Source organism: Synechocystis salina LEGE 00031, assembly GCF_015207985.1.
Lineage (GTDB): Bacteria > Cyanobacteriota > Cyanobacteriia > Cyanobacteriales > Microcystaceae > Synechocystis > Synechocystis salina.
This window is the reverse complement of sequence record NZ_JADEVV010000021.1, coordinates 1-56,737: the sequence shown is the minus strand read 5'-3', so window position 1 is coordinate 56,737 and position 56,737 is coordinate 1. Positions and strand designations below refer to the sequence as shown.

Genomic DNA, 56,737 nt, shown 5'->3' with positions numbered 1-56,737 from the left:
AATTCTTATTTTTGGCTAGTTTCTCCCCAGACCATTCCCCAGGTTTTCCCCAGCCATTCCCCCGGTTACTAGATTTTATCCCCAGGAGGTTAAGGTTTTTGGGCTGTTTCTTAACCCTGACTGGGCCGTGGGCACCCCAGGGGTGGGGGAATTTTTTCTGGTTTTGACACTAGGGATAGTAGGGGGATTTTTTTGGCGATCGCCTCCTGGGGAATCCCGCAAAAAATTAGAGAGAGTTGTTAAAAACCGTTTTATTATTAAGTTAAATTAAGCAAAAATGGCTGAAATACCTATAATGTCGTTGGCAAAAATAAGAAATGTCTCCTGGGGCAAAATTTTCCGCCATTGACAGCCAGGGGAATTCCCCGATAAAACTATTGGGCACACAGCAGAAAAACTTTGGGTGTGGGGCCGTAATCTTCAGCCGGCCCAGTTATTCCCCAAAGCAGTTCCGCCCTTTGAAAGAGAGAAGAACCATGGATACCTCCGTTAGTGTTTTTGCCGAAATCCCCGAAGATCTGCACGAGTCCCTGACCACCTATCTAGATAAACATCCCCATTGGGACCTGGACCGGGTGTTTTCCGCTGCTCTTTCCTTGTTCCTGTTGCAAAATGAGGGGGGCTACGGCACTAAGCCCATGTCCACTAGTTACAAGGCCTGTGCGCGGGTTTATCTGGAAACCTTATTGCAAACCGCCGAATGATTCCCAAGTTAATTGTGGGTTTGGGTAACCCTGAGCCGAAATATGATCAAACCCGCCACAACATCGGTTTTGCCGTAGTGGATGCGTTGGCGATCGCCTGGCAGTGTTCTTGGTATGACCATAAGCGTTTCCAGGGCTGGTTTGGGGAGGGGCTGATGGCCGGGCAAAAAACCTGTTTGCTCAAACCCCGCACCTATATGAATCGTTCTGGCCAGGCTGTGCGGGCAGTGGTGGACTGGTACAAGCTAGAGCCGCAGTCAGTGTTGGTGGTCTATGACGATATGGATTTACCCCTGGGCCGACTACGCCTGAGGCAAACAGGGTCCGCCGGGGGCCATAACGGCATGAAATCCCTGATTAGTCATTTGGGCACCCAGGACTTTCCTCGCCTGCGTTTAGGCATTGGTAAAAGTGATGGCACCAAAGACACCATCGCCCATGTGCTGGGTAAATTTACTCCCTCAGAATTGCCCATTGTGGAGAAAAGCTTAGACTTGGCCACGGAGGCGATCGCCCATAGTCTGCACCATGGCATTGCCAAAACCATGAGTTTATTTAATAACCGCAACGTGGCCCCCTAACGGGTGGGGTCAATGGGGTACAATGGTAAATTGGCAAATTATTACATTTCTTGGGAATTTCGCTTGTGACTACAGCTGAAGCAGCATCTACTATACACACCAGTTTCATCCTCAAAGTCCTCTGGCTCGATCAAAACGTGGCGATCGCCGTGGATCAAATTGTGGGCAAAGGCACTAGTCCTCTCACTTCCTACTTCTTCTGGCCCCGGGCTGATGCTTGGCAACAACTCAAAGACGAACTCGAAGCCAAACATTGGATCGCCGAAGCGGACCGCATTAACGTGCTCAACCAAGCCACTGAGGTGATTAACTTCTGGCAAGACTTGAAAAATCAAAACAAACAAATCTCCATGGCCGAAGCCCAGGGCAAATTCCCCGAAGTGGTATTCAGCGGCAGTAACTAAATTCCCCCAGGGTGAGGAAGAGAAAATATTTCCATATTCCAACTTCCAATGGTCGTGGTAGGGAAATTTTTGCCTTGGGGACAGTCAAAAAACAGCACTGTTCCCCCCCTGGCCGCCTCAAAAAATCGATATGCTACCGTAAGGTCGAGGGGAACTTCCCCATGGCCAGACTGTCATAGCCTCTGGTTTAGGAGGGCTGACCATGCCTTGGCTACAAACCTTCTCGGCGATCGCCATTTTCCGTGGCCCGCAGACATTTAAATAACAAGATTTTCGTGAAGATTAAATCAATATTTTTATTGTCATTACTTTTTGAGGCGACAGCAACAATGAAATCCTTCTTCCGCATCGGTGCAACCCTTGGTCTGATTGGCACCACCGCCGTAGGTACCTGGTTGGGCACCACCCTCCAGGCCCTGGCCCTGCCCACCGAAGAAGTGGTCAAAATTCTGCAAGGGGTACCGGTTTTTACCATTGTGGATGCCCAGGGAGCTCCCTTGGTAGCAGTGGGTGATGACAACGAAAAAGTTACCGGAGTTTTCATTAGTCAACAGGAAGCCAATGGCTTTTTACAGGAACTAAAAAAACAAAAGCCCGACGTTGGTTCCCAGGTCAGTGTCCAGCCCGTTTCCCTGGGGGAAGTGGTGAAAATTGCCCAGGCCAACGCCAACCAGCCAGAACCCTTGGGATTTGCCTATGTGCCCATCCCAGCCCAGGTACAGGCAGCTCAGAAAATGCCTAATTCTGAATACCAAGGGGGAGTCCCTCTATTCGTAGCCAGAGGGGGAGAAGACCAGGGTTATCTCACTATCCAACAGGAAGACGAGCAAATTATTCCTTTCTTCCTCGAAGCTAGTCAGATTCAGCAGATGGTGGAACGGTTTAAGCAAGAGCAACCGGCCATGGCCAACAGCATTGTCATCGATGTCATTGCCATGGAGAACGTTATTTCTACTCTACAAAGTAGTAATGATGAAATGCTCAAACAAATCCGCATTGTGCCCACCCAGGAAGCAGTTCAATTTATTCGCTCCCTTTCTGCCCAACAGCCTCAGTAAGACCTGGGGTTTACGACTAGGGAATTGGCAAGAAACTTCTGGTTCCGTCGGATGGGGGGTAAAGGAAAGGACAGAGGCTAATCTTAGTTGCCCATCCCCCCCTATCAGTGCATTGATGGAGTTTCCAGACTAGGTTGCCGAAGAGACCATGGCTAACTATATTTAACCCATTAATAACCTTGTGGGAGATTTTTTCAGGATGCGTCTACTTTGGCCCCAGTCCCATCGTCGATTAACGGCGATCGCCTTGAATCTAGCCCTTGCTGGCACCACCGCCGGATTAATGTTTGCCTGTGCTGAGCCCGAGCCGGCCCCTGGGGATGGAGCTAACCAACCTAGTCCCGGTGGAGAAGGGGGAGCGCTGAAATTGGGGGCCCTACTACCGGCCACGGGGGATTTATCTTCCATTGGCCAGAATATGCCCCTGGCAGTGCAGTTAGCAGTGGATACCATCAACGCCTGTGGCGGTGTCAATGGCCAGGACGTAACAGTCATTATCGAAGATGACCAAACCGATCCCACCGCAGGGGTTTCCGCCATGACTAAATTGGCCGAAGCAGACCAGGTGGCCGGGGTAGTGGGTTCCTTTGCCAGCAGTGTTTCCAGTGCGGCCGTGCCCATTGCGGTGAGAAATAACATTATGATGATTTCTCCAGGTAGCACTAGTCCTGTTTTTACTGACCAGGCTAAGAAGGGGGAATTTAAGGGTTTTTGGGCCCGCACTGCTCCCCCCGATACCTACCAAGCCCAGGCCCTAGCCGCCCTAGCCAAAAAGCAAGGTTTTGCCGATGTGGCCACCGTTGTTATCAATAATGACTACGGTGTGGGATTTGAGCGGGTATTTGTGGAGTCTTTTGCCGCCGATGGTGGCACAGTGACCAATAAAGATAGACCCGTGCGCTATGACCCCAAAGCGGCAACTTTAGATACAGAAGCAGGCCAAGCCTTTGCCAACAGTCCCGATGCGGTGGCCGCTGTGCTTTATGCTGACACCGGCAGTGTGTTGGTGCAATCCGCCTACCGTCAGGGATTGATGGATGGAGTGACCCTACTATTAACCGATGGGGTTTATTCCCCCGATTTTGTGGAAAAAGTTGGCAAGGATGCCAACGGCGTTTCCCTTTTATCTGGAGCCTTGGGCACAGTGCCCGGTGCCGATGGTAAAGCTCTGGATGCCTTCACTGCCCAATGGAAGGATGCCACCGGTGGGAAAGATGTAACGGCCTTCGTACCCCACACCTACGATGCCACTATTCTGATGATGCTGGCTGCGGAAGCCGCTAAATCCAATACGGGGGCAGGGATCCAGAGTAAGATCAGGGAAGTGTCCAACGGCCCAGGGGAAGAGGTCACCGATGCCTGTGAAGCGATCGCCATGGTGCGGGAAGGCAAGGAAATTAACTACCAGGGGGCCAGCGGCAATGTGGACATCGACGAAAACGGCGACGTGGTCGGTAGTTACGATGTCTGGACGGTGAAGGGGGATGGCACCCTAGAGGTAATTGATAAAGTTACCCCTGGTTCCTAGAGCTTCTCAGGAAACTGTTTCAGTCAACTGTTGAGGATTGATTACAAAAAAATGTCCCCCATTGGTTAATCCAGGGGGCTTTTCTTTTAGGGTAGCTTCGCGTTGTTCAACTTCGGTTTTGTCTTTAGTAGATGGGCACTTCTTCCACTTCTGCTAGGGGTTCTGGGGTCAACACATCCGGCGATCGACTCCCGGAAAGTTGTTTGAGCAGTTGGGAACGGGGATCGTGGAGCAGATAAAAAACTTCGTCCCCAATCTGGGCATTTTCAGTGGTCTTAGCTAGTTGTAAATTACCTTGCCGTTTTAGCATTAAAGGTAGCAATTCTCCAGAACGGATTAGGGCCTGGGTGTGGGCCTGTTGCAGGGCTAAACCGGCCTCCTTAAAGAGGGTCTTACCCAGTTTAATTTGCCCGTCTTTGAGGTACTGATTCCAGGTTTTGAAAGTTTTTTGCTCCATGAAAATTCTTACCCCTTTGTTTTTCAGTAGGGGATTATTTTCCGGTAAATTATCCGGGGCAATCACACACACCCGGGGAGGATTAAACTCGTTGATGGTATTTTGGGCCAGCACTAAATTCACTTCCCCATTATTGGTCAGGGCCATAAATGCCCCCATTTCCTCTATACCTGCTTTTTCCAAGGCATGGGAGTCCAACGCACTGGTTTGAATGGCCGTTAAGCCTTCGGCGATCGCCGTGGCACAGGCTTCTGGGTCACTATCAATCAAGACCACCGATTCCCCTTGGGCCTCAAATAAACGGGCCACCAATCGCCCTAGGGGTGTGCAACCGATAATTACTGCGCCGGTGGTATGGGTGTCGGTGATGCGCAGCAGTTTAGCCAAAGGCTTGGCCGTTAACCCCTGGATAAACACCGTCATCATAATGGTGAGAAACACAATTGATTTGATCGCATCGCCACCGTTAATGCCCCGTTCGGTTAACAGGAGGGAAAATAGAGAAGCAACGGAAGCAGAAACAATACCCCTGGGGGCAATCCAAGCGACAAAAAGTTTTTGTCGCCAGTTGAAAGTGCTCGTCCAAGTACAAATAGCAACGCTAAAGGGACGAATTACCAACATCAACACCGCCACGGTGATCACACTGCCCCAGCCCAAAGCCCCAAAACTGCTCAGGGACAATTCCGCCGCCAGTAAAATAAATAACACCGACACACAAAGCAGGGTTAATTTACCTTTGAATCGTCGCAAAAGTCGGTTATCCGGCAGGGCAGAGGAGTTGAGATAAATGCCCATGGCAACGGTGGCCATTAAGCCTGATTCACTGAGGGAAGCCTGGGCCGCACCAAATACCCCCCACACTCCCGCTAGTACCACCAAGTTACTGACATCTTCCGAGAGAAAGGTGGCCCGTTTGAGGAAATTACTCAATAACCAACCTCCCCCCACCCCGATCGCCAGGCCGACCCCAAGGCGTAATATCAGGCCCATGGCAATTTCGATAATGTCGGTTTCAACGCTGACGTTGGTGTTAAAAATAGTTTCCAGTACCACCACTGCCAGGATGGCTCCCACTGGATCGATGAGTACCCCTTCCCCTTCCAGCAGGGTAGCCACGGATCTCTGCACTTGCACCTGCTTGATCAGGGGGCCCACCACCGTTGGCCCGGTTACCACCACTAAGGAACCGTATAAAAAGGCTAGATACCAGGGAAATTCTGCCAACCAATGGGCCGCTAAACCGCCCCCGATCAGGGTAATGAGGGTACCGATGGTAACCAAATTACGCAGACTACCGGAAACCTGCCCTAATTCCCGCAGACCTAGATTTAATCCCCCTTCAAATAAAATAATCGCCACTGAAAGGGAGACAATCACCTCCAAACCGTCACCGAAGTTGGCCGGTTGAATCCAATGCAGACCGCTGTTACCTAGGCTGACTCCAAAAATGAGCAAAAAGACAATGCTCGGCAGCTTGAGGAATCCCGCCAGCACTTGGGCCCCAATGCCAAACAGGACAGTGAGGATAATCTGGAGGGTAAGGGAAAATGATCCTTCCATAAGGCTCAAGGGAATTGGTTCTGCCCGTAGGTTAACGGTAAATCATTGGCAGGGCTGTGGCCCTTTAAGCTAAAAGGACAACTCCCCTCCAAGGTAAGGCAATCCGCTACCAACTTGAGGGCTGGTCTCGGGAGAATTGTTTACCAACCTAAAACTTATCGCCAATTCACTCAAATCTTGGGACTTTAGACAATTTGTCGGTCAAACAATCAAAAAATTAAAGGCGGCACCCAGATTCGAACTGGGGGTAAAGATTTTGCAGACCTCTGCCTTACCACTTGGCTATGCCGCCATGTTCCGGCCAACTATTATAACAGAGTTGGCAACCTAGACCAAACGGCGATCGGTTAACAATTCATAGCCCGTGGCTGTTACCAATACCGTGTGTTCAAACTGGGCCGAAAGACCATTGTCCACCGTCACCACCGTCCATCGATCGCCGAGGGTACGGGTAAAACGAGAACCAGCATTAATAATCGGCTCGATCGCCAGGGTCATGCCCGGTTTAAGTTTGACGTTGGGTAAATCCCGGCAACGGACGTTAAATACATGGGGGTCTTCGTGGAGGGCCTGCCCCACCCCATGGCCGGTAAATTCCTCCACAATACTGTAACCAGTGGGCTTGACATAGTCTTCAATCGCCCCGGCAATGTCCATCAAATAATTCCCCGGTTTCACTTGTTCAATACCCGCATATAGGGCCCCCTCTGCCACTTCCATTAACCGTTGGGCCTGGGGAGAAACTTTGCCCACCGCAATGGTAATGCAGGAATCGCCGTGGTAGCCCTGGAAATAGGCACCGGTGTCCACCTTCAGCAAATCACCGGCACGAATTTTTTTACGGCGGCGGGGAATGCCATGGACCACTTCATTGTTCACGCAGGCACAAATGGAGGCGGGAAAGCCGTGGTAACCCTTAAAACTAGGAGTAGCCCCCAGGGACCGAATCCGCTCCTCCGCCAACTGGTCTAAATCCGCTGTGGTCATGCCCGGTTGCACCGTTGTGGCAATCTCCTTCAACACCTGGGCGGCGATCGCCCCGGCTTGGCGCATTATGGCAATCTCGGCGGGAGTTTTAATCTGTACCCCTCGGCGGGGAGTTTTCTTGGCCTTGGGAGTGGGGGAAGGTACTGGGGAGGGGGGCGCAAATAACTGGCTAAGTAAGTTCATAAGTATAGATCCCAATAATCTAGGCCATGCTGGCCTTGACTTCCTCCAACGTTTCCATGGGAATATCCTGGGCATCCCCAGCAAAGTCATTGTCCGGGGTTAAGAACAGCATGCAGTGACATTCTTTGCGTTCCCGCATGGGCACACAGGGGCAATTCCAAAAGGTATTTTTCACTTCCGCTTCCTTGTCTTCGTAGTGGCGACAGGGGCAGAGGGGAGAACCCAATTCTTCCTTATGGCGAGCTAAACCCTCGATAACAACGGCGGTGACGGAAAGATCACTACAGAAATAGGTATCCGTACGTTTAGCGTACTGCTCCGCAAAATTTTTCATTGCGGCCAGTGTTTTGTTGTTCTGGGTGTCACTGCTGGTCATAGATTCTCAAGGGAATTAGATGGTCGGCACAAACGCCAATTTTGCCGTCGGTGTATTTATCTTGACACACTATTGGAGCAGGGCCAAAAACCCACGGAGCACCCCAATTGTTACCCCAGGCAATTCTAAATGGGGCGTTAAACCCACGTCTTTAATTTCCACAAAAGCTTTAATGGCATTGGGGTTCAAAGCCGCCAAACGACGCCCGATCGCCGGGGGGGTAAATTGGGCGTATTCTCCCCAAAGAATGGCTGTGGCAATGGTTAAATCCGGCATAAATTGGGCCAGGTCAAAGCACAAATCTCCCCGCACAAAGGACAGGGCCGCATATTCTGCCCGCGGTTGGGTGGCCGATTCCAAATAGGCATCGATAATTTCTGGGTAAATACGCCGGGCTTGGGCAAATTGTCGTTGCTCTAAAAAATTAACAATGCCCGCAGTGTTGGCAATGCCGGTGGTGTAGATAAAGCGATCAAGTACGGGGACACTGACCAGTTGGGCAAAAAAGTTACTGCGATAATCTTCGCCAAAGTCCGATAGCCCCGTGGGGGTAGCCAGAATTAAGCTGGCAAATAACTCCGGATATTGCACCGCTGTCCGCACGGCGATCGCCGCCACCAAGGAAGAAGCAATCACCACCGGGGGCTGGGCACAGGTTTGTTGCAAAAATTCTTGAATAACTTGGATGTAATCCTGGGGAGTATAGTTTTTCACTGGATGGTCGGAGCGACCCCAACCCAGCAAATCCGGAGCTAGCACTCGGTAGTCAGCGGCGAAGGCCGGATAAACTTTTGACCATTCGTAGGCGGAAGAACCACCCCCAAAGCCATGGAGAAAAACCAATGTTTGGCGATCGCCAAGGGACTCCCCCGCTTTCACCCAGGGTGCCTCCGTTGCTTCGTAATAAACAATGGTTCCCAGGGAAGTAACTAGGGAGTTGCGGGTAAAGCCAAGGGGTTCAATCATGCTGTCTCCTGATGGTTAGGGCATTGACCAAAGCGGCTGGTCTTCTCCAGTATGGTTTAGTTTTTCGGCCCATGGCTGGGTTTTTCCTCTGGGTACGGGGCACGGTTTTGCTTTTTGCTACCCAGTAACCGTTGCCCCCAACGGGGGTACAAACTTAAGTAAATAAGCAAATTTCCCCACAATAACGCCCCCAGCAGCAGATAGGTTTTTAACCAAAAATTCCCCTGGAAATCCTCCATAATACCCACACTGGCCAAACTAAAAGCCAGGGTCAGGGCCACCAAAAGTAGCCGCTTGGAAATTTTCACTTGCCGTCTTCGAGATGGTTGCTTACCCACAGATTTTGCCCTTAATGGAAATTAGCTGCCGATGAACTCGAACCGGGGGTTGCCCCTAGAATGGGTAAAAGTGGCCAGGGAAGCCATGGCGTTTATTGTTTGTAACCATGCCCCACCGGGGGACTGGGGTAGCCAGCTTATGCCGTGACGGGTTTTTGCTAACCTGGTTGTAAATCAATTGCCCTTTTAATTTATGGTTCGTCGTCGTTCGGTTCCTTGGATTCATCGCTATTCCCGTTTCATTATGGGGGCGATCGCCGTGCTGGGGATCTTGATCACCTCCTACCTGGCCTATGTTTCCTTCAGCGGAGGAGAAGCCCTTTGCCCCGTTGACCCGGAAAGTGGTAGTTCCAGTTGCGACCTAGTGTTGCAGAGTGTCTACGCCAAAGTGTTTGGCATTCCCCTGAGCGTTTTTGGCCTGGGGGCCTACATTGCCATGGCCATTGCGGCCCTGGTGCCTTTTTTAGTGAGCGAGGAGAGCAACAAAAAACAGCGCAACTCCCTAGAAGACCTCACCGGCAAATTCCTCTTGGTGGGGGGCACTTCCATGGCAGTGTTCAGTGGCTACTTAATGTACATTTCCTTTTTCCGGCTCCAGGAGGCTTGCTGGTACTGCCTAACTTCTGCTATTTGTTCTTTACTGTTGTTCATTTTGGCGATCGTTGGTCGGGAGTGGGAAGAAGTGAGTCAAGTATTTTTTACCACCATTGTGGTGGCCATGGTAACCATTGTCGGCACCTTGGGGCTTTATGCCACCGCTGAAGGGCCTAGGGCCGGGGCCGATGGGACCATTCCCATTCCCGCCATTGTTGGTCAACCCAAACCCCCCAGTGGTTGGCCCATTACCACCCAATCGGGCCCAGCGGAGATTGAATTGGCGGAATACCTCACCGCCCAAGGGGTGCTTAACTATGGAGCCTTCTGGTGTCCCCATTGCTACGACCAAAAACTTCTTTTTGGGAAAGAAGCATTTGAAAAAATCACCTACATTGAGTGCGACCCGGCCGGCAAAAATCCCCAGACCCAAGTCTGTGTGGATGCGAGCATTCAATCCTTCCCCACTTGGGGCATTGATGGAGAACTCAACCCCGGGGTCAAAACCCTCCGGGAACTGGCAGAGCTCACTGGCTATGAAGGCAATATGGATTTTAAATATGGTCTGAGAAATTAGATCTACCACAAGGTTAATCTGGGGACTGACCAAAGTGCCCCATATTCTTCCAGTGGATAACATCAAAATTTCTTTTAAAAAACCCTCAAGCCGGAGATGGCCTGGGGGGATTTTTCTTAATAGTGTTGTAGGTTGATTGCAATCGATTAGTAGTAGTTACCCACTTTGCGGTGGTGTACGGCGGTTAACCCTTCCGCTTTGGCTACCCGGCCATTGGTCACTTGGCTGTAAACAATCCAATGGTCACTACATTCCATGCGACTGGCCACTTCACATTCCAGGTAGGCCAAGGCATCGGTCAAAATCGGAGAGCCATTGGCGGCGGTTTGGGTTTTGACACCGGCAAAACGATCTGCCCCAGGGGGAAAACGCTTGAGGAAGTGTTTCATCAGGGATTGATAATTACCTTCTTCCAAAATATTCAACACAAAGCGATCGCCAACCTGCATGAGGGATTCAATGGCCCGGTCCTTGGCCACAGCAACGGTGAAACCAGGGGGACTAAAGCTGGCTTGGGAAACCCAGGACGCCAACATGGCCCCTTTGACTTCCCCTTTTTGGGCGGTGATGATATAAAGCCCGCCGCTGATGCGGCCGATCGCCTTTTCCAGGTCGCTGTCGAGGGATTTGAGTTGTTTAATTTTGGCCGCCTGGATCAAATTTTGGCCCAAATCCGTACCGGACTCATCACAGAGTTGATAGGTGCTTTCCCTGGGGGTGTCTTTGACTTTGATCACAGTGAAAGCTTCCCGCAAACCCAGGTCTAAAAATTTGGTGCGGAGGGGATCAATGGGTTCATCATCCCCACCATAGGATTCGTATAGGCCAAAGACTTGTTTCGGCTGCATGGCGGCCAACACTGCGCCGAAATTGGTACTAAGATCCCCGCTGGCCTGCAAGGGAGGCATTCCCAGAACCACCCCACTGGCATGGCCGACCAATTCTTGAATTTCCTGGGGATCGGCGGTGCTTAGGTCCACCATATCCACCCCCACTCCAGTTTTGGTAATGCCCTTGGCAATGGCCTGGGAAAGGCGATCGCCATAGCCGTAATCGGCCACATAGAAAACCACCACGGTTTTTTCCGCTTTGCTTTGGGATTCGCTCCAATGGCGGTAGCGATGTAATAATTCAGCGACGTTGTAACGCAGTAGGGGGCCGTGGCCGTTGGCAACGGTGCTAATGGTACCCAGGTTATCCATGCGCTTCATGGCTGCCAGCACAGAACGGGCGTTGGGGCCCATCAGACAATCGTAGTAAAACTGGTAATCCGGTGCGATTTTGTCCAAATCCGTGTCGAAAACCGCATCGGAGCAGTAGTGCATGCCAAACACGTCGCAGGTGAAGAGAATTTCCGTGGCGGGATCATAGGTGAGCATGGTGTCCGGCCAGTGGAGATTGGGGGCACTGACAAACTCCAAATTATGGCCCTGGCCCAAATCTAGGCGATCGCCACTTTTAACCTGGATGCGTTCAAAGGGTTGATGGACAAAGTTATCCAGAAATTGCAGCGCCACCTTGGTGGCCACCACCGTAATTTGGGGATTGAGTTGCAGAATATCTTTTACTAGTCCGCTGTGGTCTGGCTCCGTGTGGCTGACAATTAAATAATCAATTTCCTTGGGATCAATTAATCCCTGTAGCAAATCCAGGTATAAGCGGCGGAACTTCTCGTGGGAGCTATCCACCAGGGCCACCCGATCCGCTTGGATGAGATAGGAATTGTAGGTGGTGCCGTTTTGCAGGCCAAATTCAATATCAAATCGGTCCCGGTCCCAGTCCAAGGAACGGATAGCAGTAATATTTTTGGCGATCGCCTCGGTTTGGGTGGAAAGCCGTTTTTGGGTAGCTAGGGGGGTAGTGACCATGCCGTACTCCTAGGACTGGTAATGGAAAACTCTCTGTTCAGTGTATCCCAGGGGCCAGGGCGGGGGAAAGTTAACAAACATTGATATTTTTAAATCAAACCATCACAACTTCCACCATTGTGGTTGCATGACAAATACTCTTCCAATTCCCCAATGATGCTTGAAAGTTGGACCGTCCCCAAATCTACTTTGGGGTTAACTAGGGTATCCCACGCTTTAGGTGTCCCCGTGGGGGATGGGAGGATCTTACAGACGGTACATAATGCTTTCCCCATGGCTATCGGTGCCACAGGTGCGGAACAGGTTATACAAATCCCCCAGGTAACTGACTTCTTCCATTTGGGGCACAGAACTCTGCCAAGGTTTGGGGTTGCCGTAGGCATAAAAAGCTTCCACTCCGTCAATGCCATGGCGGGCCGCCGCTGGGATCAGTTGACTGGCGGGTTGACGGTACCGGGCCGGATGGGCCAACACCGCTAAACCGCCGGCATCATGGATAGCCTTGATTACCTTAGCCCCTTGGGCATAATATTTATCCGGGCGATCGCCAGTCAGGTAGGGGTCTAACACCGGTTGGGTCGGGTCAAAATCGTAGCCGAGGATGTGGACTTCGGTGCCGTCTAAATTGGCAGTAATCTCAATGCCAGTCCAGAGTTGGGGCCTGGGGCCTGGATAATGGCAATGTTCAGTGAGCCAGCGTTGGGCCCGGTAATAGCCCGCCACACAATGGTGATCTGTGATGGCCAAGCCCCGTAATTCTTGGTGTATGGCCTGTTCGATCAAGCCCTCTGGGGTCATCTGACCGTCGGAACATCGGGTGTGGAGATGAAAGTTATAAAACCGTGGACAACTGGTGGGGGTCAAGGACTGCCAAACAGTTGTAAGTTGGCGCTCCATCTGTTGAGACTGCGGAGAAATAAGGTCGTTAACCATGAATAAATGCCATCTTGACAACGGGCTGGTGCTGGATATAAATACATCCCACCCTTTCCCCACAATAACAAAACTTTACATAATTGGCTTTTACTCCTCGTCCCGTCCCCCAAGTAAAAAGTTCCTCAACCAGAACTCTCCCAATTCTTCTTTTTAAAGGCAGGCCAAAAAAATCACAGAGCCCAGGCTAGGTTACATTAGGTTGAGACTGGAAATTATTTTCTTCCAAAGCTCACTGGGGAATGGTTTAAGCATAACATCGGTAGAGTGAACCCCGTCCATTTTTCTCTCTGCTCAGAACCTCCGTTTTAAGGTTGGGTTTCTATGGAGTCGGCCACCATGTCTTTTCCCATCAGCAAGACCTACTTTTTGGCAGGGTTGCACTGTCCGAAACGTCTGTGGTTGTCTATCTGCCGTCCAGAAGATGCTTCCCCCATGTCCTTGGCCGCCGAACAAAGAATTAAACAAGGTAAGGCGATCGGGGTGGCGGCGCGGGAATCTTTTAAAAATGGCATATTGGTGGATGGAAGTCTGAAGTACTGCCTAGAAAAAAGTTGGGAATTGACAGTAGTGGTGGCAGGGCAAGGGGTGGAGTGTTTATTTGAGCCCGCTTTTTTGTATGACGATATTTTGGTGCGCTGTGACGTATTGCGACGCTTACCGTCGGGTAACTGGGAAATTATTGAGGTAAAATCCGCCACCAAGCTCAAGGACGAACACATAGCCGATTTAACCTTGCAACATTACGTGTTGGAGGGGTTGGGGTTAACGGTAGAGAAAACTAGCCTCATGGTGGTGAATCCCATGGCGCGTAATTGGAGTGTAGTGCAGGAACGGTTTTGCTATCAAGATGTGACGGCGGCGGTGGTACGTTGGCGCCAGCAGTTGCCCCAAAAACTGGCAGAATTCCGCAAATTGTTGACGGAACCGACCGCTCCCCAGGTCCCCATTGGCAGCCATTGTGATCGCCCTTACCGTTGTCCGTTTAAAGATCATTGTTGGCAGAATGTGCCCCCGATTTCAATTTTCGACATCCCCCTGTTGAAGCAAGATAAATTGCAAAGGTTGATGGCGTCTAATATCTGGGACTTGGAGGACATTCCGGCGGACTTTCCTTTGACCCAAAGGCAAAGAGCATTTATTGACCGGATGACGGAAGCAAAACCCCAAATAGACCACGATTTATTAAGGCGATTGCTGGGCCAGATCCCCCTTGATCAACCGTTGTATTTTTTTGATGTGGAAACCCACAGCAGTGCCATTCCCCGTTTTGCCGGTCTGCATCCCTACGAACGTTGCATTTTTCAGTACAGTTGCCACCGTCTCAATGTGGACGGTTCCCTGGAGCACTTTGAATATTTGCATACGGAAAATTCCGATCCCCGCCTCCCCCTGCTGATTTCCCTGATACATCACATTGGCGATCGGGGTTCAGTGGTGGTTTATAACCAATCCTTTGAAAAGGGCGTATTACAACAATTGGCGGCGGCCTACCCCAACTATGGGTCCAAAATTAATCAGATTATCGATCGCCTGTGGGATTTACAGGTGGTTTTTAAAAAAGCCTATTTCCATCCAGGTTTCCAGGGTTCCTATTCCCTCAAAAAAGTTCTGCCGGTCATGGTGCCCCAGCTTTGCCACGACGACTTGGCCATCAAGTCTGGCAATGAAGCTCCCCTGGTATGGGAAGCCCTCCTGGAATGTTCTCTGCCGGATAGAAGGGCGGAAATGGCCCAGCAACTGCGGGATTATTGTGGCCTAGACACCCTGGGGATGGTGAGAATTTATCAGGTTTTACAACAGGAGTTGAGGGTGAATTAGGAGGGATCAAAACGCCATGGATGGTCTAGTCGCTCTCCCCATCTTCTTTGCCCTGACTTTGGTGGTGGTCATCAAACAAGATCAGGGTTTCCGCCGCCTGCCGGGGAGAATCAGTGGTTTTCCTCGATGGGACTGGGATTATGGGAAGTATATTTTCCCCTTGTCCGGTCGGTAAACGTTCCTGGTGATAGGTTTCCTTGGCTTGGGCCTCCATCAACTCAGGCGATCGCCGTCGAGGAATTTTTAATTGAGAGGCTGGAGGAATTTGTAATTGAGGAACCGGTAGAACTAAGGCCGCTGGAGAAACATCTTCCTCAGTCGTACCGGCAATATTTTTCACAAAAAAGTTAATTGTTTCTTCCTTTAACCAACCCTTGAGCACCGCCACCGAACCGAAGCGTACCCCCAACCGTTGTTGTTCGCGCAAAATACGCTCAATCTGGTCTTCATCCAGCAGATGGGCCATTTTCAGGTAGTAACCAATGGGGCCCTGCACCGGTTGCCCCACCATTGCGGGCCAGAGGTCAACGAAAAAATCCGCCGTTTCCTGGGAAATCCAGCCATGGTGAGAAAGAATTTCCCCCAGCAACATCTCGAACTGCTTTTGTTCATACAAAGCCACTTCCAATTGCCCAGAGGTAATTAGTTTTGCTTCCTGGAGAATAATACCGATGGGCTTTTTGTTACTGACCATGGCGGATGGGGGAAGAGCGCATTTCAGAATCGGACAAAATAGACTCTGAATGAAAGAAAAAAGACTTAATTAGGCGTAATTGAGCTTTGATAATCTAACCACCACTAATTTTAGCTTTGTAGCCCTGCTTTAACAAATAAGCGAGAATTTTCTCCCGTTGATCGCCCTGGATTTCCAAACAATCTTCCTTCAAGGTGCCCCCACTACCACAAAAATTTTTCAGAGCCTTGAGTAGGGCTTGTCGCCCCGGGGTGGACAATTGCAAACCATTCACTACTGTCACTGTTTTTCCTTTTCGGCCAGAGCGAGTTGCTTGGATCCGGACATTCTGTTGTTGGGGAGGAAGGTCAATTTCCTCGTCCGATATGGGATCTGCCACCGGGCCAAATTCTTGGTAAACAATACGAGCTGGGGGTTTGGAGCTGGCCATAGGACTGGGAAAAAATACTGGGTAGCGCCAACGTTAACGAGCAGGAACCAATTGGGAAATTAGCGTCCGATCGCCTGGGTAAAATAGTACACTCACTACCAGAGTACCAGATTCAAAGCTGTCATTGGGAGAGTTTGTTTGTAAAGTTTTGATCTATTGCTTCAATTTCCGCATTAAAGTTCCAGTCAGACTGGGGGACAGGGGGTTTTATCAATATCCTTATCCTTTCCGAGTCATGGCTATTTTGAAATCTTCGCCTGATTGCAGAACACTGGCCCATGTCTAAAGAGGTTGGGGCGGTTGGGATGGGATAGTTAACCCGAGTTCTTCCCCCGGAAAATGCGCTCCCAACCATTACCGTTGTGCAACACTAGTAGCTCCAGAAATTTAGCCCAGTTTAAACTTAGTTTTCCTGACAACTTGCCGCAACATTTTGGTAAAACCGGTGGAGCATTTTAGTTTTGACGAGATTGCAAATAAACATCGGGCTTTTCTCGCTTGAGCAAAAACAGACTGAGGGTTAACCATATAAAGCCCACTCCGTAACCAGCGAGGATATCCGTTGCCCAATGAACCCGACAATACATACTGGCAATGCCAATGAAACCGACCCAAAGGGTTGCACCAAGATAAATGTGCCAACGGTATTGGGGAAAGTGAGCTACCAACAAAAAGGCCAGGTAGAAATAAAACACCACCCCCCCCGCCGCATGGCCACTGGGGAAACTGCGTCCATCCACATCCACTAAACGGGGTAAAGGGCGAGTCCGGTTAAAAAAGGGCTTCAACACTTGGTCAATGAGCAAAAGGATGCCCAGGGTGGCAAAAACTAGATATTTAATCTCGGACCAGTAGCGTTTCCAAGTTAAAAAACCTAGGGTGATGGCAATCATGGTGGCGGTTAGTTCCACCCCCGTACCTTTGTAAACCTTGATCCAAAAAGGGGCCATGGCTTCGGGAATTACCTTATGCAAAAAATCCAAAAAGGCAATGTCAAAGGCAATTTCCTTTAAATCGTTCACTTCCCTAAAATTGTGCCCCAGGGCAATCAACAATCCGACGATCGCCAAGCAGACAAAGAAAGGAACCCGACCGACAATGGTTAACCAGGGAGGCAAAGGAGTATGGGCCGACGACTTCATTGGGCAAGGTTTAAGAAATGACAATTTCTCAGCATAGGGCCATTTGTCGACCGACGGAGATCAACGGCGACGGTGTATGGGCTGGAACAATGATGATAGTTCCATCACCTTAGTTTGTAAGCTCGAACAGGGGTCCGCCCCCCGCTTTAGTTGATACTCCAATTCCAGCAACAGGGGCAGGGTTTTGAGTAATTGTCCGCCGGTAATACCCCGCAGTTCCTTGCGTAAAAAGTATAAACGTTTAGGATTGCTGAGGTCGGCTTGGGCGGCGATCGCCTTATCATCTTTTTCCCCTGCTTCCAAGGCGAGCTTGATTAATGTCCAAGTGCGGAACTGGCCGGTGAGGGTAGCTAAAATCTTTAAAGCCGGTTCGTTATGGGTGAGCAATAAATCCGCCACCAATTGTAATGCCTGGGCCGTTTCCCCATCCCGGATCGCCTGGGCCAATTGCAAACTATTTTGGGTGCTGGTATTGACCAACTCTTCCACCTGGGACACCGTTAAAGGGCCAGGTTGGCTCTCGCTATAGAGTTTGAGCTTGCCCAACTCATTCCAAATCAACCTAGTATCATTACCCAACGCTTCCGCCAAAAAACCTTCCGTTTCCGCCGCCAAGGGCAGTTGCAGATCCCGGGCGATCGCCTGGATTTGATGGATGAGAGCGTCCACATTCCAGGGGGAAATGAGGGCAAATTCCCGGATAGTGGCATTACCTTCCAAACATTTAGTAGATTTCAGGCGGCGATCGAGCTTTTTGCCGGAAGTGAACAGCAGATGGCAGTCGGCGGGGATGGCGGGCAAACTTTTTTGCAGCCTAGTCAGCAGAGCATCATCACAACTCTGTCCCAAGGTGGAATCCACCACCCACACTAGGCGATCGCCATGGCCAAAGGGAGGGGTTAGGGCTTGTTCCAGTCCTCTTTGGGTGGCATCAGCCTGTTCCCCCGGAATTTTCTCAAAATTAAACGCTTCCCATTGGGGGTCTAAACAACGTTTTTGCAGTTGTTTAACCGCTTGGTGCAGGGTAAATTGGTCTTCGCCCCAATAAAAATGAACGGGCATGGCAACATTGCGGAATTTTTATCTAACTCCCCTCAAGCTTTGGCCAGGGAGCTTTTCCAACAAACTTTTAACGACCTTTGAGGGCCTTTTGAAAATTTTTGCGGTAGGAAGGATTGACCAGGAGTAAACCAGGCCAAAGCAAAGCCAGGGAGATGCGGGTTGCCAAGCTACGGTTAAAGTTAGTGTGGCGATAGCCAGAAAGAAAACGCCAGACTCCACCGACGTAGACTACCAACAAAACAAACGAAACTAAATATCCCATAGTGCTTGAGGCGCCGAGAGTAGAAACAATGCCCAAGGGCAAATGCCGTCCTCATTCTAGCAAATTAACCACCAGGAACCGTCAGCCGACAAGGCGATCGCCACTCTTGCCGTCAGAGGAGATGGTAGTTGCTGAGAGTAACTTCAAGAGGTATGAGCCAATTTTGAGATAATCTCGAGGTTGCTTTTCAGCCCTGTCATTTCTATGCTCCTCCCAAATGCCCAAAAAGCTGTGGTCGACATTCGTAAACTCCGTGACTATTGCCTCAATCTAGAGCATGAAGATGGAAAACACAAAGCACGGCTTTTTTTATCAAATTTTGGGATAACCGATGATGATGCCGAAGAATTACGTCAGATTCTACTGGCAGTAGTTCAAAGTAATGAAGTCAAACTGGGAAGAAAAGACGCATTTGGTCAGCGCTACACTTTGGATTTTGACATCGAATGGCAGAATAGAAGTGGAACCCTTCGTAGTGCCTGGATTATCGAGCACGGCTCAGAAGTGCCAAGATTGACGACTTGTTATCCGCTATAGTTCGGTGGAGATAGTTTAATGAATAGTACGGTAAATTTATTGGATGTGGTGGCTTTAACCGTTGATTTACCCCAGTACAATCTGTGGCGAGGGCAGGTGGGAACAGTAGTGGATATCCTAGCAAATGGCACAGCATTTGAAGTCGAATTTAGTGACCGCCATGGGCGGACCTACGAATCTTTAGGATTACGACCAGATCAAATAATAGTTTTACATTTTGAGCCAAAATTACCTGATAAAAAAGCGACAGTAGTTGTGGCATCATAAGGCTCCTGTTGTTAAAAATGGCATCAGTTTTACCCGTCACCGATGCCCATAAATCACTCTATTTAACTATTTAAACGATTGGAATTTCAGATTAGGGGGCTAACCAAGAAAAAGGAGCAAAGGGGATGTTTCTGGCCACCCAGTAAGCCAAAATTGCCTGCAATATGAACCAGATTATTTTGGGGGGAATAAACCAAACCAATAAAGTCCGCCCAGTAATGGTTTTTAGACCATAGGCAACGTAGGAGTAGATCATAAAGGGGAGGGAGATAATCATTAAAGGATTTAGTCCAAAAGCTCCCACCAAATTGCCATGGAGCAGTTGATGCAATGCCCGCAAAGTACCGCAACCAGGACAGTAAAGCCCAGTTAAACTACGAAAGGGACTGGGGGGAAATAACTTCGATGAAGCGGGATCAAAGAGGAAAAGGAGAGTGCCAGCAACAACAATGGTCAGGGTTACCAAAATGAATCCTAAATACTCCTTGGCCTTAGGGGATAGTAATGGAGAGAGGGAATGATTTTTCAAGCTAAACATAGTATTCGTTGATGAATAGTGAACAACAGCAAAGTCAAAAAGTCTAACTTTAATTACTGACCAAAGATGGCGGCAAGCACAGCAAGAACAATATAGATAACGACAAAAATGATGCCGGCACCAAAGGACCACCAACAAAATTTTTTCGCTTCATTGGAAGCTCGCACAGCGCCTTCATAGTCCCCTGAAGCTAAACGGGAATTAACTTCCGATGCTTTGATAATGGCCACAATGCCCAAGGGTAGGCAACAAAATAGGGTCACCAGAATGGATTGTGCCAAATAATTTGGTACATTTTGATTTGTCATATAACAAACTCATCTTTCATTAGACTGGAATATACCAGTCAGGATAGACAGAAATTAGCTTAATGGTTCATTTTGTTGCGTTTTCTTCACAATTTACCGAGATTGGTAGGCTGTGATTAGTTTGACCAATTTTTGTAGGGATGCTTGGCTAAATTTACGTTGTAATAACGGGCATCATTGGTCACTTCTTCGCCAATCCAGGGAGGTAAACTTATTTGTTCATCGGCGTCGGTTAATTCCACTTCCGCCAAAATTAGGCCCTGGTTATCCCCCAAAAATTCGTCCACTTCCCAGGTTTTACCTTGATAATCGAGGCAATAACGATATTTTTCAATCAAGGGCGGTGAGCAAAGCTCCGTCAAAATTTGATTGGCATCCACGGCCGGAATTTCATACTCAAATTCCAAGCGGGTCATGCCGGTATTTTTACCTTTAATGGTGAGATAGGCTTGATCGCCAATGGTCCGAATTCGGACAGTGGTTAGATCCTGGGTGGCAATGTAACCCTGACGGTATAAATAACCCTGGGCCAGACTCCGCCAACGGTCATCTTCAACGAGAAATTTACGTTCAATTTCGACGGCCATAACCTCCCCCTCCCGGTGTTTTAATTATTAGGCGATCGCCAGGGACCACATCCACCTGGGCACAACCATCTAACCGTAACTCATCCCCAGAATGACGCAGTAGCCAATTTTCCCCCACTGCCCCCGGTTCACCCCCGGCCAAACCAAAGGGAGCCACCCGCCGCCGATTGGCCAAAATGGCCACCGATAGAGACTGACGAAATTGAAACTGGCGCACGATGCCATTACCACCGGAGAATTGTCCCCCACCACCGCTGTGGGAGCGAATGGCAAACTGTTCTAATAACACAGGAAAACGACTTTCTAAAATTTCCGGGTCAGTCAAGCGGGAATTGGTCATGTGGGTTTGCACAGCGTCACAACCGGCAAAACTAGGACCAGCCCCACTGCCCCCAGCAATAGTTTCATAGTATTGGTATTGTCCATCGCCGAAGGTGAGATTATTCATGGTGCCCTGGCTAGCGGCCAGACATCCCAACGCTCCGTATAACGTGTCGGCGATCGCCTGGGATGTTTCCACATTACCGGCCACCACCGCCGCTGGGTATTGGGGATCGAGGAGGCAACCGGGGGGAATAATAATCTTCAACGGTTTGAGACAACCAGCATTGAGGGGAATAGGTTCCTGGACGAGGGTGCGAAAAACGTATAAAACCACCGCTTGCACCACCGCCTTGGGCGTGTTGAAATTATGATTGCCCTGGGGAGAAGTGCCAGAAAAATCAATGGTGACAGTACCTTGGGAAACGTTAACTGTGATAGCCACCGCAATGCGAATACCATTGTCCATTTCCGTCATAAATTGACCAGACTTTAACTTGGCGATCGCCTGGGTTACGGCTTGTTGGGCATTGTTTTGCACATGGAGCATATATTGCTGCACGGTGTTTAAGCCATACTGGGCCACCATATTTTCTAAACCCATTATCCCCCGCTGATTGGCGGCAATTTGGGCAGAAAAGTCAGCTAAATTTTGCTCAATATTACGGGCGGGGTAGGGACTATCTAATAAATGGGCTCGAATAGCTTCTGTTTGGAACTCTCCCCCTTTAACTAATAACTCGTTGTCAAATAAAATGCCTTCTTGGTTAATATTTTGACTGTGGGGCGGCATGGAACCAGGGGTAATTCCTCCCAAATCCGCTTGGTGTCCGCGGGAGGCAACGTAAAATAAAATTTCCTTGCCAGTCGAGTCAAACAGAGGCGTTATTACCGTCACATCCGGTAAGTGGGTACCACCGTTATAGGGATCATTGGAGAGATACACATCCCCCGGTTGCAATTGCTGACGGCGATCGCGCAGAAGCGCTTTAACACTTTCTCCCATGGAGCCCAAATGGACAGGAATATGGGGGGCATTAGCAACCAAATCTCCGTGGGAATCGAAAATGGCACAGGAAAAATCAAGGCGTTCTTTAATGTTTACTGAACTGGCAGTATTTTGCAGGACAATGCCCATTTCTTCAGCAATGAATTGATAAAGATTTTTGAATATTTCTAGCCGCACTGGATCGACTGGAGTCCCATTACTATTTCCCTCATTGCGAGTGTTTAGATTAATTTTAAATTCATTTTGACCATTAATTAAATCATCCCCATCTTCTGTGTTATTAGCTATTTTTTCCAACATTAAATGGCAGGGTTGGGGTTCCCCTGGTTTTGCTAATCCCAACTGGGCTTGCCAACCCGGATCAATCACAATGGTGCCGGTGCCTTCCACAATCATGGCTGGCCCTGTGATTACCTGTCTCGGTTCCAACTGCTGGCGTTGATACACAGGAATAGAATGCCATTGGCGATCGCCATAGAAATCCACCATTTCCACAGCCTGGGCCGGCTTTGTTGCGGAAGTTAAACAGGGCTCTGGGGGCAAATCTAGCGGTTGGATATACTCTAAACTAATGGAAGCAATGGTGAGGGGAGTACCCGTTTGACTAAAACCATAACGTCGCTGATGCTGATGGGTGAATTGTTCCGTTAAACTGGCTAAATCTTGGCAAAAATCGAGACTTAATGTGGTGTCAGTGCCCTGGTATTTCAGGTCGATTTGACGATGTATGGTGGGCGAATAATTAGGATTTTGTTCGTCATTATTGCTATTGTGATCAGTGGTGAAAGTCCCAGCCAACTGTATTTCTAAGGTTTGATAACGGGCGAGTAAATTACTTAGGTTTTCCGCTGTTAAAGGTTGCTCAATGGTCATGGCCCGGAGGGCCCTCTGTTCAGCTAAACCCATGCCATAGGCTGAAAGTACACCGCTGTAGGGATGGAGAAAAATTTTGCTAATGCCCAGGCGATCGCCTAATCGACAAACCAGTTGCCCCCCTGCTCCCCCAAAGCAACAAAGGGTGTAATTTTCTAAGTCATAGCCCCGTTGTAAGCTAATTTTTTTAATGGCATTGGCCATATTTTCCACGGCGATCGCCAGAAAACCATCTGCCACTTCCACCGGGGTAGGTTGAGATGCGGTGGATTGGGCAATTTGGGTGGCTAAATCGGTGAATTTTTTTTGAACAATATCAATATCTAAGGGTTGGTTTCCTTGCGGGCCAAACACAGGGGGAAAATAGTTTTTTTGCAATCTTCCCACCATCACATTGGCATCGGTCACTGTTAGCGCCCCACCCCGACGGTAACAGACTGGACCAGGGTTTGCCCCCGCAGAATCGGGCCCCACTTGGTATCTTTGTCCGTCAAATTTTAAAATGGAACCGCCCCCCGCCGCCACTGTATGGATGGCTAAGCTTGGTACGCGCAAACGGACTCCGGCAATTTCCGTTTCCCACAATCGTTCATAAGTGCCATTAAAATGGGCGACATCGGTGGAGGTTCCCCCCATGTCAAAGGTAATAATATGGCGAAAACCTGCTCGCTGGGAAGTTTTGACCGCGCCAACAATGCCCCCGGCTGGCCCAGACAGGATACTATCCCGCCCCTGGAAATGACTACTATCTACCAGGCCCCCATGGGATTGCATAAACTGTACTGTTATCCCTGGTAATTGCCCCTGCACTTGGTCAACGTAACGCCGGAGCAGAGGGGAAAGGTAGGCGTCAACTACGGTGGTATCGCCTCGATAAATGTATTTAATTAGGGGGCTAACTTCAGAAGAACGGGAAATTTGAGTAAAGCCAATTTTTTGGGCAATTTCAGCAATGATTAATTCATGGTCAGGATAGCGATAACTGTGCATTAAGGCGATCGCCACACTGCGAATTCCTTGGTCGTAAGCCTGTTGTAAGTCCTGGTTAATTTGATGCTGGTCTAGGGGGTGTAAAATTTCTCCTTGGGCATCAATTCTTTCCACCGCTTCAATGACTTCGCTATAGAGCCGACTAGGCTTTTTAATCTCCAGGGCAAAAATGTCAGGTCGATGCTGATAGGCGATCGCCAACCCGTCCCGGAATCCTTGGGTCATTACCAAAACTACGGGGTCCCCTTTGCGCTCCAGTAGGGCATTAGTGGCCACAGTGGTACCCATTTTTACCAAGCTAACTTTTTCTGGGGTAATGGGGTCAGTGGTTACTAAACCTAAAATGGTGCGGATGCCATGGATGACTGCATCGTTATAAAGTTCAGGATTTTCTGATAATAATTTAAATAAAATTACCGTTTCTTTTGTGGGTAGGGCAAATACGCTAAATCGTCCATCTTGAGCGCATTGCTGGGCCAACTTTTCATCTTTGGTAATGGCAACAATATCGGTAAACGTTCCGCCCCGGTCCACAAAAAATTTGGTCATGTTGAACTTGATTGGAGGGCAATAATCTGTGGCTAACCATGGCTGGCCAGACCAAGACTGAATCGTCTGGCCATGTTTCTTAAGTCAGATAGACTAATTTTCCCTGGCAATGACCCAAATCGCATGGACGAGGCCAAGGATGTATAGCCCAAAAATGGTTAGCAGTAGGTTAATCCAAAAGTCTTTGCCAATGCCCACCTGTAAGAAAACCCCCAGGGGCGGCAAAAGAATCGCGCAAATGATTTTAACAATGTCCATTAGTTCACTCCAATGTGTTTTGATAACCAGGATTGTTTGAGGGCCCAACGGCAAAGACAGGCAGAAGTGTCCCATGAACTATGCTATCCCATCCCCCCATGTTGACAAAGTTGGGTTTATAAATACTAGCAAAGTTAAGGTAAATATCTCGGCGTTGCCGTATCTCGTCCATTCCTATCTACGGCGATCGCCCCGTAAGGAGTTTAACGAAAGTTAATCAAACAGTTCTAAAGGAATGGGATCCTTTAGCGAAAACTAGGGTAATATTTTTGTAAGTTTGTCGGTATGAGCTAACGGTGCAGCCATGGGAACTATTTTCAAGCTGAGAAGACTGCCTTTTGTCTATAGTTTATCTTTGCTGACCATGGGCTCTATTATGCCCCCGGCCTTGGCCGATTATTCGGTGATCGCCCAGGGAGTGAGGGGCTGGGGCTGGGCCAGCGGCCATTCAACGATGGAGAAAGCCAGACAAGCTGCCATTCGTAACTGTCGAGGTATGTCGAGGTAATGGTGGTGGAAGTTGTTCTGTTTCTACGGCTGAACGAGACTCCTGGTATTTTGTGGGTGGTTACTGTGATGGTATGCCCTACACAGCGGCTTCTAAGCATAACTGGGATGTTGCGGCCGGCGTTTTGAGAAATAAAGGTAAAAAAGATCGAAATTATGACTGTTATATTGAAGCTGAAAAATAAGTTAGGCTTTTTTAAATAAGTTAAGTAAGTTGAGTTTAAATTTCAGTATTTTAAGTGTTTTTATTTCAAATAGGTAAACAACATGAATGCTCAACTTCTCAACCGCTATGAAATTGTCAGATCTCTTGGTTCAGGAGGATTTGGAGAAACTTTTTTAGCTAAAGATACTCAGATTCCTTCTCAAAAGCTAGTCGTGGTAAAGCGACTAAAACCGGCCACTGCTAGCAGTAACACCTCCACAGAGCTAATTCAAAAGCTGTTTGAGAAAGAGTCTTCAGTATTAGAAGATTTAGGAGAACACAATGGGCAAATCCCAAAATTATACAGTTATTTCTCAACTAATGATGAATTTTACTTAGTCCAAGAATATATTCAAGGAGTAAGTCTAAGTGAAATTGCTCCCATTAATTCAGAACAAGCGAAAACCATTCTTTCTTCTCTTTTAACCACCCTCAAATATATCCATAGTAAAGGTATTATTCACCGAGATATTAAGCCAGAAAATATTATTTTGCGGGATAGTGATCATTTGCCTGTTCTAATTGATTTTGGTGCAGTTAAAGAAACCATGGGAGCTGTTTCTCTCAGTTCTGGTTCTACTGTTAGCTCTGTAGTTATTGGCACTAGGGGATTTATGGCTCCAGAACAAAGTGCAGGGCGTTCTGTTTTCAGCACCGATCTTTATGCTTTAGGATTAACAATTATTTACGCTCTCACCAAAAAATTACCTGTTGAATTTGCCACTAGTCAATTGACTGGAGAATTAGATTGGCAGAGCCATGTACCCGACATAAATCAACAGTTGACCGGAGTACTAAACAAGGCCATTCAAATGGAGCCTAGCCGTCGATATCCGACCGCAGATGCTATGTACCAAGATCTGCATTCTTTAGCAAGTTTTGGAGCTGAAACAGTGCCTCCAATGGAAACTGTTCGAGTAACACCTAGTAATGAATTTTTGACTTCCAATAGTTCGAGTTTTAACTCAGCAACCAGGGTATCTACACCAATCAGTTCTGAAAAAAGTAGTGAAAAAAGTAAATCAAAAATTGCGACGCTATTAACTATTTTAATCGGTATAATTGTTGTATCAGCTGGCTTGGGTGGAGGATTTGTTATAACTCAGCAAATTAAGGAAGCTGAAGCCAGAGCAGCCCAAGCTGAAAAAGAAAAACAAGAGGCTGAACAAAAACGTATAGAAGCAGAGCAGAAAATAGCTGAGGAAGAAAAACGTCAAAAAGAGTTGGAAGCTCAACGTATTGAACAGGAACGCCAACAACTAACGGCAGAAGCAAATCGAGCTAAGCAAGAAAGACAACGTTTGGCTGCAGAAAGACAAAGAGTTCAAGCTTTAGCCAATCAAGCAAGGGCTATGGCTGGCGGTGCTAGTGCAACTATCGGGGGAATCCCTGGGTCCAAAAATATTCGTTCTGGTCCTGGAACAAATTATGGCGTTGTCACCCAAGGTTATACAGGTGATGGACTCGACATTTTAGATAGTAGTACGGATTCCGGTGGTCATGTTTGGTACAAAGTTTATCACTATGGTTCAGGAGCAACAGGTTGGATGGCCAGTCAACTAGTAAACTTCTAGATTTGGTTCTAAGGAAAATGCTAAAATTCTTAAAGAATAATTTTCAGTTGGTGAATTTTTTCGTTGCCGCCCTATTAGTGGGAATGTTGTATGGATGGTGGTATTTGCCTAATTCTAAACATTTATCCGTCAATGAAGAGAGTGCAATCCATAATCAAGAAAAAATTGCGGTTAACAACTCCCTTGAAAATAGGGAGCTTTCTTCTCTCCCGGTTCCCACTCCGAGTCCAACTAACCTGGAACCATTAATAACTGGAGTACCTGAAACCCAGGCTAGTCCTCTACTACCGGAACTTCCATCAGATTATGAACAATTATCTCCACCAGTGCAACAACAAATATTAGAAGAAATCCCTAATAATGTTGCTGTTAAAACTAATTTAGGCCATTATCCGTTTTCCGAAAATACCCAGCAAAGATTAGTGAAAGTTGGTGAATATTACGGTCGCAGTGAATCCCTAGACCAAGAAGCAGCCACTGCTTTTAAAAGAATGCAGGCTGATGCCCAAGTTCAAGGAGTAAGATTGACGATTATTTCTGGATTTCGTTCCATTGCATCCCAGGATGCTTTATTTCAAAATCAAATTAAAAGAAAAGGTGGAAAAGAAGCAGCAGCAAGGTTTAGTGCTCCCCCTGGGCATAGTGAACATCACACTGGCTATGCCTTGGATATTGGAGACGGTGCTAATCCGGCTAATGATTTGAAAATAAGTTTTGAAAATACATCTGCCTATCAATGGCTAGTTAGAAATGCTAATAAGTATGGCTTTGAGCTTTCTTTTCCGCCTGGTAATAGTCAAGGGGTAAGCTATGAACCATGGCATTGGCGCTACGTCAATTCACCACGAGCAAACCAAATTTTTATGGCAGCTCGAAGTGGCATTTAATATGGATAATTTCTTATATGAATATCTTGCTTCTCAATAGGCAAAAATGCAGAAATAATAAAACCATAACAACAACAGAGAAATGACAAAAACTTAGTTTATATTCGATATGAAACAACGAATACAAGTGAGTAAAAGTTATGAACGTTAATGTGTTTCAATGAATCAAAATAATAGACCATATATTGTTGTAACTAATCAAGGTCAATCATTACCTCCCTTTGAGTTAACTAAAAGCAAACATATCCTTGGTCGTGATTGCCAATTTGCTGACTTGCTCGTTCCCCCTGATTGGGGCGTTATCAGTCGTTGCCAAGCAACCTTAGTAGAAAAACAAGGCAATTACATTATCTATGACGGTGATGGCGTTAATCCCAGTAGTAATAAGCTGTTTATTAATCATCATTTAATCGCCCATGATATTGGCTACCCCTTACAAAATGGGGACATTATTAAAGTTGGTCAAAACATTAATATTCTCATTACCCTTAAATATTTTAACTCCCATAGTCTGAGTAATGTTAATCAAGCATCCTTGTCATCAATTAATTTGCAACAAAAATCCGTGGTTATCGGCCGGGATGAAACTGCTAACTTACAACTGCTTTCTCCCGCGGTTTCTCGTAAGCATGCCGTGCTAGATTATTTAGAACCTAGCACTTATCTTTTATATGATTACAGCACCAATGGTGTTTATGTTAACGGGACTAAAGTTAACGGAAAAATTATAATTAATACTGCCGCTACTATTAAAATTTTACCCTACACCCTACTATTACAAAACAATCAGTTATTCATTGCCGACACTGGGGATAATATTCGCCTAGACGCCCGCAATATAGTCCGCACGGTAAAGGGTAATGGTAACGAGCAAATCACCCTGCTAAACCAAATTTCTTTACCCATTGAACCAGGTCAACTAGTCGCCCTAGTGGGAGGTAGTGGTGCAGGCAAATCAACTTTTATGCGAACCTTACTAGGCATTGAACCTACCACCACTGGCACCGTTTATCTGAATGGGGAAGATTTGAGAAATAACTTTAATTTGTATCGAAATCAGATTGGTTATGTGCCCCAAAAAGATATTATCCATAATTCCTTGACCGTGGTGGAAGCTCTACGGTATGCGGCGAAATTAAGGCTGCCTCAAGATGCTGATATTGACGAAATTATTGAAAAAACTCTAGGGCAAATTGAAATGCAGGAACGTCGCCATGTTTTAGTGAAAAACTTAAGCGGCGGTCAACTCAAACGAGTATCCATTGGCGTGGAATTACTGGTAGATCCAAAGTTATTTTTCCTCGATGAACCCACCTCTGGCTTAGATCCAGGTCTAGACAAAAAGATGATGCAACTCCTGCGAAAATTGGCAGATCAAGGGCGCACCATTGTGTTAGTAACCCACGCCACCGGCAATATTAATCTGTGCGATCGCCTGGTATTTTTAGGTCAGGGGGGTAATCTGTGTTATTTCGGCACTTTTAGTGACGCTTGCCAGTTTTTTAATCTCCGTAATGGCGATTTTGCTGAGGTTTATATTCAATTGGATAACCAAACCGCGGTGATCCACACAACTCAACGATATCGCTGGTCTAGCTATCAACACCAATACATTGACCAACGGTTAGGAGTGAGTGATTCTAGCGTTATTGCTCCCAAACCCAGCCCCCCTAGGGTATCTCCCCTCCGCCAAGCTTGGATTCTTTGTCAAAGATACGGGCAAATTATGGCTAGAGATCCGGTTAACGTGGGCATTGCCATTGCCACTGCTCCCATTGGCATTTTATTAATTGACTTGGCGATCGCCGTTAGGGAACCATTTATTCTGGGCAGTGAAGCAGACCCCAAACTTGCCCCCCTAGCCCAAACCGTACTGTTGGTATTCAGTTGTGCTGCCATCTGGGTGGGTCTGGCCGGTTCCCTTCAGGAAATAGTCAAAGAAAACGATATTTATAGCCGAGAAAGATTGGTTAACCTGAACCTATTTGCCTACATCGCCTCTAAGGTGACAGTACTGTCGGGGTTGGCTTTTCTGCAAACCCTAGCCATGGTGGCAGTTATTCTCATGGCTTTTGGCCATCCTCCAGCGACCCTGTTACCGTGGGGTCTAGGCCTGACAATAACAACCTATCTGACCCTCTTTAGTGCCCTGTGTCTAGGCCTTATGGTCTCTACCTTTGCTAAAAGTGAAACCCAGGCTAACACCGCCTTACCAATTTTATTATTGCCCCAAATCATTTTTTCTGGTGTACTGTTCCAAATTAAAGGGGTGAGTCAGTATCTTTCCTGGTTAACAGTCAGTCGTTGGTCCATTGGTGCCTATGGCACGTTATTGGACATCAATGGTCTTGTACCAGAACCGATTATTTTCCCCGACGACAAAGTTATGGAATCTGCCTTTAAAACTAATCCCGTTTACGATCCCAGTTGGGGCAATCTATTGATTAATTGGCAAGTTCTCTTGCTCCAGGGATTTTTGTGCCTAGCAATCATCTTCCTGCTTAAAAAACGTCAGGACATCATTTAAAACTTTATTGAACTTGTACAGGAATAGCGAATCGGGATGACAGGATTTGAACCTGCGACATCCTGCTCCCAAAGCAGGCGCGCTACCAAGCTGCGCTACATCCCGTAGTTTAACCCCTCCAATCTTAGGATAGATTTCCCCAGATCGCCAGGGGTTAGTCGGGCGGATATCACCCCAGGGCTTCTGCTGATGTGGTTAAATGGTTATAGCGAGCTAGGGCAATGAGGGGAAAATATTGGCGGTAGTAGTGATAGCGGATATAAAAATGACAAGGGAAGCCGGTGCCCGTAAATTCTGCCTCTTCCCAGGTGCCTTTGGCGGTTTGTCCCTGGACGAGAAAAGCCACACTCCCCTCGATCGCCGTGGTTAGTTTGGCATCTTGCCCGAGGCTAGGTAAATATTTGAGGGCATCTAACAAACCAATTAAAGCCCAGGCGGTTTGGGACGCAGTGCTGTTGCCTTTGCCCTTTAACTGCTTATTTCTATAGCTTTCACAGGTTTCTCCCCAACCCCCATCTGCATTTTGACAGCTCAATAACCAGGCGATCGCCGCTTTAATTTGGGGGGCAAAACGTTGGGCATCGTAAATAGCCAGAGCAGATAGGGCCCCACTGGTGCCATAGAGATAATTCACCCCCCAGCGGCCAAACCAACTACCATCCTGTTCCTGTTCTTGAAGCAAGTAGGCTAAACCCCTTTCTACTCCTTGAGAGTCCATGGTCAAACCACAGGCCCCAAGCATTTCAATCACCCGGGCGGTAATGTCGGCGGTGCTGGGGTCAATCATAGCCCTCAAATCCCCGTAGGGTAATTGATTAAGCCAGTCTTGGTCATTGTCAATGTCAAAGGCGGCCCAGCCTCCGGTTTTGCACTGCATGGTGGCTACCCATTGCAAAGCTTTATCAATTGCCCCCTGTTTTCTAGCTTCATCTGGGATGGTAATACCCTGTAAAGCCATCATCACCACGCAGGTATCGTCAATATCAGGGTAGAAATTATTATCAAATTCAAAGGCCCAGGCCCCCGGTTTACCCTGGGGATTTTTGATTTGCCAATCGCCGTAGGTGAGAATTTGCTTATCCAGCAACCACTGCCCTGCTTTAACTAGGGCGGGATGATCCTTACCCAGATCCGCCTCCGCCAAGGCCCGCACCACCCAGGCCGTATCCCACACCGGGGAAACACAGGCTTGGATAGAATAGCTATCTTCCGTTTCCACGGCAAAATTGTCGATCGCCGCTATGCCCCGCTGTACATAGGGATCATGGAGGTCATAGCCCAAAACTTTCAACGCTAGTAAAGAATTGAGCATGGCCGGAATAATGCCACCCCAATCGCCACTGACTTCTTGCCGTTCTAAAATCCACTTTTCCGCTAGGGCCAAACCCTGTTCCCGTAAGGGCACCACTTTGACCTGTTCTTGCAACTTAAACAGGCTATCCAAACCAATGAAAATATCCCAAATAGTGCCACTCTCCGGCAATTTGTACTGGACGTTTTCCACCCCTTCCGCATAGAGTTCGTCCACCCGTAGGCCTTGGGCAATGTCGTACACCGGCTTTTGGTCACAGACAATCATCAACGGCACCGTACTGGAGCGGGCCCAACTGGACATTTCGTAAATATTAAAGAAAAAATTATTGGGCAAAAGCATGACCCAAGGGGGAATGGAAGGGGTGCCCCGCCAGTCATAGCAACCAATTAAGGCCAGGTGCATTTTGGTGAAAATGCGGGATTTGCTAATGCCGCCCCGGCCAACAATGAAATTTTTCGCTTTGAGCAAGGCTGGATCTGTAGCTGGAACGCCCAAAATCCGCAGGGCTGTGTAGGCCTCCACACTGGTGCTCAGTTCACCGCCATCGCCATAGTACAATTCCCAACCACCATGGTCCCGTTGTTGTTGGAGCAAATAACTTTTCGCCTTCTCCAGGGGTCTTTGGGCTGCTGTGCCCCAAATTTTATGTAGTATGACCACTTCCGCCGTGATGGTAACGTTAGATTCCAACTCAGACCACCAGTAACCATCGGGGTATTGTTCCGACAGCAAGAAGTCCCGACTAGCGGCGATCGCCTGGCGCACTTGTTCGGTGCTGGGACAGGGGACGGAGGGGAAAACGGCAATAACCATGGACAAAGTTGTAAATTTTTCTTTACAAAGATAGCAGATGGATTGGGTAGCTAAAACAGATTGCTCTCAGGCAATTTCATCTTGGGAATGGAGTTGAAATTCAAAGTTGGGATATACCTCCAAGATTTGGTTATTTGGCATAAATAATTCCCACAGGGGCAAGTCATCTGTGGTTTTCTGATCGGGAATCATCAAATTGTACAATCCAAAATCGAATAAATATAAAAACTCAACAATTTCTATTTTATGGATTTTTTGTCTACTTATTTTGGTGATTTTTTGATTGATTGATTTTTCATAATCAGATGATTTTATCAATGAATCAGAGTTTGTAGTAGCAGGATATTTTTTTCTGTAAATTGCCCAGTCCGAAGCTCTGGTGCCAAGTTGCCATTCCCCTTTAAATTCACCGCTCAGAGTGGAGGAATGATAAGGAATTTTCTTGCCAATTTCTAAACATAGTTCTTGTCCATAACCTAAACGAATCTGCCAACAAGTTTGACCATAAATAGGCTGGATTAGACTATAAAAACAATCTTTTGTGATTTTTGTTTGGGGTTTGGCTGTTGACAAAAACTTCAATGGATTCATGATTTTAAAAATTGTTTCGCTTGTTGTTATAGTTCTTGATAGGTAAAGTCGCCTCTTTTATTTTTTGTCTCGCCCAAATTGAGTTCTTTTTGTCTCTCTAAAAACCGTCCAAATTCTTTACGTTGAACTTTGGTCATATTAAATTCTTTGGCAACGTCATTGACTTGTTTAATGTCATCTTTCATTCACCAGGCTATATCGAAGAGTAGAAACTGTACATTTACTAAGTTTATTAATTTTAACCTGATTTTACAGTGGAGCGTGGAGAGGCAACTAAAGCTTCATCCTTACATCCTGAAATTGATCGTCAAGATAATTCTAAAGGGCGATCGCCAAAATATCGGCCAATTGGGTAAGACGATAATCCACTGGCAAATCCGTTGGTAGGGAGCCATAGCCATACTCAGCAAAAATGCTTATTGCTCCACAAGCTTGCCCCATGCGAATGCCGACTTCTGCATCTTCCACATGCAACAGTGTTTGGTAATCAAAGGGAGCGAGCAATTGTTGCAGGTAACGGGGATCGGGCTTAGCAAATGGGGAATCGTCGGCCGCCAGCATGGTTTCAATGGCTGACCATAGACCCACTCCTTGTAAAGCGGCTGTTTGGGTACGGCGATCGCCGGAAGTGCAGGCTAGAATCGTGTAGTCCCGTTGTTTCAAAGTTTCTAAAACCGTTCCAGCTTGGGGCATGGGAGCCGCCAGTTGAGGCAGATTTTCGATGTAAAAAGGTTGGACAAAATCTTTAAAAATACGTTCTACTTTTTCTGTTGGACAACCTAATTTTTCTAGCATCAGGGAAGCTTTTAGTCCCACGAGGGAAACCACTGTTTGGCGATCGGGCCGAGGCAAACCCAATTGTTCAATGCCATAGGCAAAGGCTTGGTAGTTAGCTTCTTCGGAGTCGATTAGTACTCCATCTAGGTCAAAAACAATAATCTTTTTGTTAGCCATAGTTAAAATCAAATTAACAACTATTTGATTCGTTAAGAAAGTAAATTTGACAAGTTTTTAACTGAAATTTGTTTGGCAAGTAATGATACCCAAGGTTGGTTACAACAACTTTTAATTCAGCACAACTTTTGGCCGTAACACCGTGCCATGGTCTTCTGGGGTTACAACGGCAATGCCCAAGCATTTTACTGGGTCTAGATCCGATGTAATGAGTGCCACTCCGACGGGAAGATCCGGCAACAGTAATCTTTGACCATGGAACCACCTTTTTTCCAACTCACTATTTAGGCGGACTGTGGCTAAATGGCTCAACGCTTCCTGGGGAGGAATGAGGGGAATGGACTCCCCCGCCTCAGCGATTTTTTCCAAGGCCGTTAAACCGACGCTATTATCCAGGGCCATGCCACCACTCTGGTGCCGTACTAAGCCCGCCAGGGTTGCCCCCGTTCCCAGGCGATCGCCAAGGTCCCTGGCTAAAGCCCGAATGTAAGTTCCTTCCCCACAGGTAATTTGTAAGTCCAATTCCGGCTGATCCCCCGATCGCCAACCGAGCACTTTCAAGTCATCAATGGTCACCCTGCGACTGGGCACTGCTTGGGTAATGCCGGCCCTAGCCAATTCATATAACCGCTTACCATTAACCTGAATAGCACTGTATTGGGGCGGTATTTGCTCAATTTCTCCCAAAAAATCTGGTAAAAGCTGTTCAACGGCAGCTAAGGTTAAATCCGCAACAATTCGACTTTCCAGCACTTTCCCCGCGAGGTCGTCACTGTCGGTACGCACCCCAAAACGAATAATGGCTTGATATTGCTTGTCTCCGGTCAAGTAGGGCAGTAATCGGGTCGCTGACCCCACCGCCATAGGCAATACTCCCTCCGCCAAAGGATCTAGGGTTCCTCCGTGGCCCACCCGTTTTTGCCTTAATAGACGGCGCACTTTGGCCACACAATCATGGGAAGTGAGTTGCAGCGGTTTATGGAGATTGAGGAAACCAAACATAGGGGAAAATTTGCTGGAGTTAAGGGGCGGCCAACAAAAACCTTAGCAGTTCCCTTAGGTGATCGCCTGCCCTGCCCGTTGAAATAGTTATTGGATATTAGTAAAAACAATTAATTGGGATTGGGGCCTTGCCAATCTGGGCATTGTTCCGTTTCCCAGCCGTAGGGGTGCATGGCACACACCAGTAGTTGTCCGTTGTACACATAACCGTGGTAGTGCTGACAGCCTTGGCAAGCGGGCTGATGATTGGCGCTGGCTGGCAGATGGGGATTGAGACCCAAGTCCCCGTCCAGGGAAGACCAGGGCACCATGGACGAATAGCCTCGATCATTTGTTCGATTGTTCCGCCCTTCCCGGCCCTGGCGATCGCCAAATTCCCCTAGGTCGGTTAAGTCCCCGTCAAAGTCAGACAAGTCTTCCCAGAAGGTGGACCATTCTTGCCAGAACCATTGCAACTCGGTGCCTAATTCCTCTTCGATGGTTTCGGCCACTTCCCCTAGGGCGTTCTCCACGTCTTCCACCCAAGTCTCCACCGCTGTGGTCAAGGTTTCCACCGCCAACCAGAGGTTTTTCTCCCAATCTTCCATAACTGTTTTGCTATTTTTGCTATTTGCAGTGTTGACAACTTGTGGTGGACGCTGTGCCCCTTGGTTAGGGTTGACGGTTCAAACGTTGCAATTCCGCCTGCAGGGCCGCTACCTGTCGCCGCAGGGCTTCCACGTCCTCCGTTTGGGTTTGGGAGGGAGTTTTTTGGGCAAGGGGATCGGCGTTGGCGTCCTCTTCATCTGTAATGATTTCAATGCGGCGGGGTTGTTTATTTTCCCCTTCCCCATGGGCGATCGCCTCCCCCTGAGCTTCCCGAATCAACTCATCCACATAGCGGCGGGCTTCTTCTGCATTCATTTCTCCCCGTTCCACCAGGGTATCCACCAACTTCTGAGCGTGGTTGCCCAATTCCTTGATATTGCTATTGGCTGTTTCGGCGGCATAGGAAGCAATGCCAACCCCTAAATAGACTGCTTTTTGCACCAAGTCCCGCAACATAATAATTCTTACCGAAAACAACGTTGTCTTCATTTTGGCATTCCCATCTGCCAATGGCTAGCCGAGGGGAAATGTTACCAGGGGAGCAAAATCAGAACGTGTTTAAAAAGACCCCCTTACCCCCCAAATTTGGGGGGAAACAGAGGCAAAGTCAGATTTTACCAACAGGCTCTCAGGATTTTTCCGACTTAGCTTCCCTTCCCCAAACATCATCCAACAGACTGTACAAAACCGGCACCACCACCAAACTGAGTACGGAGGAGGTGAACAGGCCCCCAATGATGGCGATCGCCATGGGTTGTCTGAGTTCCGCTCCGGCCCCCCATCCCAGCGCCAGGGGGAGCATGCCCAAAATAGTGGAACTGGTGGTCATCAAGATCGGCCGCAGACGGATATGGCCCGTTTGCAATAAAGCTTCCTGGCGGGATAAACCCTGATGCCGCAGTTGGTTGGCATAGTCAATCAGGAGAATGGCGTTTTTGTCCAACAGACCCAGAAGGAAAATCAAGCCAATCAGGGAAATCATGCCAAATTCGCTCTGGGTAACCAGCAAGCCCACCATGGCCCCAACAATGGATAGGGGTAAGGAAAGTAACACCACCATTGGTTCCAGTAAACGGCGGAATAGCCCCAGAAAAATGACCGCCATCCCCAGCAAGGAAAGTAAAAAGGCGAGGGCAAATTCCCGAAATACCGATCCGACCCGGGCCGATTCCCCCTGGACACTCAGTTCCACTCCGGCGGGTAATAACTCCTCGGCGATCGCCGTCACCTGTTGGGTGAGATCCCCCAGGGCATAGTTGGGCAGTAAGGAAGCACTGAGATAGACTGCCCGTTGCCCCCGTAGACGCAAAATTCCCGTACTGTCAGGCTCCGCCCCGGTGAGGCTGATTTGGGTTAAACCTGGTAAAGCCATCACCTTTTCCTCCAGAGCTTTCCCTGTGGCTTGCAACACATCTAAATCATTGCCCAGTAAAGCCAACTTGAGGGGCGTATCGTCCCCCGTTTGCACAAAAAGGATATTTTCTACCCTGGTGGTTACCCGGGGAATTTCCGGCAACGCTTCCCGCACTTCCGTTTGCACCGTTTGGGTCGTCACCTGGCGATCGCCGTCCAGCTTGACATAGATTTTGCCCTGGAGGGGATTGCCCTGGGTACCCACCACGGTGAACGTTTCTGTCACAGTCGGATTGGCCAAAATAGGGGGTTCTAACTCTTCCGCCACTCGCCGACCCCGTCGCAACAGCACCGCCTCAGGATTAGTGGCTAGTTGATCAATCCAGCCAAAGGCTCCGCCCGTGCCTCCTTCATTACTGTTACTGCTGTTATTTTCACTGGGGGGAGCAGACAAGGCCCCAGCAATTTTGGGGGGAGCAGACTGGAAAATGACGTTAAATTCGCCCCGGTCGAGGGTGGGAATAAAACCCTGGGGAATGAGGGGAATAATGGCCAAGCCCCCCATCAAACTGGCTAAGGCCAAGGCCACAATCCACCAACGGTGTCCCAAAGACCAAGCTAAAACCTGTTGGTAACGATCGCCGAGGAGATCCAAACCCCGACTGAACCAAGAACCGGATCGTTGGGGTTGAGGACGTAGCCACAACACTGTCAGCACTGGGGAAAGGGTTCGGGCCACCAGCAGGGAGACCATCACAGCGGCGGACACGGTGACGGCAAAGGGCAAGAAAAATTCCCCCAAAGTTCCCCCCAACAAGGCAATGGGTAAAAACACCACCACAATGGAGAAAGTAGTAGCAGATACGGTCAAGCCAATTTCTTCGGTGCCATTTTTGGCGGCCCGCTTGGGCGGTTCCCCCGCTTCAATGTGCCGAGCAATATTTTCCACATCGACAATGGCATCGTCCACCACAATGCCGATAATTAAAGCTAAGGCCAGCAGGGTCAGGGTTTCTAGGTTAAAGTCCAACGCCGCCATCACAATAAAGGTGCCCAGCAAAGAAAGGGGGATGGCGATCGCCGAAATCAAAGTGGCCCAGCCGCTACGGAGAAAGGGATAAATAATCAACACCGCCAAGATGATCGCCCCCAACAGGGCTTCAATGGTGGCCTGGGTTGCTTCCCGGATATAACCTGCTGTGGTTTCCGCTTCGATGAATTGTAACTGGGGCAAACTGGGGGCCTGCGCCGCAATCAACTGTTCCACCAGGTCTACCACCTCCAGGGTATTGGCCTGGGCCGTTTTCACCACCTGCACCGCCAACACATCCTGGCCGTTATGGCGAGTCAACGTGGGGGGATTGATGGTTTGTTGAGCCGATGCCTTGACCCCTGGCGATCGAAAGTTAGCATCCCCTAGTAAGTCCACCCGCAGTACCCCATCAATGTTCTGGAGCTTGGGTATTATTTCTTGCCGCAACGGCTCTGCCATTTCCTCTAGGGATAATGTCTCGGACGCCACAGCATAGGTCACCGCCACCGATTCGTTCAGGTTATAAGGAGAAACGGTAATTTCACTGCCCGCCGGTAGAGTTACCCCCTGTAAAGATTGCTCCACCGCCGTGGTGGCCTGTTCCAGGGATTGCCCCATTAAAAAAATCACCGATGCCACTGTTTGCCCTGGGTAGGTGGACGATTGCACATCCGCATCGGCAATGGTAATTAGTTTTTCCTCCAGGGGAATGGTCAACTTCTGCTCTGTTTGGGCTAAATCCAAGCCCGAACCACTGCTCTGGACGATCACCACCGGGAAGCTCACTTCCGGAAACAGGGCATATTTGAGGGAGATAAAGGCCAATAGCCCCGCCACGGCGATCGCCAACCAAAAACCGATGGTGAAACGGGGATGGTCAATGGCCCAATGGGAAAGATTCCAGCGGGGAGCATGGGGGGACTGCATCGAGGGAATTCCTAAATTCTTTGGGGTGGGATTAGCTAAAAATGGATTGATCCGCACCTCGGCTAATCTAGCAGAACATGGCCCAGGGCAATTCCTCCTAGCGGTTGGGCCAGTTAAGACCCCTGGAAATCTGTTACTATCCCCAAAAGGTAAACTAGCCCCCCTTTTGAACCAGCTTTTTCGTAAACTTTCGTGATTTTTGAGCAAGGCATTGAAATTAACGCCAGTGCCACAGTGGTAGAACGGTGTTTCACTGATTTGGAGCTAATGCAACTCTGGCTCAACCCGGCCCTCCGTTGTGAACCCATCGGTCAATGGTCCACGGCGATCGGCGGCCGGAGTCGTTTTACCATCCAAATTCCCCTGCTCAAGCCCAGCTTGAAAAGTGTAGTGGTGGAGCGATCGCCAGGGCTAGTGGTGTGGCAGTTTAAAGGATTTTTCCAAGGACAAGACCGTTGGGAATGTCGCCCCCTGGAGGAAGGTACCTATTTGCTAAACCGATTCGAGTTCACTGTACCGAATCCCATTGTGCAATGGGGCTTTCAAATGTTTGCGGCCCGCTGGACCAGTGCAGATATGCAAGCCCAACTGCGACGGTTAAAACAGGTGGCGGAAAGGGAATATATCAACAGTGGCCTACATAGTTAATTAACGGGCAGTTTCCCTACTAAAATCCTGGGCTAAGCTGGAAGAAATAACCAATGGCGATGAGTAGGAGGTTGGCAGTGAAAGTGGAACGTCCCGATTCCCAGCAATTGACTGCGGAAGAAACCCAAGAATTAGCCTATTTGCGCACCCTGATTGAGCAAGCCGTGGCCGATGGCGTGGTTACCAAGGAAGAGGAATCCAACATTAGGGCTCGGGTGCTACATTCCAAGCCCCGGTATGAGTTGCTCTCCCAGGAACTAGCCATGTACCGAGAACTGGTCACCAGCAAAGTTAATGCTGGTTTACTGGCAGGGGAAATCTTTACGGATTTTTAACTGGAAAGTCTCATCCAACCTTGCTCTAGCTTCTGCCAAAATTTTGCTGAACCAGCGGTGTGCCTAGGAGCCTGGGCAAATTCTTGGAAGCCATTTAAAAAGCCCCCTGGCTATCTAAGTTGGGGGAAAACTGGGGAACGGTCCCCCAGAATTGCGATCAATTTAGAGGGCAAACGAGAACGGCGTCAATGCTCTTAGTTGAAATCTAGAGAGGCCAGCGCCAATTAACAATTTCCGGCATATCCATACCGTGTTCGTAGGCGTAATTGGTGCAATCAATCTGCATATCCTTGAGCATCTCCTTGATGTGGGCTCCAGCCACCCGCAATTGAGGTAGGCGATCGATAACGTCAATGGCCAAGCTGAAACGGTCAATTTGATTTTGAATCGCTAAATCCATGGGGGTGTTGATGTTGCCCTTTTCTTTGTAGCCCCGCACATGGAGATTGCCATGGTTAGTGCGGCGATAGGTCAACCGATGAATTAACCAGGGATAGGCGTGGAAGTTAAAAATAATCGGTTTATTGGTGGTAAAGAGGGAGTCAAAATCTCGATCGCTCAGGCCATGGGGATGTTCGGATTCCGGTTGCAGTTTAAGCAAGTCAATTACACTGACAAAACGAATTCTTAGATCGGGGAAAAATTGCCGGAGCATGGCCGTGGCCGCCAGGGCTTCCTTAGTGGGAATATCCCCCGCCGCCGCCATCACCACATCCGGCTCCGTACCGGCATCATTACTGGCCCATTCCCAAATGTCCACTCCTTTGGTGCAGTTACGAATGGCCGCAGTCATGTCTTGATATTGCAGGTGGGCTTGCTTATCACAAACGATGATGTTGATGTAGTTTTTGCTCTGTAAACAATGGTCTGCAACGGAAAGCAGGGAATTGACATCGGGGGGCAAATAAATCCGCACTACGTCGGGGCTTTTGTTGAGAATGACATCCAAAAAGCCTGGATCTTGGTGGGTAAAGCCGTTATGGTCTTGTCGCCACACAGTGGACGTCATCAAGATATTTAGGGAAGAAATATCCGCCCGCCAGTTGAGGTGTCGACAAATATCCAACCATTTGGCGTGTTGGTTGACCATGGAGGTGATCACATGGGCAAAGGATTCATAGGTGGCGAAAAAGCCATGGCGGCCGGTTAAAAGATAGGCTTCTAGCCAGCCTTCCAAGGTGTGCTCGCTCAACATTTCCATCACCCGACCGTCGGGACTGAGTTCCCCCCCGTCCTGGTCTTCTTCGAGATATTCGGCAATCCAGAATTTTTTGCTAACTTCGTAGACCGCATGGAGTTTATTGGAACTATTTTCGTCCGGGCCAAAGAGGCGGAAATTGGTCATGTTGTTGGCCATCACATCCCGCAGAAAAACTCCCAGGGGAGCAGTGTTAGGGGCTTCAATAGTGCCTGGTTTCTCCACATCAATGCCGTATTGACGAAAGTCGGGCATTTTCAGACCCCGCCGTAACAAACCACCATTGGCATAGGGAGTGGACCCTAGACGTTTCTCCCCCTCCGGGGCGATCGCCTTAAATTCGGGCTTTAAAGTACCGTGGTCGTCGAACAATTCTTCCGGTTTATAACTCCGTAGCCAAGTTTCCAACTGTTGCAGATGGGCCGGATTCTCGTGCATGCCTCCCATGGGAACTTGGTGCGATCGCCAAAAACCCTCCACTTTATGGCCATCAACATAGTCAGGGCCAGTCCAACCCTTGGGGGTACGCATCACAATCATGGGCCAGCGAGGACGGGTAGCAATGCCACTACTACGGGCCTCAGCTTGAATTTGGTGAATTTCGGCCACGCAATGATCCAATGTAGCGGCCATGGCTTGGTGCATGGATTCAGGATCGGAACCTTCAACAAAATAGGGAGTATAGCCATAACCTTCAAACAAGGCCTTTAATTCTTCATGGCTAATGCGGGATAAAACGCTTGGGTTATTAATCTTGTAGCCGTTGAGGTGAAGTACAGGTAAAACTGCCCCATCCCGAATCGGATTAATGAATTTATTGGAATGCCAGGAGGTGGCCAGGGGACCCGTTTCTGATTCCCCATCCCCCGCTAAACCCACCACAATTAGATTGGGATTATCAAAGGCGGCACCGTAGGCATGGGATAGACAGTAGCCTAATTCTCCCCCTTCATGGATAGAACCAGGGGTTTCGGGGGTGCAGTGACTGCCAATGCCACCGGGAAAGGAAAACTGCTTGAAAAAACACTTCATGCCGGCTTCATCTTCACTACACTCGGCAAAAAAGCGGGAATAACTCCCCTCTAGGTAGCAGGGGCCCAAGAAGCCTGGCGCACCGTGGCCAGGCCCCACCATGTAGAGCAGATCCTGGTCAAATTTCCTAATAATGCGATTCAGATGGGTGTACAAAAAACTAATACCGGGACTAGATCCCCAATGCCCTAACAGACGATGTTTAATTTGTTCTGGTTGGAGGGGTTCCCGCAGCAGGGGATTATCCCGTAGATAAATCATGCCCACCGCCAAGTAGTTGGCTGCCCGCCAAAAACCGTGCAGTTGGTTCAGTTCTGTCGGCTCAAGGGGACTGCCACTTACGGTGGAGCGAGCCTGACCAAAGGGACTAAGGGAAAAGGGGGATGTGACCATGGAAAAACTCCCGGATTTGTACATTCCCCTACCAGGGTAGAACCCCCAAGTTATTTTGGCGTTAACCCAGGGAAGGACACTGCCCCAGCTCCACTGCATAGATTCCCCAGCTCTATTGCGGAGATGTCCCCGGGTCTATTGCGGAGATGTCCCCGGGTCTGCCGGATGCTCCTAGTCCCTTAGCCCCTGATCTATGGGCGAGCTTTAGAACAAGTCCATATCCGTCACAGCCCCCACACTGCTGGAAGCAACGAGCTTGGCGTATTTACCCAAAATACCAGTGCGGTAACGGGGTTGGGGCGGGGTCCACTGGGCTCGACGTTGGGCTAATTCCTCTTCGCTGATGTTGAGTTGCAGTAACCTTTGTTGGGCATCAATGGTGATTTGATCGCCTTCTTGCACTAAGGCGATCGCCCCTCCCACGTAGGCTTCGGGGGCAACGTGACCCACTACTAAACCGTAGGTGCCGCCGGAAAAGCGGCCATCGGTGATTAGGCCAACGGAGTCTCCCAACCCAGCGCCAATGATGGCGGAAGTGGGGGCCAGCATTTCCCGCATACCAGGGCCACCTTTGGGCCCTTCGTAGCGTACTACCACCACATCTCCCGCTTGAATTTTGCCGGCCAAAATAGCTTCCAGGCAATCTTCTTCTGATTCAAATACCTTAGCGGGGCCAGTCATCACAGCCTTTTTAATGCCGCTGATTTTAGCCACACTGCCTTCTGTGGCCAAGTTACCTTTGAGCACCGCTAGGTGACCTTCTTGGTAAACGGGGTTATCCCAGGCATGAATTACGTCCTGGTTGACAGGGGGTTGGTCGGGAATATCGGCTAAGACTTCAGCAATGGTTTGGCCGCTAATGGTGAGGGCATCACCGTGGAGAATGCCGTTGACCAATAACATTTTCATCACCTGGGGAATGCCACCGGCATCATGGAGATTGGTGGTGACGTATTTGCCGGAGGGTTTTAGGTCACACAGTACGGGCACTTTATGACGAATGGTTTCAAAGTCGTCCAAGCTCAAAGGCACTCCAATGGTCTTGGCGATCGCCAGCAGATGGAGCACTGCATTGGTGGAACCGCCCACAGCCATAATCACCGCAATGGCATTTTCAAAAGCTTTCCGGGTGAGAATTTGACTAGGCAAAATTTGTTTTTTAATTGCTTCCACCAAAACCTGGGCGGACGCCTCGGTGCTGTCGGCTTTTTCCCCGTCCACTGCAGCCATGGTAGAAGAATAGGGCAAGCTCATCCCCATAGCTTCAAAAGCGGAGGACATGGTATTAGCGGTGTACATCCCCCCACAGGAACCGGCTCCAGGACAGGCATTCCGTTCGATGCCATAGAGAGTATCCTCATCAATTTTGCCGGCGCTGTACTGTCCCACCGCTTCAAAGGCACTGACAATGGTCAAATCTTCCCCGGCATAATGCCCCGGTTTGATGGTGCCGCCATAGACAAAGATGGAGGGAATATTGAGGCGAGCCATGGCAATCATTGCCCCCGGCATATTCTTATCACAGCCTCCGATCGCCAGCACCCCATCCATACGTTGGCCATTGCACACCGTTTCGATGGAATCGGCAATCACTTCCCGGGAAACTAGGGAATATTTCATCCCTTCCGTACCCATGGAAATACCGTCACTAATGGTGATGGTGCCAAACAATTGGGGCATGGCTCCTGCGGTGCGTAAGCCGGCCTCGGCCCGTAGAGCCAGATCATTGATGCCCATATTGCAGGGGGTAATGGTGCTGTACCCGTTGGCAATGCCCACAATGGGTTTAGTAAAGTCATCATCGCCAAAACCAACGGCCCGGAGCATGGCCCGGTTGGGACTGCGTTGGGTTCCCTGGGTAATTACCTGGCTTCTGGGATTGTTGGACATTGTTCTCTCCTGTCTCGTAGCGAATCTATGCTTCCATCCATTGTCGATGGTTTATTACCCTTTGCTCAAGCCTGGCCACAAAAAGTCAACTTTCAGCCATTGATGTCCCCTTTGGTTACCATTGTCCCCACTGCCCCCGGCAATAGTTAAACTAAATATACTAAAATCTTTCTTGATTTAAATTCCCATAATTTTTCCTTGAACCATGGCCCTAATAGCAAGACTGATCGGCATAGTTCTCATTGGCACTGGAATTTACTTTCTTGGTAACAACATTATTTTCACCACCAACGTTTATCCCTATTTTTGGCGGGGCATTGCTGCCGATGGCTCAATTTTGGCCCTCATTGCCGGGGTGATGATGTTAGTCTTTTTGCCCGCTAGGGAAAAATCCTGGGGCTGGATACCGATTATCATCGGCGTGGTGCTGGTGTTTTTTAGCAGTCGAGCCATTCTGAACCCCACTAGTCTGTGGCAATTTCTGCTTTCCTTTGCTTCCATGGCCGTTGGCTATAAATTGGCCACCCAAGGCCGCCTGTAGAAACTAGGTCTTGTGGGAGAAGTCGAAGGCCATGGCCGCCTAGCATTCAATGCCCAGGTGATCAATGTATTACCGGCGCTTTCGAGAAAATTCTCCCGATCGCCAATTAACTAGAGGGGAAAACGCTTCATTTGTTGCACCGCAATGCGAGCATTCCGTTTTAGTCGGGGGGAAAGGTGGGGCACCTGGGGAATTTGCCAGAGTAAATCTACTGTGCGCCGGAAAAGCCGGACTAAATCCCCTTCATCTAAGCTGGTCTGACGACAAAGATTTTCCCACTCCATGCCCAAAGCCCACTGTTCCACCAAACCCATAAAATCCACTTCCAACCAGAGGGGAATGGCGATCGCCCGTTGATTTTGAGCTTTGATCAATTTGCGTCGCAGATCCCAGAGGTTAAGCCGTTGCAAATGATCAGCCACCGTCATGGCTTGCCAGAGAGCGAGGGTGGGTTGGGGATGTTTAAGACAAAACAACAGGCCAAATAAATCATCGCTGGGACGGAGGGCGGCCAACACCGCAGGGGAAGGTTTGAAATCAGTCCAAGCATCGGAACGGGGAGTTTCCGTAATCAGGGCACTGGCAGCGGCGGCCAATTGTTCCGGCTCCAAATCATTGAACTTACCGGAAATGAGGGCTAAACCCAGCCACAATTCATTTTCCCCCCGCAGGGTGGCAGCCACTTCTCCCAAAAGCGTAGGGGTGTATTCCTCCAGAGCTTCCATTTCCTGCAAGATGTCGATCAAGTCCAAAAACTCTTGCCAATAGTAGGACTGACGGGATTGCAGACGGTCATATTCCTGTTGTCGTTTGCTCAGGGTTTTACGCAATTCCTGCCGTTGGTGGAACTGCTCCAACAGTTTGCCGGGATGTTTTTGGCTAGCCAGGGGATGAACCGCCAACAGTGTTTCCACATGGTCTACCCTGGCCTTTTGCTCCACTAATTCTGGGCTCGGGGCCAAGGGATAGGCCTGGGGATCTAATCCCTCGGCGATCGCCAAAGTTTCCTCATCGCCTTTCACTGGTTTACCCGGAGCCAACAATTCTGCCGGGGGTGGAGTCAAATTCTGCCATTGGGCTGGGGAAAAATTACCCATGGGCACTGCGTAAATATCCCCCACAGTGACGTGGTACCAACGGTTATCACTGGCTAGGCAACACCATTGGGGCAGATTATGGGCCGGGGCCAAGGGAGTCACAATGACCGCTAAACGAGGTTGATGGGTTTTGACGTGGCGACCTTTGAGATATAAAAGTTGACCCGGTGTCAGGGTTTTGAGTTGATCCTTTAACTGTTGCTTCCGTTCTTTTTCTGCCTGTTGCTCCAGGATTTTCAGTAATCTTTGTTCTTCCCGCAATCGTCCCCGGAATTTTTCGTAACTGCGTAGATCCTTTTCCCCAATGCCCGCCAACTTAATATCCAATTGGGATAATTTTTTCACCGTTTCGGCGATCGCCACCTTGGTGGGTTCCAGGGCAAACTGGGCCAAGTATTCGGCAAAGCTCCGCTCCAGCAGACTTTTTACTTCTTCCAAATCATGTTTTTGCAACAGATTCAGCACCATGCCATAGGAAGGGGTAAACCAACTCTTTAACGGTTCTGCCTCCGCTAGGGCCAAGTAAGATGCCTCTTTCGCCCCTTCAAAGGGAGTTTGCACCGTAATCACATGGCCTTCGATATCCATCCCCCGCCGCCCGGCCCGCCCCGCAATTTGCAAAAATTCCGAAGGACTAAGCATGGCGTGCCCTTCATTGGTCCGTTTTGAGAGGGCAGAGATCACCGTCGTGCGGGCTGGCATATTAATCCCCGCCGATAGGGTTGCCGTGGCAAACACAACTTTGATCAAGCCCTGCTCAAATAACTTTTCCACCAGGGTTTTCATATCCGGCAAAATACCCGCATGGTGTACCGCAATGCCCCGTAAAAGGGGTTCAATCTGCTCCAACCGAGTCATGGGGGAAGATTGGGCAATCCAGCCCCAGAGTTTGAACATACCTTCCGGGTCGATCGCCAGGGCAGTTAATAGTTTTTGGGCGGCCGCACCATCCTGGGGATAATCCAAATAGGTAATGACCGCTTGGACCATATCCGGTAAACTATCCGCCAAATCCCGTTCTAACTTCTGCCGCAGTAGGGGATTTTTGCCAAAGAAAAAATCGAGCAGTTGCAGTTGGATACTTTCCTGTTCCGCCGGTTCCACCAAAGATAAATCTTCCAAGGATTGGGCCGCCTGTTCGCAGCCCCGACGACTAAAAATCACATAAATTACCGGCAACAAATTCCTTTCCTGTAGCTGTTGCATCACTAACAGGGGATAGGGACAATCTTCCCGACGCATCCGTCGATTTTTACCAGAACGGGTATTTTTATTGCCAGCTTTGGGTAGTAAACGGGCATTAACCCCGGTTTTTTTCTCATTCAACAGGGGAAATAAACCTTTGCGGGTGCTGTAGTGAAAGGTGAGGGGCACCGGACGAAAATCGGAATTGACCAATACACAGGGGGGAGAATCATTGTGTTGTTCCCCTTGACGCAAGACTTTCAGGGATACCCCAGTGCGGACTTGGTTAATCCATTCTGTCAATTGTTCTGGGTTACCAATGGTGGCGGACAAACCCACCAGTTGAATGGTGCTGGGACAGTAAATGATTGACTCCTCCCATACGGTGCCTCGGCCCCGGTCGCTAATGTAATGGACTTCGTCAAACACCACCGTTTCCACATCTTCCAAAGAAGTCCCCACTTCCCCAATGGGGGTTTCGTAGAGCATATTCCTAAAGATTTCCGTGGTCATTACCACCACTGGAGCATCGGCATTGATCACCGTATCGCCGGTAATTAAGCCCACCAATTGTTCAGCATTTTCTAGGCCTAACTTCTCTAATTTTTCCTGGAAATCCCGAATTTTTTGATTGGATAAAGCTTTGAGGGGGGTGGTATAAAAAACCCTTTTTCCCCGGGCAATGGCCCGATAGATGGCATATTCTCCCACCACCGTTTTACCGGACCCTGTGGGGGCACACACTACCACTGACTGGTCTTGATCCAGGGCGGCGATCGCCTCTTGTTGGAAGTCGTCCAATGGAAAAGCAAACAGATCAGCAGGGGAAGCGTAGGCTAAGGTTTTCACAGATTTAGGCAAAAGGGTGATTAGGTTCCCATTTTATCTGGTTATCCTGGGGGCAATCCAAACCACGTCTTTTCTGCTTATGCCTTAGCACTGCCATTACCAAACCCGAGGCTGGAAGGTGGCGGGGGTATCTAGTTCAAAGATTTCATCCCGAATGCGGGCAGTGTATAACCCAGCCTTGAGTACCTCTTCTTTGACCGCATTGGACAGATCCACCGCAGCGAGGATGCCATATAACTTTTTGTCTTGGTGTTCAGGGAAAAATTCTCGAAAACACTGGAGATGGTTAATTAGTTGACCGATGGATTCTGAGCGGGCATGGCTTTTGACTTCCACAACGATGGCTGTTTTAACGTCTCCGTTGGCATAGGCCATTACATCAAGTTCAATATGTTTGCCCTGTTTGCTGACTCGAACACTAGGGGTGACCACTTCCATGCCAAATTTTTCACGGAGAATGGTTTCCATGGAGGGCAACGCTAAACCTTCCGTAAAACTGCCGAATTTTTGCCCCAGCCCGCCAATTTGTTTACCTAATTCTCGAATTTGGCGATCGGTTTTTTGGGACTGTTGTCTTAACTCCTTGATTTGGCGATCAGTTTCCTCCCGTTGTTCCCGAAACCAGCGATCAGTTTCTTCCCGTTGCTCCTGAAACCGGCGATCTGCCTCCTCCCTTTCTTCTTGAAACCGGTGATCAACTTCCTCTCGTTGCTCCTTAAGTTGGCGCTCTGTTTCCTTCTGAGCTTGGATTAGCTCTCCCAATAATTGCCAGACTTCATCCGCTGTTGTTGCCATGATCACCTAGGGTGTATTTTGATCTTTTCCTATTTTAAAGGGAGCCCGATTGAAACTTTGATAGTTATTGTTTGCCGCTGCACGATACTAAGTATTGCTTAATTCCTCCGCATGCAATGACAATTGCCTCCATTCTCAGTCAATTTTTATGTACTGTAACTTTGGCTGTGTTGATCCGGCGGCGATCGCCAAAATCTAGGCTCCCATGCCGGAATATTGTTTTAAGCCCTGGCGCCAGAGCCAACGGTTAAGCAGGGCAAATAGACCGATCCAGATACCAATAATTAATAAACTGCGAAAAAAAGGTAGAGGTAAACCAACCAAAGCGGTGGCGGGGAAGTAAACACCGTAGGGAAAGGGGGTAAGTAAAACAATCTGTCGTACTGTGTCGGGGAAAGCTTCCAAGGGAGCAATAACACCAGAGAGAAAAATGTAGAACAAAAACCAAAGGTCCTGGAGGGCGCTGGCCCGTTCCGTCCAAAAGGCACAGAGCGCAAATGTGTACTGGATTAAAAAGTAGAGAGTAAAGGAACAGGCAATGCCAATTACCCCTTGGAGAAAATACCAAGGATTGGGCAACCAAAAGGCTTCGGGATAGAGAGAGAAAAAAAGAATCGCCAAAATGCCCAAGATGGGTAAACGGGTCATTTTTTCCGCCCAGTGCCGGGCGATATGGTGCCATACCGGATCTAACGGTTGCAGTAAGCGAAATGACAAAACCCCTTCAATTACTTCCTTTTCAAATTCCCAAATTACCCAGATAGTGGTCATCTGGCGCACCACGAAGACAGCAAAAAAGTACCTGGCCACCTGGATAGCATCAAGGGTAAAGTCCCCACTCTCCGCCGCCTGCACCCACACCCCCATCAAAATTAGGGGCAGGGAACCGGACAAAATCCAGAAGAAAATTTCGGCACGGTACTCCACCATTTGGGCAAAGTACACAGTCAACAGCACCCGCAATTTGTGGGGAAAACGACCCATGATATCGGTTGATTGGAACAGTAACCCCCATCAGGATTTCTGGAGGGAGTAAGTTCACTTTAACTTGCTTTTTCCTCAGCGGGAAAGGGCAACACCGGCAGGCGATCGCCCCGGAACACTTCTTCAGACAGTTTACCCAGGGCTTCACTGCGGCGACCAAAACAACGGGCCAAACCGAGGGCGGATAGAATTGGCAGAGTTGCGGCACTTAAAACTAAGTTGGTTAAAGGATCCATGGCGATCGACTAGGTGGGAAATTTACGTTTTTTTCTTGGTAAGCTCAACCAATTGGTTCAGCTCATCCACCATTATGGGCAATGGAGAATTTTTCAGTCAAAATCCAGGCCCACAGTGTGTGAATTAACGGGGCCAGAGTTTACGCCACCAGGGAATAGCATCTTGGGGCCCTTCTAAGTAATCAATTTTGTCCTCAATTTCCGTCAGGGGCCACCCGGTTAAATTAGCGAGGGTTTTAGCCTCTTCCCGTTGGCGTTTTTGCACTGTTTGACGGTATTCCTTCGCGGCGGTGCAACTCATTTCCCCTCGGTAGGGGCGACGCAACACATAACGACCCTGGAATAAATCCTGGTTAGCGGTGTTTTGGAAGCGCAAATCCTCGGGAAATTTATTAGGCGTATAGCGCAAGTGTAAACGGGTGATAAACACATTGCTCGTGCGGGGCACAGGCATACCCCGGAAAGTCGAATTGGAGTCGGCATCGGGCTGGTCCAACCAAAACACCCCGGCTTCTTTCAGTTCTTGGGGAGAAAGGGGATCGGCGGAACAGGGGTCACAACTGCCCATATCCCAGGAATATTCCAAAAAAGCCACATTTTTGCTGGAGCGTTTGTAGGCGGTGTCGAACATGGCGCCATAGAACTGTCCAAATTCCCCCTGAACGAATTCCGGTAAATCCAGATTGGAGGGGATTTTTTCAGTGCGGTAGTTGGTTATTTCCACTGCGCCCCGGGGCGATAACAGATAAACAATCAATTCCTGGGGGCCGTCCGCATTCACCATGCCCAAACGGATTGGCAACATAAACCGGGGGGATTCGTAGGCCATCATCAACGGTCGCAGGGCTTGAAATCCTTGGCGATCAAATTCTTTCAAGTTAACTTTGGCCACAAAAAACTTTAACCCCTGCTTGATGTAGGCTCCGAGCACGTCGGTGGCCCCCGCAGGGATGCGGTAATTATTTTGACTTAACCAAGTTTCTAAGCCATTGGATTCCTTGGCACTGAGGATGAGAATGTCATATTCCCCCACGGAAAATTGATTTTCAATGGTCACCCCCAGGGCTTCATTGCTGACTTTTTCTTGGGCTCCCCGACTCATGCTGGGGGCAGCGGGCATAGCATCCATAAATTGACGGTCACCGTAACTGTCACAGGGATTACTATCAAAATATTCCACTAAACGGGGGGCACTAAAATTGTCCAAACGCTCAATAATTTTCCTTTCCCCCACGTTCACTTGGTCTTCTTGCAAAACCACCGGCACCGGTATTACGAGGGCAAAGTCTTTCGCTTCTCCTTGGTAATCGTTGGCCATGGTGAGCACTGTCCGATCGCCGTCTTTGGCAATAATTACTTGGGAGGCATGGTTATAAAGACTGGTGTCGGCCTGGGCTACATAAAAGCCACAAAAAGCTAGGGCTGGCTGCACAAAAAGCAATAGGCCCAGCAAACAAACTACTAAGATTACCCCTGGACGAAGATAGGCAAAAATTTTCCGGATGGCTTTGTCCATGGTTGTGGGTCCCGCTAGGTTGAAAACTGTCGAGATGATCGCTGGCAATCTGCAATATAGTCCGCATTATCGGCGATCGCCATCAGCAAATTGATGAAAGTTTGTTAATTTTTGGATCATCATACTGTCGAGGGAAGATCAGCTTCGTGAATGATTGTTAAGTTAGAAGTAATGATTTAATCATTCACCTTACTCCTCCCACTAAAAATTATGTTACTTTTCCTACTTCCAGGCAGCGGCGATCGCCTGGCCAAATTTTCCACCGCCCTACTAAGCTTTGCCCTTGTGGGACTAGGAAATTTAATCGCTCCGATTGCCGTTGCAGCCCAGAATATTCCCCTGCGCCAAGGTGTGCATTTTTACGGCGAGTCTGCCCAGCCGGGGGTGGTGGGCCAGGAATATTTCATCTTTCAAGTACGGGGTGATCAACTGAGGGGAGCCTTTTTTGCCTACTATTCCGAGTTTGCTTGCACCCATGGCACCGTTTCCGCCCAGGCGTTGAATTTAGTGGTGGAAGACTCCTATGGCGAGCAGCCCCCCAACCGTTTTGCCCTGGCCCTTGTGCCCCGATCGCCGGTGGCCCGCAGTGGCAACAATATTGATTTGACGTTGCAAGGCTTAGAAGAAATCAGCACCGTCGGCACAACGGAACAGGACATTTTAGCTGCCTGTTTGTAAAGGTAGTCAAAATCAGTTTAAAAAAATCCGTTTAAACTTTCTCCTACGGCATCACACCAAACTTGTTTTCCCTTCTTTGCCCAGGGGTGGGATCAATCCGGCGGTGTCCTACGTCACAAAACCGGTAGGGTGGAATATGGCCATATTGCCAAGGAGTTTGATTTTTCATGGGCATGATTGACTGGGCCATTGTGTTGGTCTATTCGGTGATTGTTATTGTCATTGGGGCGATCGCCAGTCGCAAACAAGATAACACTGATGAATATTTCCGGGGTGCGAAGCAAATTCCCTGGTGGGCCCTGGGTTTTTCCATCATTGCCACATCTTTTTCCGCCGCTTCCCTACTGGGGGGCCCAGGGGAGGGTTATGGCCACGGCTTCTTGTATTTGCAATTGCAGTTGGGGGATCTAATTGGCTATGGCCTAGTCATTGCCGTCTTTTTGCCATTTTTTGTCCGGCTCAATCTCACCACCGCCTACGAATACCTGGAAAAACGCTTTGATGCCAAAACCCGTTCCCTCGGTTCCCTTTGTTTTCTGCTGTTTGTCATTGCCCGCCTAGGGGGACTTTTATATGCTGCCGCCCTGGTGTTATCGGTGCTGACAGGCATTAGTACGAACACTGCCATTTTGATGGTGGGGGTGGTCTCGATTATTTACACCGTGGCCGGGGGCATCACTGCGGTGGTCTGGACCGACGTGTTGCAATTTGGCATGATTTTCGTCGGCTTGGGGGCAGGCATTTGGGCCGCAGTTACCGCCGTGCCTGGAGGCTTTGGGGAACTATGGCGCATCGCTGGGGAAAACGGCAAATTAGTGGTGTTTAACTTCGATTGGGATCCGGCCTCCATTCGTTCTCTGCCCACCGCCCTTTTGGCCTACGGCATTTTAGCTTTTGCTGTGGCGGGCACTAACCAACAATCGGTCCAACGTTATGTTTCCTGTGCTGATGAAAAATCGGCCCGGAAAGCGATTCTCCTGGGCTGGTTTTCTGGTTTTGTGGGGGTGGCGGCCACCCTTTTGCTGGGAGTTTTACTGTTTAGCTTCTACCAGTTACAGGGAAATTTACCCGCAAATGTTAAGCCCGATGAAATCCTCTCCTATTTCATTCTCAACCAGGTTCCCCCTGGGGCATCAGGTTTTTTAGTGGCGGCTATTTTTGCAGCGGCCATGTCCTCCATTGATTCGGCATTGCATTCTCTGGCAACTTGTATGACGGTGGATTTTTACGACCGTTACATCAACGTCCGAGCCAGTGAAATTCTTTCCGTGCGAGTGGCCCAGGGATTAATTATCGTTTGGGGAATAGTGGCAATTTTTTCCGCCATTTATGCCGCTTCCACTGGGCAAGATTTACTGGAATTTTTAGTGTCCTACACCACCATGTTTTTGGGACCGCTGTTGGGTATTTTCCTGATGGGAGTCTTGTTTCCCCGCATCAATGCCCTAGGAGCTTTTTACGGCACCGTGGCGGCGGTGTTGCTCGTCATCGTGGCTTCCAATGTGGGCTGGCTTACCTTTCCTGGCATTTGGCGATCGGCGGTTACTGCTCCCCTAGCAGTTCTGCTGGGTTTAGGCATTTCCCTATTCGCCAGCGCCCCAACCTCCAAACATTTACTCGGTTTGACTATTTGGCATCCGGCAGCAGCTACTCCAGGGCCAAATGCCGTGGCCAGACCAGGGGCTGATGACCAGGATTTGGAGGATTGAACTAAATGGGCAAATATGGGTCAGATCAAATCTAACCCTTTGCCGACGGTTGGGACTATGGGTTTTAGAAATCCTCTGACGGTTGATTTGGGGCAAAACTAGATCAAAGCTCCCCATCGTTTACAGATCAAACTGTTTAATTGTTTAGACTCTTTGCTATGAAATACACATTACTTTTAGCCACGGCGATCGCCACTTTTGTCGGAGGCCTAACTCTAGGTCAATGCCAAGCCACGGCCCAGGGAAGGGAACCATTGATGGTGGCCCAATCCCCCAACCAAAATTTGCGGAGTTTTTTTGAAACTGGCCGTCCCCAATCCCAAGACACTCTGCGATTTCAAAGTCCCCCCAGCAGTGTGCCCCCCATCCGTACCAATGCTAATAATTGGCAGTTGATTGTTTTTAGCCAAGGCAATGTTTCTTTTTGGATGCCCCCTGGAATTTTGGCGCAGGATAGCGTGGTCATTGGCACTTCAGAAGGGGATTTAAATTTTCAAACCTTGACTAGCACCGATAACGATCATCGCTATGTGGCGGCCTATGCCACGGGGTTAACTGAGCAACAAATCAACGATCCCATGGCCTTATTTACCGCCATGCAAGCCAGGGTAGCTCCGGCGGAAACCTTTTCTCTGATGAATGAGCGCCCGGTGACGTTGGGAGATTATCAAGGCTCGGAATTCACGTTTGAAAGTGATACGGAAAGGGTGATTTTTCGTACCTATTTAGTGGGGGATAAAATCTATGCCATGGGGGTCATACAGCCCTTGAATAGTACCAGGGATAATGCGGCTCGTACTTTTCTCAATGCGTTGCAGTTCATTGATAGCTGATGTCATGGTCACACCGGAATGAACTTCAACCGGGCGATCGCCAAAATTTCTAGGGGAGAAGACAAAAGCCTGTCCTAATCTCCCCGATTTTTACCTGATTCCCAGCGAAATAGCCCAGCCATCAGGGCCACTACCCCCAATTGCAGGGCCAAATTAGGCAAAATTTCCGCGGGATCGTAGCCGGCCAGGAGTCGGAGACTAAAAATAAACACGCCAATCAGGCCAGAAGCCCCCAAACCGAGGTAAATAAATTTACGTAAACCTCGATAGGGAGCCTCGGCCTCAGCCTTTAAGCGTTCAAATTGGTTTTTATTATTCGGCAAAATTTTGAGGGAATTGGGTCAGAAAATTACAACAACTTTTCGATGTCCGCCGCAATTTCATCGGGTTTGGTGATGGAGCCGTAGCGTTTGACCACTTTACCCTGGCGATCGACCAAAAATTTGGTGAAATTCCATTTAATGTCCTCCGCATTGCCCAAAAAAGGAATGGCCATACCGGGGCTAGCTTCAGTTAAAAACTTAAACAAGGGATGGGCATTGGAGCCATTGACTTCCACCTTTTCAAACACAGGAAAGGTTACTCCATAACGGGTTTCGCAAAAGTTTTTAATTTCCCCTGAGCCACCGGGTTCCTGCTGGCCAAACTGATTACAGGGAAAACCAAGTACCGTAAAACCCCGATCGCCAAATTGGTTCTGTAGGGTCTGGAGACCTTCGTATTGGGGGGTGAAGCCGCATTGACTGGCAGTGTTGACAATCAATAGCACCTTACCTTCAAAGTCCCTCATCGCTACGGAGGAACCATCCAAGGCATTGGCAGAAAAACCGTAGATTGTGTTGTTGGCTTGGGCAGTCATAGAATTAGTGAAGTAAAAACAGTAAAAAAAGACTTGTCTAACTCAACAAATCAATCAACAATTTATGTAGTCTAACAAAAACTCAGAGGGGAGCAGATTACGCTCAGGAGAAAGGGAATGGCATTCAGCTGCATGGTGTTTGCGGTGGCGGGACTAGGCACTGACCACGTCCCCCATCAGTAGTCCAGCAATGAGTAACGATAGCAGAGCCACACAAAAGTCAAGAATTTGTGGATCTAGGCGGCGAGCGATCCAATATCCTAGGGAAACCCCCAACAAACTGGTGGAAATGAGGGCTAAGGCTGAGCCGGCAAACACTACCCAGGGAGATTGGGATTCGGCGCTAATCAATAATGTACTTAGTTGGGTTTTATCACCCATTTCCGCCAAAAAGATGGTTAAGAAGGTGGAGAAGAATACCGGGCGAAAATAATTGGGAGAGGCTGGTAGATCTTGGCTCACGGCAGTTCGACTAGATGGAAGTCAAGCGGTAATGGTGGGGACGCAGCGATGCATTGACCCTGGTCCTTCTGACAGCCTAGCGGATCGGGGGACAGGAAATGTTTTCCTCTTTTTCCAGGGCCAATTCCAACTCTGCGACTAAGACTATGGGTGCCACAGTTGCGGGGATAGCCAAATCCCTTAAATCCAATCTTCCTCTTCATCAGCAGCGTTACTTTCTCCCGTTCCGGGGGGATTTGGCGCAGAATTGATGATCCGATAGGGGGCATCATACACACCCCTTGGACCAGGGGACTGGGTATCCGATTGCTCGTTTTTATCAGCTTTCGGTCGGGCAGGGCGATATTGCTGGGAGTAGATGGTGCCTTCTCGCTTAGTATTTTGGGGCGTTTGGGGGGCTTCAAATTGTCGTAGATCCGGCAAAGGTTCCCTGGGGGGTGGGGGCGCTATTTCCTC

56 protein-coding genes, 2 tRNA genes and 2 pseudogenes are annotated in these 56,737 nt (G+C 48.8%); 20 read left to right on the top strand and 40 right to left on the bottom strand.

The window, feature by feature from the left end:
- Positions 1 to 476 precede the first annotated feature (476 nt).
- The 3 genes from IQ217_RS09145 to IQ217_RS09135 all read left to right on the top strand — a co-directional run bounded on the left by IQ217_RS09145 (position 477) and on the right by IQ217_RS09135 (position 1,689).
- Positions 477 to 704, top strand: coding sequence for a DUF2811 domain-containing protein (locus IQ217_RS09145; protein WP_190599272.1), 228 nt, complete (start codon positions 477 to 479; stop codon positions 702 to 704).
- Entirely contained in the window at positions 701 to 1,285 is a 585-nt protein-coding gene (gene pth, locus IQ217_RS09140) for an aminoacyl-tRNA hydrolase (protein ID WP_190599273.1), read from the top strand. Before IQ217_RS09145 ends, pth begins: the two co-directional genes overlap by 4 nt.
- Before the next feature lie 65 nt (positions 1,286 to 1,350).
- The gene (locus IQ217_RS09135) at positions 1,351 to 1,689 is read left to right on the top strand and encodes a 30S ribosomal protein PSRP-3 (RefSeq protein ID WP_190599274.1); all 339 of its coding nucleotides are present in this window, start codon (positions 1,351 to 1,353) and stop codon (positions 1,687 to 1,689) included.
- A 211-nt stretch (positions 1,690 to 1,900) separates the two neighbouring features.
- On the opposite strand, the gene IQ217_RS18915 is transcribed toward IQ217_RS09135, so the two are convergent.
- A complete protein-coding gene (locus tag IQ217_RS18915) occupies positions 1,901 to 2,038 on the bottom strand; it encodes a hypothetical protein (RefSeq protein ID WP_228023994.1) in 138 nt (45 codons plus the stop codon).
- On the opposite strand from IQ217_RS18915, the gene IQ217_RS09130 reads away from it, so the two are divergent.
- Both IQ217_RS09130 and IQ217_RS09125 read left to right on the top strand, forming a co-directional pair.
- The gene (locus tag IQ217_RS09130) at positions 2,019 to 2,747 is read left to right on the top strand and encodes a Tic22 family protein (protein WP_265583630.1); all 729 of its coding nucleotides are present in this window, start codon (positions 2,019 to 2,021) and stop codon (positions 2,745 to 2,747) included. The genes IQ217_RS18915 and IQ217_RS09130 overlap by 20 nt on opposite strands.
- A gap of 199 nt (positions 2,748 to 2,946) precedes the next feature.
- Positions 2,947 to 4,275: an ABC transporter substrate-binding protein gene (locus tag IQ217_RS09125; RefSeq protein WP_190599275.1), complete on the top strand. Its 1,329-nt coding sequence runs from the start codon at positions 2,947 to 2,949 to the stop codon at positions 4,273 to 4,275.
- Between the two features lie 124 nt (positions 4,276 to 4,399).
- Here the strand turns inward: IQ217_RS09125 and IQ217_RS09120 are convergent, their stop codons facing one another.
- The 6 genes from IQ217_RS09120 to IQ217_RS18910 all read right to left on the bottom strand — a co-directional run bounded on the left by IQ217_RS09120 (position 4,400) and on the right by IQ217_RS18910 (position 9,115).
- Positions 4,400 to 6,295 carry a cation:proton antiporter gene (locus IQ217_RS09120; RefSeq protein WP_190599276.1) on the bottom strand — a complete coding sequence of 632 codons (1,896 nt, stop codon included), beginning with the start codon at positions 6,293 to 6,295 and terminating at the stop codon, positions 4,400 to 4,402.
- Between the two features lie 221 nt (positions 6,296 to 6,516).
- Positions 6,517 to 6,587, bottom strand: a tRNA-Cys gene (locus IQ217_RS09115).
- Between the two features lie 35 nt (positions 6,588 to 6,622).
- Complete coding sequence (gene map, locus IQ217_RS09110) at positions 6,623 to 7,465, bottom strand: type I methionyl aminopeptidase (RefSeq protein ID WP_194019705.1); 843 nt, start codon at positions 7,463 to 7,465, stop codon at positions 6,623 to 6,625.
- A gap of 19 nt (positions 7,466 to 7,484) precedes the next feature.
- Positions 7,485 to 7,841 (bottom strand): ferredoxin:thioredoxin reductase, encoded by a 357-nt coding sequence (locus tag IQ217_RS09105; RefSeq protein ID WP_010873706.1) that lies wholly within the window; start codon positions 7,839 to 7,841, stop codon positions 7,485 to 7,487.
- A gap of 69 nt (positions 7,842 to 7,910) precedes the next feature.
- Positions 7,911 to 8,807, bottom strand: a complete 897-nt coding sequence (locus IQ217_RS09100; protein ID WP_194019704.1) for an alpha/beta fold hydrolase — start codon at positions 8,805 to 8,807, stop codon at positions 7,911 to 7,913.
- A 56-nt stretch (positions 8,808 to 8,863) separates the two neighbouring features.
- The gene (locus IQ217_RS18910) at positions 8,864 to 9,115 is read right to left on the bottom strand and encodes a hypothetical protein (RefSeq protein WP_228023989.1); all 252 of its coding nucleotides are present in this window, start codon (positions 9,113 to 9,115) and stop codon (positions 8,864 to 8,866) included.
- A gap of 223 nt (positions 9,116 to 9,338) precedes the next feature.
- On the opposite strand from IQ217_RS18910, the gene IQ217_RS09090 reads away from it, so the two are divergent.
- The gene (locus tag IQ217_RS09090) at positions 9,339 to 10,316 is read left to right on the top strand and encodes a vitamin K epoxide reductase family protein (protein ID WP_194019703.1); all 978 of its coding nucleotides are present in this window, start codon (positions 9,339 to 9,341) and stop codon (positions 10,314 to 10,316) included.
- A 146-nt stretch (positions 10,317 to 10,462) separates the two neighbouring features.
- Here IQ217_RS09090 and IQ217_RS09085 read toward each other — a convergent pair whose 3' ends face one another.
- Together IQ217_RS09085 and IQ217_RS09080 are read right to left on the bottom strand one after the other, a co-directional pair.
- Positions 10,463 to 12,184 (bottom strand): diflavin flavoprotein, encoded by a 1,722-nt coding sequence (locus IQ217_RS09085; RefSeq protein WP_194019702.1) that lies wholly within the window; start codon positions 12,182 to 12,184, stop codon positions 10,463 to 10,465.
- Positions 12,185 to 12,430: 246 nt separating this feature from the next.
- Complete coding sequence (locus tag IQ217_RS09080; RefSeq protein ID WP_228016821.1) at positions 12,431 to 13,117, bottom strand: PHP domain-containing protein; 687 nt, start codon at positions 13,115 to 13,117, stop codon at positions 12,431 to 12,433.
- Between the two features lie 324 nt (positions 13,118 to 13,441).
- On the opposite strand from IQ217_RS09080, the gene IQ217_RS09075 reads away from it, so the two are divergent.
- Positions 13,442 to 14,938, top strand: coding sequence for a DUF2779 domain-containing protein (locus IQ217_RS09075; RefSeq protein WP_194019700.1), 1,497 nt, complete (start codon positions 13,442 to 13,444; stop codon positions 14,936 to 14,938).
- 25 nt (positions 14,939 to 14,963) lie between these two features.
- Here IQ217_RS09075 and IQ217_RS09070 read toward each other — a convergent pair whose 3' ends face one another.
- The 5 genes from IQ217_RS09070 to IQ217_RS09050 all read right to left on the bottom strand — a co-directional run bounded on the left by IQ217_RS09070 (position 14,964) and on the right by IQ217_RS09050 (position 18,528).
- The gene (locus IQ217_RS09070; RefSeq protein WP_190599283.1) at positions 14,964 to 15,632 is read right to left on the bottom strand and encodes a cyclic di-GMP-binding domain-containing protein, MshE-related; all 669 of its coding nucleotides are present in this window, start codon (positions 15,630 to 15,632) and stop codon (positions 14,964 to 14,966) included.
- Between the two features lie 94 nt (positions 15,633 to 15,726).
- Positions 15,727 to 16,062, bottom strand: coding sequence for a translation initiation factor (locus IQ217_RS09065; RefSeq protein ID WP_190599284.1), 336 nt, complete (start codon positions 16,060 to 16,062; stop codon positions 15,727 to 15,729).
- Positions 16,063 to 16,517: 455 nt separating this feature from the next.
- Positions 16,518 to 17,204 (bottom strand): phosphatase PAP2 family protein, encoded by a 687-nt coding sequence (locus tag IQ217_RS09060; protein WP_228016825.1) that lies wholly within the window; start codon positions 17,202 to 17,204, stop codon positions 16,518 to 16,520.
- A 60-nt stretch (positions 17,205 to 17,264) separates the two neighbouring features.
- A complete protein-coding gene (gene holA / locus IQ217_RS09055) occupies positions 17,265 to 18,266 on the bottom strand; it encodes a DNA polymerase III subunit delta (RefSeq protein WP_194019699.1) in 1,002 nt (333 codons plus the stop codon).
- A gap of 67 nt (positions 18,267 to 18,333) precedes the next feature.
- The gene (locus tag IQ217_RS09050) at positions 18,334 to 18,528 is read right to left on the bottom strand and encodes a hypothetical protein (protein WP_010873717.1); all 195 of its coding nucleotides are present in this window, start codon (positions 18,526 to 18,528) and stop codon (positions 18,334 to 18,336) included.
- A 204-nt stretch (positions 18,529 to 18,732) separates the two neighbouring features.
- On the opposite strand from IQ217_RS09050, the gene IQ217_RS09045 reads away from it, so the two are divergent.
- Entirely contained in the window at positions 18,733 to 19,065 is a 333-nt protein-coding gene (locus IQ217_RS09045) for a DUF6883 domain-containing protein (RefSeq protein WP_190599286.1), read from the top strand.
- Between the two features lie 18 nt (positions 19,066 to 19,083).
- Complete coding sequence (locus tag IQ217_RS09040; RefSeq protein ID WP_194019698.1) at positions 19,084 to 19,332, top strand: DUF4926 domain-containing protein; 249 nt, start codon at positions 19,084 to 19,086, stop codon at positions 19,330 to 19,332.
- 91 nt (positions 19,333 to 19,423) lie between these two features.
- Here IQ217_RS09040 and IQ217_RS09035 read toward each other — a convergent pair whose 3' ends face one another.
- From IQ217_RS09035 to IQ217_RS09015, 5 genes are all read right to left on the bottom strand, one after another.
- Positions 19,424 to 19,870, bottom strand: coding sequence for a DUF2752 domain-containing protein (locus IQ217_RS09035; RefSeq protein ID WP_194019697.1), 447 nt, complete (start codon positions 19,868 to 19,870; stop codon positions 19,424 to 19,426).
- A gap of 53 nt (positions 19,871 to 19,923) precedes the next feature.
- A complete protein-coding gene (locus tag IQ217_RS09030) occupies positions 19,924 to 20,178 on the bottom strand; it encodes a CD225/dispanin family protein (RefSeq protein WP_190599289.1) in 255 nt (84 codons plus the stop codon).
- 116 nt (positions 20,179 to 20,294) lie between these two features.
- Positions 20,295 to 20,765 (bottom strand): CYTH domain-containing protein, encoded by a 471-nt coding sequence (locus IQ217_RS09025; RefSeq protein ID WP_194019696.1) that lies wholly within the window; start codon positions 20,763 to 20,765, stop codon positions 20,295 to 20,297.
- A complete protein-coding gene (locus tag IQ217_RS09020) occupies positions 20,749 to 24,507 on the bottom strand; it encodes a hydantoinase B/oxoprolinase family protein (RefSeq protein ID WP_194019695.1) in 3,759 nt (1,252 codons plus the stop codon). The genes IQ217_RS09025 and IQ217_RS09020 overlap by 17 nt, the downstream gene beginning before the upstream one ends.
- Positions 24,508 to 24,600: 93 nt before the next feature.
- Entirely contained in the window at positions 24,601 to 24,765 is a 165-nt protein-coding gene (locus IQ217_RS09015; protein ID WP_038530201.1) for a YqaE/Pmp3 family membrane protein, read from the bottom strand.
- 304 nt (positions 24,766 to 25,069) lie between these two features.
- Between IQ217_RS09015 and IQ217_RS18905 the strand changes: the two genes are divergently transcribed.
- The 4 genes from IQ217_RS18905 (at position 25,070) to IQ217_RS08995 (ending at position 30,465) form a co-directional block, all read left to right on the top strand.
- Positions 25,070 to 25,273 carry a hypothetical protein gene (locus IQ217_RS18905; protein ID WP_228023990.1) on the top strand — a complete coding sequence of 68 codons (204 nt, stop codon included), beginning with the start codon at positions 25,070 to 25,072 and terminating at the stop codon, positions 25,271 to 25,273.
- Positions 25,274 to 25,539: 266 nt separating this feature from the next.
- Positions 25,540 to 27,051, top strand: a complete 1,512-nt coding sequence (gene spkD / locus IQ217_RS09005; RefSeq protein WP_194019694.1) for a fatty acid biosynthesis serine/threonine-protein kinase SpkD — start codon at positions 25,540 to 25,542, stop codon at positions 27,049 to 27,051.
- A 17-nt stretch (positions 27,052 to 27,068) separates the two neighbouring features.
- Entirely contained in the window at positions 27,069 to 27,938 is an 870-nt protein-coding gene (locus IQ217_RS09000; RefSeq protein WP_228023991.1) for a M15 family metallopeptidase, read from the top strand.
- 160 nt (positions 27,939 to 28,098) lie between these two features.
- The gene (locus tag IQ217_RS08995; protein ID WP_194019692.1) at positions 28,099 to 30,465 is read left to right on the top strand and encodes an ATP-binding cassette domain-containing protein; all 2,367 of its coding nucleotides are present in this window, start codon (positions 28,099 to 28,101) and stop codon (positions 30,463 to 30,465) included.
- 31 nt (positions 30,466 to 30,496) lie between these two features.
- Here the strand turns inward: IQ217_RS08995 and IQ217_RS08990 are convergent.
- From IQ217_RS08990 to IQ217_RS08950, 9 genes are all read right to left on the bottom strand, one after another.
- A tRNA-Pro gene (locus IQ217_RS08990) sits at positions 30,497 to 30,570 on the bottom strand.
- A gap of 64 nt (positions 30,571 to 30,634) precedes the next feature.
- Positions 30,635 to 32,593 carry a squalene--hopene cyclase gene (shc, locus tag IQ217_RS08985; protein WP_194019691.1) on the bottom strand — a complete coding sequence of 653 codons (1,959 nt, stop codon included), beginning with the start codon at positions 32,591 to 32,593 and terminating at the stop codon, positions 30,635 to 30,637.
- A 66-nt stretch (positions 32,594 to 32,659) separates the two neighbouring features.
- A complete protein-coding gene (locus IQ217_RS08980; protein WP_194019690.1) occupies positions 32,660 to 33,184 on the bottom strand; it encodes a hypothetical protein in 525 nt (174 codons plus the stop codon).
- Between the two features lie 26 nt (positions 33,185 to 33,210).
- On the bottom strand, positions 33,211 to 33,369 hold the full coding sequence (locus IQ217_RS08975) for a hypothetical protein (RefSeq protein WP_194019689.1): 159 nt from the start codon (positions 33,367 to 33,369) through the stop codon (positions 33,211 to 33,213).
- 133 nt (positions 33,370 to 33,502) lie between these two features.
- The gene (locus IQ217_RS08970) at positions 33,503 to 34,138 is read right to left on the bottom strand and encodes an HAD family hydrolase (protein WP_194019688.1); all 636 of its coding nucleotides are present in this window, start codon (positions 34,136 to 34,138) and stop codon (positions 33,503 to 33,505) included.
- Positions 34,139 to 34,249: 111 nt separating this feature from the next.
- A complete protein-coding gene (gene truB, locus IQ217_RS08965; protein WP_194019687.1) occupies positions 34,250 to 35,140 on the bottom strand; it encodes a tRNA pseudouridine(55) synthase TruB in 891 nt (296 codons plus the stop codon).
- Between the two features lie 110 nt (positions 35,141 to 35,250).
- Positions 35,251 to 35,727: a hypothetical protein gene (locus IQ217_RS08960; protein WP_194019686.1), complete on the bottom strand. Its 477-nt coding sequence runs from the start codon at positions 35,725 to 35,727 to the stop codon at positions 35,251 to 35,253.
- A gap of 64 nt (positions 35,728 to 35,791) precedes the next feature.
- A complete protein-coding gene (locus IQ217_RS08955; protein WP_194019685.1) occupies positions 35,792 to 36,217 on the bottom strand; it encodes a phasin family protein in 426 nt (141 codons plus the stop codon).
- Positions 36,218 to 36,356: 139 nt separating this feature from the next.
- Positions 36,357 to 39,041: an efflux RND transporter permease subunit gene (locus tag IQ217_RS08950; RefSeq protein WP_194019684.1), complete on the bottom strand. Its 2,685-nt coding sequence runs from the start codon at positions 39,039 to 39,041 to the stop codon at positions 36,357 to 36,359.
- 192 nt (positions 39,042 to 39,233) lie between these two features.
- Between IQ217_RS08950 and IQ217_RS08945 the strand changes: the two genes are divergently transcribed.
- Both IQ217_RS08945 and IQ217_RS08940 read left to right on the top strand, forming a co-directional pair.
- Complete coding sequence (locus IQ217_RS08945) at positions 39,234 to 39,689, top strand: SRPBCC family protein (protein ID WP_190599532.1); 456 nt, start codon at positions 39,234 to 39,236, stop codon at positions 39,687 to 39,689.
- A 77-nt stretch (positions 39,690 to 39,766) separates the two neighbouring features.
- Positions 39,767 to 40,024 (top strand): hypothetical protein, encoded by a 258-nt coding sequence (locus tag IQ217_RS08940; protein WP_338116537.1) that lies wholly within the window; start codon positions 39,767 to 39,769, stop codon positions 40,022 to 40,024.
- Between the two features lie 205 nt (positions 40,025 to 40,229).
- Here IQ217_RS08940 and IQ217_RS08935 read toward each other — a convergent pair whose 3' ends face one another.
- Positions 40,230 to 42,647 (bottom strand): phosphoketolase family protein, encoded by a 2,418-nt coding sequence (locus tag IQ217_RS08935; protein ID WP_194019682.1) that lies wholly within the window; start codon positions 42,645 to 42,647, stop codon positions 40,230 to 40,232.
- Between the two features lie 204 nt (positions 42,648 to 42,851).
- Positions 42,852 to 44,537: a dihydroxy-acid dehydratase gene (gene ilvD, locus IQ217_RS08930; protein ID WP_194019681.1), complete on the bottom strand. Its 1,686-nt coding sequence runs from the start codon at positions 44,535 to 44,537 to the stop codon at positions 42,852 to 42,854.
- A gap of 27 nt (positions 44,538 to 44,564) precedes the next feature.
- Between ilvD and IQ217_RS19230 the strand changes: the two genes are divergently transcribed.
- Positions 44,565 to 44,687 (top strand): hypothetical protein, encoded by a 123-nt coding sequence (locus tag IQ217_RS19230; protein WP_265583629.1) that lies wholly within the window; start codon positions 44,565 to 44,567, stop codon positions 44,685 to 44,687.
- Between the two features lie 55 nt (positions 44,688 to 44,742).
- Positions 44,743 to 45,078, top strand: a complete 336-nt coding sequence (locus IQ217_RS08925; RefSeq protein WP_190599528.1) for a hypothetical protein — start codon at positions 44,743 to 44,745, stop codon at positions 45,076 to 45,078.
- 110 nt (positions 45,079 to 45,188) lie between these two features.
- On the opposite strand, the gene IQ217_RS08920 is transcribed toward IQ217_RS08925, so the two are convergent.
- The 5 genes from IQ217_RS08920 to IQ217_RS08900 all read right to left on the bottom strand — a co-directional run bounded on the left by IQ217_RS08920 (position 45,189) and on the right by IQ217_RS08900 (position 51,740).
- Positions 45,189 to 48,209, bottom strand: a complete 3,021-nt coding sequence (locus tag IQ217_RS08920) for a DEAD/DEAH box helicase (protein ID WP_194019680.1) — start codon at positions 48,207 to 48,209, stop codon at positions 45,189 to 45,191.
- A gap of 96 nt (positions 48,210 to 48,305) precedes the next feature.
- On the bottom strand, positions 48,306 to 49,004 hold the full coding sequence (locus IQ217_RS08915) for a DUF3782 domain-containing protein (protein ID WP_194019679.1): 699 nt from the start codon (positions 49,002 to 49,004) through the stop codon (positions 48,306 to 48,308).
- Between the two features lie 195 nt (positions 49,005 to 49,199).
- On the bottom strand, positions 49,200 to 49,988 hold the full coding sequence (locus tag IQ217_RS08910; RefSeq protein WP_194019678.1) for an ABC transporter permease: 789 nt from the start codon (positions 49,986 to 49,988) through the stop codon (positions 49,200 to 49,202).
- 59 nt (positions 49,989 to 50,047) lie between these two features.
- Positions 50,048 to 50,224, bottom strand: a complete 177-nt coding sequence (locus tag IQ217_RS08905; protein ID WP_190599524.1) for a hypothetical protein — start codon at positions 50,222 to 50,224, stop codon at positions 50,048 to 50,050.
- Positions 50,225 to 50,348: 124 nt separating this feature from the next.
- Entirely contained in the window at positions 50,349 to 51,740 is a 1,392-nt protein-coding gene (locus IQ217_RS08900; RefSeq protein ID WP_194019677.1) for a DUF2330 domain-containing protein, read from the bottom strand.
- A 210-nt stretch (positions 51,741 to 51,950) separates the two neighbouring features.
- Between IQ217_RS08900 and IQ217_RS08895 the strand changes: the two genes are divergently transcribed.
- Entirely contained in the window at positions 51,951 to 52,418 is a 468-nt protein-coding gene (locus IQ217_RS08895) for a hypothetical protein (RefSeq protein WP_190599522.1), read from the top strand.
- 43 nt (positions 52,419 to 52,461) lie between these two features.
- On the opposite strand, the gene IQ217_RS19225 is transcribed toward IQ217_RS08895, so the two are convergent.
- Positions 52,462 to 52,587 (bottom strand): hypothetical protein, encoded by a 126-nt coding sequence (locus tag IQ217_RS19225; RefSeq protein ID WP_255512826.1) that lies wholly within the window; start codon positions 52,585 to 52,587, stop codon positions 52,462 to 52,464.
- Between IQ217_RS19225 and IQ217_RS08890 the strand changes: the two genes are divergently transcribed.
- Together IQ217_RS08890 and IQ217_RS08885 are read left to right on the top strand one after the other, a co-directional pair.
- Complete coding sequence (locus IQ217_RS08890; protein WP_190599521.1) at positions 52,586 to 54,127, top strand: sodium:solute symporter; 1,542 nt, start codon at positions 52,586 to 52,588, stop codon at positions 54,125 to 54,127. The genes IQ217_RS19225 and IQ217_RS08890 overlap by 2 nt on opposite strands.
- Positions 54,128 to 54,285: 158 nt before the next feature.
- Complete coding sequence (locus tag IQ217_RS08885) at positions 54,286 to 54,960, top strand: hypothetical protein (RefSeq protein WP_194019676.1); 675 nt, start codon at positions 54,286 to 54,288, stop codon at positions 54,958 to 54,960.
- A gap of 74 nt (positions 54,961 to 55,034) precedes the next feature.
- Here IQ217_RS08885 and IQ217_RS08880 read toward each other — a convergent pair whose 3' ends face one another.
- The 4 genes and pseudogenes from IQ217_RS08880 to IQ217_RS08865 form a co-directional block, all read right to left on the bottom strand.
- Positions 55,035 to 55,283, bottom strand: coding sequence for a DUF3493 domain-containing protein (locus tag IQ217_RS08880; RefSeq protein ID WP_194019675.1), 249 nt, complete (start codon positions 55,281 to 55,283; stop codon positions 55,035 to 55,037).
- Between the two features lie 26 nt (positions 55,284 to 55,309).
- Positions 55,310 to 55,819: a glutathione peroxidase gene (locus IQ217_RS08875; protein WP_190599518.1), complete on the bottom strand. Its 510-nt coding sequence runs from the start codon at positions 55,817 to 55,819 to the stop codon at positions 55,310 to 55,312.
- 153 nt (positions 55,820 to 55,972) lie between these two features.
- Positions 55,973 to 56,331: pseudogene (locus IQ217_RS08870) on the bottom strand (TMEM165/GDT1 family protein).
- A 130-nt stretch (positions 56,332 to 56,461) separates the two neighbouring features.
- Positions 56,462 to 56,737, bottom strand: a pseudogene (locus IQ217_RS08865) (DUF1049 domain-containing protein); the annotation flags it as partial.

Coding starts and splice junctions, on each gene's coding strand:
- IQ217_RS09145 (WP_190599272.1), top strand. CDS start 477: ATGGATACCTCCGTTAGTGTTTTTGCCGAAATCCCCGAAGATCTGCAC.
- pth (WP_190599273.1), top strand. CDS start 701: ATGATTCCCAAGTTAATTGTGGGTTTGGGTAACCCTGAGCCGAAATAT.
- IQ217_RS09130 (WP_265583630.1), top strand. CDS start 2,019: ATGAAATCCTTCTTCCGCATCGGTGCAACCCTTGGTCTGATTGGCACC.
- IQ217_RS18915 (WP_228023994.1), bottom strand. CDS start 2,038: ATGCGGAAGAAGGATTTCATTGTTGCTGTCGCCTCAAAAAGTAATGAC.
- IQ217_RS09125 (WP_190599275.1), top strand. CDS start 2,947: ATGCGTCTACTTTGGCCCCAGTCCCATCGTCGATTAACGGCGATCGCC.
- IQ217_RS09120 (WP_190599276.1), bottom strand. CDS start 6,295: ATGGAAGGATCATTTTCCCTTACCCTCCAGATTATCCTCACTGTCCTG.
- map (WP_194019705.1), bottom strand. CDS start 7,465: ATGAACTTACTTAGCCAGTTATTTGCGCCCCCCTCCCCAGTACCTTCC.
- IQ217_RS09105 (WP_010873706.1), bottom strand. CDS start 7,841: ATGACCAGCAGTGACACCCAGAACAACAAAACACTGGCCGCAATGAAA.
- IQ217_RS09100 (WP_194019704.1), bottom strand. CDS start 8,807: ATGATTGAACCCCTTGGCTTTACCCGCAACTCCCTAGTTACTTCCCTG.
- IQ217_RS09090 (WP_194019703.1), top strand. CDS start 9,339: ATGGTTCGTCGTCGTTCGGTTCCTTGGATTCATCGCTATTCCCGTTTC.
- IQ217_RS09085 (WP_194019702.1), bottom strand. CDS start 12,184: ATGGTCACTACCCCCCTAGCTACCCAAAAACGGCTTTCCACCCAAACC.
- IQ217_RS09080 (WP_228016821.1), bottom strand. CDS start 13,117: ATGGTTAACGACCTTATTTCTCCGCAGTCTCAACAGATGGAGCGCCAA.
- IQ217_RS09075 (WP_194019700.1), top strand. CDS start 13,442: ATGGAGTCGGCCACCATGTCTTTTCCCATCAGCAAGACCTACTTTTTG.
- IQ217_RS09070 (WP_190599283.1), bottom strand. CDS start 15,632: ATGGTCAGTAACAAAAAGCCCATCGGTATTATTCTCCAGGAAGCAAAA.
- IQ217_RS09065 (WP_190599284.1), bottom strand. CDS start 16,062: ATGGCCAGCTCCAAACCCCCAGCTCGTATTGTTTACCAAGAATTTGGC.
- IQ217_RS09060 (WP_228016825.1), bottom strand. CDS start 17,204: ATGAAGTCGTCGGCCCATACTCCTTTGCCTCCCTGGTTAACCATTGTC.
- holA (WP_194019699.1), bottom strand. CDS start 18,266: ATGCCCGTTCATTTTTATTGGGGCGAAGACCAATTTACCCTGCACCAA.
- IQ217_RS09050 (WP_010873717.1), bottom strand. CDS start 18,528: ATGGGATATTTAGTTTCGTTTGTTTTGTTGGTAGTCTACGTCGGTGGA.
- IQ217_RS09045 (WP_190599286.1), top strand. CDS start 18,733: ATGCTCCTCCCAAATGCCCAAAAAGCTGTGGTCGACATTCGTAAACTC.
- IQ217_RS09040 (WP_194019698.1), top strand. CDS start 19,084: ATGAATAGTACGGTAAATTTATTGGATGTGGTGGCTTTAACCGTTGAT.
- IQ217_RS09035 (WP_194019697.1), bottom strand. CDS start 19,870: ATGTTTAGCTTGAAAAATCATTCCCTCTCTCCATTACTATCCCCTAAG.
- IQ217_RS09030 (WP_190599289.1), bottom strand. CDS start 20,178: ATGACAAATCAAAATGTACCAAATTATTTGGCACAATCCATTCTGGTG.
- IQ217_RS09025 (WP_194019696.1), bottom strand. CDS start 20,765: ATGGCCGTCGAAATTGAACGTAAATTTCTCGTTGAAGATGACCGTTGG.
- IQ217_RS09020 (WP_194019695.1), bottom strand. CDS start 24,507: ATGACCAAATTTTTTGTGGACCGGGGCGGAACGTTTACCGATATTGTT.
- IQ217_RS09015 (WP_038530201.1), bottom strand. CDS start 24,765: ATGGACATTGTTAAAATCATTTGCGCGATTCTTTTGCCGCCCCTGGGG.
- IQ217_RS18905 (WP_228023990.1), top strand. CDS start 25,070: ATGGGAACTATTTTCAAGCTGAGAAGACTGCCTTTTGTCTATAGTTTA.
- spkD (WP_194019694.1), top strand. CDS start 25,540: ATGAATGCTCAACTTCTCAACCGCTATGAAATTGTCAGATCTCTTGGT.
- IQ217_RS09000 (WP_228023991.1), top strand. CDS start 27,069: ATGCTAAAATTCTTAAAGAATAATTTTCAGTTGGTGAATTTTTTCGTT.
- IQ217_RS08995 (WP_194019692.1), top strand. CDS start 28,099: ATGAATCAAAATAATAGACCATATATTGTTGTAACTAATCAAGGTCAA.
- shc (WP_194019691.1), bottom strand. CDS start 32,593: ATGGTTATTGCCGTTTTCCCCTCCGTCCCCTGTCCCAGCACCGAACAA.
- IQ217_RS08980 (WP_194019690.1), bottom strand. CDS start 33,184: ATGAATCCATTGAAGTTTTTGTCAACAGCCAAACCCCAAACAAAAATC.
- IQ217_RS08975 (WP_194019689.1), bottom strand. CDS start 33,369: ATGAAAGATGACATTAAACAAGTCAATGACGTTGCCAAAGAATTTAAT.
- IQ217_RS08970 (WP_194019688.1), bottom strand. CDS start 34,138: ATGGCTAACAAAAAGATTATTGTTTTTGACCTAGATGGAGTACTAATC.
- truB (WP_194019687.1), bottom strand. CDS start 35,140: ATGTTTGGTTTCCTCAATCTCCATAAACCGCTGCAACTCACTTCCCAT.
- IQ217_RS08960 (WP_194019686.1), bottom strand. CDS start 35,727: ATGGAAGATTGGGAGAAAAACCTCTGGTTGGCGGTGGAAACCTTGACC.
- IQ217_RS08955 (WP_194019685.1), bottom strand. CDS start 36,217: ATGAAGACAACGTTGTTTTCGGTAAGAATTATTATGTTGCGGGACTTG.
- IQ217_RS08950 (WP_194019684.1), bottom strand. CDS start 39,041: ATGCAGTCCCCCCATGCTCCCCGCTGGAATCTTTCCCATTGGGCCATT.
- IQ217_RS08935 (WP_194019682.1), bottom strand. CDS start 42,647: ATGGTCACATCCCCCTTTTCCCTTAGTCCCTTTGGTCAGGCTCGCTCC.
- ilvD (WP_194019681.1), bottom strand. CDS start 44,537: ATGTCCAACAATCCCAGAAGCCAGGTAATTACCCAGGGAACCCAACGC.
- IQ217_RS19230 (WP_265583629.1), top strand. CDS start 44,565: ATGCTTCCATCCATTGTCGATGGTTTATTACCCTTTGCTCAAGCCTGG.
- IQ217_RS08925 (WP_190599528.1), top strand. CDS start 44,743: ATGGCCCTAATAGCAAGACTGATCGGCATAGTTCTCATTGGCACTGGA.
- IQ217_RS08915 (WP_194019679.1), bottom strand. CDS start 49,004: ATGGCAACAACAGCGGATGAAGTCTGGCAATTATTGGGAGAGCTAATC.
- IQ217_RS08910 (WP_194019678.1), bottom strand. CDS start 49,988: ATGGGTCGTTTTCCCCACAAATTGCGGGTGCTGTTGACTGTGTACTTT.
- IQ217_RS08905 (WP_190599524.1), bottom strand. CDS start 50,224: ATGGATCCTTTAACCAACTTAGTTTTAAGTGCCGCAACTCTGCCAATT.
- IQ217_RS08900 (WP_194019677.1), bottom strand. CDS start 51,740: ATGGACAAAGCCATCCGGAAAATTTTTGCCTATCTTCGTCCAGGGGTA.
- IQ217_RS08895 (WP_190599522.1), top strand. CDS start 51,951: ATGTTACTTTTCCTACTTCCAGGCAGCGGCGATCGCCTGGCCAAATTT.
- IQ217_RS08890 (WP_190599521.1), top strand. CDS start 52,586: ATGGGCATGATTGACTGGGCCATTGTGTTGGTCTATTCGGTGATTGTT.
- IQ217_RS19225 (WP_255512826.1), bottom strand. CDS start 52,587: ATGAAAAATCAAACTCCTTGGCAATATGGCCATATTCCACCCTACCGG.
- IQ217_RS08885 (WP_194019676.1), top strand. CDS start 54,286: ATGAAATACACATTACTTTTAGCCACGGCGATCGCCACTTTTGTCGGA.
- IQ217_RS08875 (WP_190599518.1), bottom strand. CDS start 55,819: ATGACTGCCCAAGCCAACAACACAATCTACGGTTTTTCTGCCAATGCC.